58 protein-coding genes and 1 pseudogene (1 of these 59 cut by a window edge) are annotated in these 54,403 nt (G+C 71.3%); 34 read left to right on the top strand and 25 right to left on the bottom strand.

Going from position 1 to position 54,403, the window contains the following annotated elements; genetic code table 11:
* Both ACIRRU_RS15605 and ACIRRU_RS15600 read right to left on the bottom strand, forming a co-directional pair.
* Positions 1–1,086, bottom strand: the 5' portion of a protein-coding gene (locus tag ACIRRU_RS15605) for an ABC transporter substrate-binding protein (RefSeq protein WP_403680389.1). 219 nt of this gene lie to the left of the window's left edge; 1,086 of the gene's 1,305 nt are visible here — the first part of the coding sequence; its start codon is at positions 1,084–1,086; its stop codon lies off the left edge, out of view.
* A gap of 225 nt (positions 1,087–1,311) precedes the next feature.
* The gene (locus tag ACIRRU_RS15600) at positions 1,312–2,439 is read right to left on the bottom strand and encodes a substrate-binding domain-containing protein (protein WP_403680387.1); all 1,128 of its coding nucleotides are present in this window, start codon (positions 2,437–2,439) and stop codon (positions 1,312–1,314) included.
* A 326-nt stretch (positions 2,440–2,765) separates the two neighbouring features.
* Here ACIRRU_RS15600 and ACIRRU_RS15595 point away from each other — a divergent pair, with 326 nt between their 5' ends.
* The 3 genes from ACIRRU_RS15595 (at position 2,766) to ACIRRU_RS15585 (ending at position 6,606) form a co-directional block, all read left to right on the top strand.
* Positions 2,766–5,171, top strand: coding sequence for a polysaccharide lyase 8 family protein (locus tag ACIRRU_RS15595; RefSeq protein ID WP_403680384.1), 2,406 nt, complete (start codon positions 2,766–2,768; stop codon positions 5,169–5,171).
* A gap of 120 nt (positions 5,172–5,291) precedes the next feature.
* Positions 5,292–5,804 (top strand): DinB family protein, encoded by a 513-nt coding sequence (locus tag ACIRRU_RS15590; protein ID WP_403680382.1) that lies wholly within the window; start codon positions 5,292–5,294, stop codon positions 5,802–5,804.
* A 58-nt stretch (positions 5,805–5,862) separates the two neighbouring features.
* On the top strand, positions 5,863–6,606 hold the full coding sequence (locus tag ACIRRU_RS15585) for an ABC transporter substrate-binding protein (protein WP_403680379.1): 744 nt from the start codon (positions 5,863–5,865) through the stop codon (positions 6,604–6,606).
* Between the two features lie 88 nt (positions 6,607–6,694).
* Here the strand turns inward: ACIRRU_RS15585 and ACIRRU_RS15580 are convergent, their stop codons facing one another.
* Together ACIRRU_RS15580 and ACIRRU_RS15575 are read right to left on the bottom strand one after the other, a co-directional pair.
* The gene (locus ACIRRU_RS15580; RefSeq protein ID WP_403680376.1) at positions 6,695–6,862 is read right to left on the bottom strand and encodes a DUF6381 family protein; all 168 of its coding nucleotides are present in this window, start codon (positions 6,860–6,862) and stop codon (positions 6,695–6,697) included.
* Positions 6,863–7,065: 203 nt separating this feature from the next.
* Entirely contained in the window at positions 7,066–7,500 is a 435-nt protein-coding gene (locus tag ACIRRU_RS15575) for a hypothetical protein (protein WP_403680374.1), read from the bottom strand.
* A 207-nt stretch (positions 7,501–7,707) separates the two neighbouring features.
* Here ACIRRU_RS15575 and ACIRRU_RS15570 point away from each other — a divergent pair, with 207 nt between their 5' ends.
* Together ACIRRU_RS15570 and ACIRRU_RS15565 are read left to right on the top strand one after the other, a co-directional pair.
* Positions 7,708–8,196, top strand: coding sequence for a helix-turn-helix domain-containing protein (locus ACIRRU_RS15570; RefSeq protein WP_403680371.1), 489 nt, complete (start codon positions 7,708–7,710; stop codon positions 8,194–8,196).
* A complete protein-coding gene (locus ACIRRU_RS15565; protein WP_403680368.1) occupies positions 8,189–8,551 on the top strand; it encodes a DUF4180 domain-containing protein in 363 nt (120 codons plus the stop codon). Before ACIRRU_RS15570 ends, ACIRRU_RS15565 begins: the two co-directional genes overlap by 8 nt.
* Before the next feature lie 65 nt (positions 8,552–8,616).
* On the opposite strand, the gene ACIRRU_RS15560 is transcribed toward ACIRRU_RS15565, so the two are convergent.
* Positions 8,617–9,615 (bottom strand): sporulation protein, encoded by a 999-nt coding sequence (locus ACIRRU_RS15560; RefSeq protein ID WP_403680365.1) that lies wholly within the window; start codon positions 9,613–9,615, stop codon positions 8,617–8,619.
* A 400-nt stretch (positions 9,616–10,015) separates the two neighbouring features.
* Here ACIRRU_RS15560 and ACIRRU_RS15555 point away from each other — a divergent pair, with 400 nt between their 5' ends.
* The 5 genes from ACIRRU_RS15555 (at position 10,016) to ACIRRU_RS15535 (ending at position 14,126) form a co-directional block, all read left to right on the top strand.
* Positions 10,016–11,353: a hemolysin family protein gene (locus tag ACIRRU_RS15555; protein WP_363204705.1), complete on the top strand. Its 1,338-nt coding sequence runs from the start codon at positions 10,016–10,018 to the stop codon at positions 11,351–11,353.
* Positions 11,350–12,366 (top strand): hemolysin family protein, encoded by a 1,017-nt coding sequence (locus tag ACIRRU_RS15550; protein WP_363204704.1) that lies wholly within the window; start codon positions 11,350–11,352, stop codon positions 12,364–12,366. Before ACIRRU_RS15555 ends, ACIRRU_RS15550 begins: the two co-directional genes overlap by 4 nt.
* Before the next feature lie 151 nt (positions 12,367–12,517).
* Positions 12,518–13,138: an L-threonylcarbamoyladenylate synthase gene (locus tag ACIRRU_RS15545; protein ID WP_363205331.1), complete on the top strand. Its 621-nt coding sequence runs from the start codon at positions 12,518–12,520 to the stop codon at positions 13,136–13,138.
* Positions 13,135–13,776 (top strand): hypothetical protein, encoded by a 642-nt coding sequence (locus ACIRRU_RS15540; protein ID WP_403680362.1) that lies wholly within the window; start codon positions 13,135–13,137, stop codon positions 13,774–13,776. The genes ACIRRU_RS15545 and ACIRRU_RS15540 overlap by 4 nt, the downstream gene beginning before the upstream one ends.
* Positions 13,777–13,901: 125 nt before the next feature.
* Entirely contained in the window at positions 13,902–14,126 is a 225-nt protein-coding gene (locus ACIRRU_RS15535; protein WP_403680359.1) for a hypothetical protein, read from the top strand.
* Here ACIRRU_RS15535 and ACIRRU_RS15530 read toward each other — a convergent pair.
* The 3 genes from ACIRRU_RS15530 to ACIRRU_RS15520 all read right to left on the bottom strand — a co-directional run bounded on the left by ACIRRU_RS15530 (position 14,111) and on the right by ACIRRU_RS15520 (position 18,149).
* On the bottom strand, positions 14,111–15,874 hold the full coding sequence (locus ACIRRU_RS15530) for an ABC-F family ATP-binding cassette domain-containing protein (RefSeq protein ID WP_403680356.1): 1,764 nt from the start codon (positions 15,872–15,874) through the stop codon (positions 14,111–14,113). The genes ACIRRU_RS15535 and ACIRRU_RS15530 overlap by 16 nt on opposite strands.
* Before the next feature lie 307 nt (positions 15,875–16,181).
* A complete protein-coding gene (gene mptB / locus ACIRRU_RS15525) occupies positions 16,182–17,699 on the bottom strand; it encodes a polyprenol phosphomannose-dependent alpha 1,6 mannosyltransferase MptB (protein ID WP_403680354.1) in 1,518 nt (505 codons plus the stop codon).
* Between the two features lie 180 nt (positions 17,700–17,879).
* Positions 17,880–18,149, bottom strand: coding sequence for a hypothetical protein (locus tag ACIRRU_RS15520; protein WP_403680351.1), 270 nt, complete (start codon positions 18,147–18,149; stop codon positions 17,880–17,882).
* A 237-nt stretch (positions 18,150–18,386) separates the two neighbouring features.
* Between ACIRRU_RS15520 and ACIRRU_RS15515 the strand changes: the two genes are divergently transcribed.
* From ACIRRU_RS15515 to ACIRRU_RS15495, 5 genes are all read left to right on the top strand, one after another.
* On the top strand, positions 18,387–19,205 hold the full coding sequence (locus ACIRRU_RS15515) for a PP2C family protein-serine/threonine phosphatase (RefSeq protein WP_403680348.1): 819 nt from the start codon (positions 18,387–18,389) through the stop codon (positions 19,203–19,205).
* Between the two features lie 79 nt (positions 19,206–19,284).
* Positions 19,285–20,328 (top strand): MASE1 domain-containing protein, encoded by a 1,044-nt coding sequence (locus ACIRRU_RS15510; protein WP_403680743.1) that lies wholly within the window; start codon positions 19,285–19,287, stop codon positions 20,326–20,328.
* Positions 20,329–20,656: 328 nt separating this feature from the next.
* On the top strand, positions 20,657–20,851 hold the full coding sequence (locus ACIRRU_RS15505; protein ID WP_363205338.1) for an antitoxin: 195 nt from the start codon (positions 20,657–20,659) through the stop codon (positions 20,849–20,851).
* Between the two features lie 225 nt (positions 20,852–21,076).
* Complete coding sequence (locus ACIRRU_RS15500; protein ID WP_403680346.1) at positions 21,077–22,753, top strand: sigma-70 family RNA polymerase sigma factor; 1,677 nt, start codon at positions 21,077–21,079, stop codon at positions 22,751–22,753.
* A 37-nt stretch (positions 22,754–22,790) separates the two neighbouring features.
* Positions 22,791–23,168 carry a VOC family protein gene (locus ACIRRU_RS15495; RefSeq protein ID WP_403680343.1) on the top strand — a complete coding sequence of 126 codons (378 nt, stop codon included), beginning with the start codon at positions 22,791–22,793 and terminating at the stop codon, positions 23,166–23,168.
* A 262-nt stretch (positions 23,169–23,430) separates the two neighbouring features.
* Here the strand turns inward: ACIRRU_RS15495 and ACIRRU_RS15490 are convergent, their stop codons facing one another.
* Both ACIRRU_RS15490 and ctaD read right to left on the bottom strand, forming a co-directional pair.
* Positions 23,431–23,772: a hypothetical protein gene (locus ACIRRU_RS15490; RefSeq protein ID WP_403680340.1), complete on the bottom strand. Its 342-nt coding sequence runs from the start codon at positions 23,770–23,772 to the stop codon at positions 23,431–23,433.
* Between the two features lie 69 nt (positions 23,773–23,841).
* Complete coding sequence (gene ctaD / locus ACIRRU_RS15485) at positions 23,842–25,572, bottom strand: cytochrome c oxidase subunit I (RefSeq protein ID WP_403680337.1); 1,731 nt, start codon at positions 25,570–25,572, stop codon at positions 23,842–23,844.
* 294 nt (positions 25,573–25,866) lie between these two features.
* Here ctaD and ACIRRU_RS15480 point away from each other — a divergent pair.
* Positions 25,867–26,515: pseudogene (locus tag ACIRRU_RS15480) on the top strand (NADPH-dependent F420 reductase); the annotation flags it as partial.
* 359 nt (positions 26,516–26,874) lie between these two features.
* On the opposite strand, the gene ACIRRU_RS15475 reads toward ACIRRU_RS15480, so the two are convergent.
* The 3 genes from ACIRRU_RS15475 to ACIRRU_RS15465 are packed head-to-tail and all read right to left on the bottom strand — an operon-like array spanning position 26,875 to position 28,471.
* Entirely contained in the window at positions 26,875–27,222 is a 348-nt protein-coding gene (locus tag ACIRRU_RS15475; RefSeq protein ID WP_403680334.1) for an Asp23/Gls24 family envelope stress response protein, read from the bottom strand.
* A complete protein-coding gene (locus ACIRRU_RS15470; protein WP_403680331.1) occupies positions 27,219–27,893 on the bottom strand; it encodes a hypothetical protein in 675 nt (224 codons plus the stop codon). Before ACIRRU_RS15470 ends, ACIRRU_RS15475 begins: the two co-directional genes overlap by 4 nt.
* Positions 27,884–28,471, bottom strand: coding sequence for an RNA polymerase sigma factor (locus ACIRRU_RS15465; protein WP_403680328.1), 588 nt, complete (start codon positions 28,469–28,471; stop codon positions 27,884–27,886). Before ACIRRU_RS15465 ends, ACIRRU_RS15470 begins: the two co-directional genes overlap by 10 nt.
* A gap of 256 nt (positions 28,472–28,727) precedes the next feature.
* Between ACIRRU_RS15465 and ACIRRU_RS15460 the strand changes: the two genes are divergently transcribed.
* From ACIRRU_RS15460 to ACIRRU_RS15440, 5 genes are all read left to right on the top strand, one after another.
* A complete protein-coding gene (locus ACIRRU_RS15460; protein WP_403680326.1) occupies positions 28,728–29,252 on the top strand; it encodes an Asp23/Gls24 family envelope stress response protein in 525 nt (174 codons plus the stop codon).
* Positions 29,253–29,256: 4 nt separating this feature from the next.
* Positions 29,257–29,484: a hypothetical protein gene (locus ACIRRU_RS15455; protein ID WP_403680323.1), complete on the top strand. Its 228-nt coding sequence runs from the start codon at positions 29,257–29,259 to the stop codon at positions 29,482–29,484.
* 557 nt (positions 29,485–30,041) lie between these two features.
* Positions 30,042–30,512, top strand: coding sequence for a DUF6286 domain-containing protein (locus ACIRRU_RS15450; RefSeq protein WP_403680320.1), 471 nt, complete (start codon positions 30,042–30,044; stop codon positions 30,510–30,512).
* 39 nt (positions 30,513–30,551) lie between these two features.
* Entirely contained in the window at positions 30,552–31,142 is a 591-nt protein-coding gene (locus ACIRRU_RS15445) for a hypothetical protein (protein WP_403680317.1), read from the top strand.
* Positions 31,143–31,266: 124 nt separating this feature from the next.
* Entirely contained in the window at positions 31,267–31,776 is a 510-nt protein-coding gene (locus tag ACIRRU_RS15440; RefSeq protein ID WP_403680315.1) for an SRPBCC family protein, read from the top strand.
* Here the strand turns inward: ACIRRU_RS15440 and ACIRRU_RS15435 are convergent.
* Positions 31,773–32,651, bottom strand: coding sequence for a pentapeptide repeat-containing protein (locus ACIRRU_RS15435; protein WP_403680312.1), 879 nt, complete (start codon positions 32,649–32,651; stop codon positions 31,773–31,775). The genes ACIRRU_RS15440 and ACIRRU_RS15435 overlap by 4 nt on opposite strands.
* Before the next feature lie 253 nt (positions 32,652–32,904).
* On the opposite strand from ACIRRU_RS15435, the gene ACIRRU_RS15430 reads away from it, so the two are divergent.
* Together ACIRRU_RS15430 and ACIRRU_RS15425 are read left to right on the top strand one after the other, a co-directional pair.
* On the top strand, positions 32,905–33,402 hold the full coding sequence (locus tag ACIRRU_RS15430; RefSeq protein WP_403680309.1) for a hypothetical protein: 498 nt from the start codon (positions 32,905–32,907) through the stop codon (positions 33,400–33,402).
* Between the two features lie 65 nt (positions 33,403–33,467).
* On the top strand, positions 33,468–33,695 hold the full coding sequence (locus tag ACIRRU_RS15425) for a hypothetical protein (protein ID WP_403680307.1): 228 nt from the start codon (positions 33,468–33,470) through the stop codon (positions 33,693–33,695).
* A 96-nt stretch (positions 33,696–33,791) separates the two neighbouring features.
* Here ACIRRU_RS15425 and ACIRRU_RS15420 read toward each other — a convergent pair whose 3' ends face one another.
* Positions 33,792–34,874 carry an enoyl-CoA hydratase/isomerase family protein gene (locus tag ACIRRU_RS15420; protein WP_403680304.1) on the bottom strand — a complete coding sequence of 361 codons (1,083 nt, stop codon included), beginning with the start codon at positions 34,872–34,874 and terminating at the stop codon, positions 33,792–33,794.
* Positions 34,875–35,058: 184 nt separating this feature from the next.
* Between ACIRRU_RS15420 and ACIRRU_RS15415 the strand changes: the two genes are divergently transcribed.
* A complete protein-coding gene (locus tag ACIRRU_RS15415) occupies positions 35,059–37,182 on the top strand; it encodes a SpoIIE family protein phosphatase (protein ID WP_403680302.1) in 2,124 nt (707 codons plus the stop codon).
* 53 nt (positions 37,183–37,235) lie between these two features.
* On the opposite strand, the gene ACIRRU_RS15410 is transcribed toward ACIRRU_RS15415, so the two are convergent.
* Positions 37,236–37,925 carry an LAETG motif-containing sortase-dependent surface protein gene (locus ACIRRU_RS15410; protein ID WP_403680299.1) on the bottom strand — a complete coding sequence of 230 codons (690 nt, stop codon included), beginning with the start codon at positions 37,923–37,925 and terminating at the stop codon, positions 37,236–37,238.
* Positions 37,926–38,163: 238 nt separating this feature from the next.
* Between ACIRRU_RS15410 and ACIRRU_RS15405 the strand changes: the two genes are divergently transcribed.
* A complete protein-coding gene (locus ACIRRU_RS15405; protein ID WP_403680296.1) occupies positions 38,164–38,865 on the top strand; it encodes a histidine phosphatase family protein in 702 nt (233 codons plus the stop codon).
* Between the two features lie 28 nt (positions 38,866–38,893).
* On the opposite strand, the gene ACIRRU_RS15400 is transcribed toward ACIRRU_RS15405, so the two are convergent.
* The 3 genes from ACIRRU_RS15400 to ACIRRU_RS15390 all read right to left on the bottom strand — a co-directional run bounded on the left by ACIRRU_RS15400 (position 38,894) and on the right by ACIRRU_RS15390 (position 41,054).
* Positions 38,894–39,382 (bottom strand): GNAT family N-acetyltransferase, encoded by a 489-nt coding sequence (locus ACIRRU_RS15400; RefSeq protein WP_403680293.1) that lies wholly within the window; start codon positions 39,380–39,382, stop codon positions 38,894–38,896.
* Positions 39,383–39,421: 39 nt separating this feature from the next.
* Positions 39,422–40,519 (bottom strand): DUF6397 family protein, encoded by a 1,098-nt coding sequence (locus tag ACIRRU_RS15395; protein ID WP_403680290.1) that lies wholly within the window; start codon positions 40,517–40,519, stop codon positions 39,422–39,424.
* Positions 40,520–40,640: 121 nt separating this feature from the next.
* The gene (locus ACIRRU_RS15390; RefSeq protein ID WP_403680288.1) at positions 40,641–41,054 is read right to left on the bottom strand and encodes a roadblock/LC7 domain-containing protein; all 414 of its coding nucleotides are present in this window, start codon (positions 41,052–41,054) and stop codon (positions 40,641–40,643) included.
* Between the two features lie 141 nt (positions 41,055–41,195).
* Between ACIRRU_RS15390 and ACIRRU_RS15385 the strand changes: the two genes are divergently transcribed.
* Complete coding sequence (locus ACIRRU_RS15385; protein WP_403680286.1) at positions 41,196–41,624, top strand: PPOX class F420-dependent oxidoreductase; 429 nt, start codon at positions 41,196–41,198, stop codon at positions 41,622–41,624.
* Between the two features lie 24 nt (positions 41,625–41,648).
* On the opposite strand, the gene ACIRRU_RS15380 is transcribed toward ACIRRU_RS15385, so the two are convergent.
* Positions 41,649–42,344, bottom strand: coding sequence for a GTP-binding protein (locus ACIRRU_RS15380; protein WP_403680283.1), 696 nt, complete (start codon positions 42,342–42,344; stop codon positions 41,649–41,651).
* A 243-nt stretch (positions 42,345–42,587) separates the two neighbouring features.
* Between ACIRRU_RS15380 and ACIRRU_RS15375 the strand changes: the two genes are divergently transcribed.
* The 5 genes from ACIRRU_RS15375 to ACIRRU_RS15355 all read left to right on the top strand — a co-directional run bounded on the left by ACIRRU_RS15375 (position 42,588) and on the right by ACIRRU_RS15355 (position 47,429).
* Positions 42,588–42,953 carry an ArsR/SmtB family transcription factor gene (locus tag ACIRRU_RS15375; protein ID WP_403680281.1) on the top strand — a complete coding sequence of 122 codons (366 nt, stop codon included), beginning with the start codon at positions 42,588–42,590 and terminating at the stop codon, positions 42,951–42,953.
* On the top strand, positions 42,937–45,717 hold the full coding sequence (gene mgtA, locus ACIRRU_RS15370) for a magnesium-translocating P-type ATPase (RefSeq protein WP_403680278.1): 2,781 nt from the start codon (positions 42,937–42,939) through the stop codon (positions 45,715–45,717). Before ACIRRU_RS15375 ends, mgtA begins: the two co-directional genes overlap by 17 nt.
* 89 nt (positions 45,718–45,806) lie before the next feature.
* A complete protein-coding gene (gene tatA / locus ACIRRU_RS15365) occupies positions 45,807–45,971 on the top strand; it encodes a Sec-independent protein translocase subunit TatA (RefSeq protein ID WP_403680276.1) in 165 nt (54 codons plus the stop codon).
* A 113-nt stretch (positions 45,972–46,084) separates the two neighbouring features.
* Entirely contained in the window at positions 46,085–46,660 is a 576-nt protein-coding gene (locus ACIRRU_RS15360) for a TerD family protein (RefSeq protein ID WP_363204037.1), read from the top strand.
* A 166-nt stretch (positions 46,661–46,826) separates the two neighbouring features.
* Positions 46,827–47,429, top strand: coding sequence for a class I SAM-dependent methyltransferase (locus ACIRRU_RS15355; RefSeq protein ID WP_403680272.1), 603 nt, complete (start codon positions 46,827–46,829; stop codon positions 47,427–47,429).
* Between the two features lie 143 nt (positions 47,430–47,572).
* Here the strand turns inward: ACIRRU_RS15355 and ACIRRU_RS15350 are convergent, their stop codons facing one another.
* Positions 47,573–48,478, bottom strand: coding sequence for an oxygenase MpaB family protein (locus ACIRRU_RS15350; RefSeq protein WP_403680270.1), 906 nt, complete (start codon positions 48,476–48,478; stop codon positions 47,573–47,575).
* A gap of 203 nt (positions 48,479–48,681) precedes the next feature.
* On the opposite strand from ACIRRU_RS15350, the gene ACIRRU_RS15345 reads away from it, so the two are divergent.
* Positions 48,682–49,587 (top strand): hypothetical protein, encoded by a 906-nt coding sequence (locus tag ACIRRU_RS15345; protein WP_403680267.1) that lies wholly within the window; start codon positions 48,682–48,684, stop codon positions 49,585–49,587.
* A gap of 96 nt (positions 49,588–49,683) precedes the next feature.
* On the opposite strand, the gene ACIRRU_RS15340 is transcribed toward ACIRRU_RS15345, so the two are convergent.
* The 4 genes from ACIRRU_RS15340 to ACIRRU_RS15325 form a co-directional block, all read right to left on the bottom strand.
* Entirely contained in the window at positions 49,684–50,037 is a 354-nt protein-coding gene (locus ACIRRU_RS15340; RefSeq protein ID WP_403680265.1) for a transposase, read from the bottom strand.
* An 8-nt stretch (positions 50,038–50,045) separates the two neighbouring features.
* A complete protein-coding gene (locus tag ACIRRU_RS15335) occupies positions 50,046–51,257 on the bottom strand; it encodes a cytochrome P450 (protein WP_403680262.1) in 1,212 nt (403 codons plus the stop codon).
* 135 nt (positions 51,258–51,392) lie between these two features.
* Positions 51,393–52,241: an NmrA/HSCARG family protein gene (locus ACIRRU_RS15330; protein WP_403680259.1), complete on the bottom strand. Its 849-nt coding sequence runs from the start codon at positions 52,239–52,241 to the stop codon at positions 51,393–51,395.
* Between the two features lie 71 nt (positions 52,242–52,312).
* The gene (locus ACIRRU_RS15325) at positions 52,313–52,699 is read right to left on the bottom strand and encodes a hypothetical protein (protein WP_403680257.1); all 387 of its coding nucleotides are present in this window, start codon (positions 52,697–52,699) and stop codon (positions 52,313–52,315) included.
* A 922-nt stretch (positions 52,700–53,621) separates the two neighbouring features.
* Between ACIRRU_RS15325 and ACIRRU_RS15320 the strand changes: the two genes are divergently transcribed.
* Together ACIRRU_RS15320 and ACIRRU_RS15315 are read left to right on the top strand one after the other, a co-directional pair.
* Positions 53,622–53,771, top strand: coding sequence for a LysR family transcriptional regulator (locus ACIRRU_RS15320; protein ID WP_403680255.1), 150 nt, complete (start codon positions 53,622–53,624; stop codon positions 53,769–53,771).
* A 115-nt stretch (positions 53,772–53,886) separates the two neighbouring features.
* A complete protein-coding gene (locus tag ACIRRU_RS15315) occupies positions 53,887–54,222 on the top strand; it encodes a hypothetical protein (protein WP_403680252.1) in 336 nt (111 codons plus the stop codon).
* Positions 54,223–54,403 lie beyond the last annotated feature (181 nt).

Genomic DNA, 54,403 nt, shown 5'->3' with positions numbered 1-54,403 from the left:
GGCGGCGGCGGCGCGCATGCCCTCGTTGGCGGGCAGGGCGCTGCTGGGGGCCTTCAGCGAGCTGAGGCGGGCGGTCATGGCGGCGGGCTCGGTCGTGACCCACTTGATGAACTCGGCGGCCGCCTCGGTGTGTTCGCTGCCCTTGGGCACGATGTAGGAGGTTCCGCCGTACATGCCGGTGCCGGGCTTGCCGTCCCAGGTGGGCAGGGGGGCTATGGCCCACTTGCCCGCGGCGTCGGGGTAGCTGACGGGGAAGTTCCCCGCGCTCCAGGCGGCGCCGATGATGGTGGCGACCTTCCCGGTGGCGCGTTCCTTGTTCTCGCCCTCACCCCAGAGCGGCGTCTTGGAGGCGAGACCGTCGGCGAGGAGGCCGTCCCAGTAGGCGGCGACCTTCCGGGAGGCCGGGTCGTCGATGTTCACCTTCCAGGCGTCGCCCTGGGTGCCGTACCACCGGGCGCCGGCCTGCCAGGCGAGGCCGGAGAGCAGGGCGGGGTCGCCACCGCCGAAGTTGGTGACGGTGACGTCCGGGTCGGCCCGGTGGATCTTCTCGGCGGCCGTACGGTATTCCGCCCAGGTCTTCGGCACCTCGACGCCGTACTCGGCGAACAGGTCCTTACGGTAGTAGAGCTGGATGGGCGTCACGTCGAAGGGCACCGCCCAGGTGGAGCCGCCGAGGTTGACCAAGGACTGGACCGCTTCGGGGAACTCGTTCCTCACCAGGTCGCCGGAGGTGGGGGTGAGGTCTTCCAGGTTGCCCTCGCTGGCGTACTCGGGCAGGGCGGAGTAGTCCATGGTGGCCAGGTCGGGGGCGTTGCCGCCCTTGACCGCGTTGGACAGCTTGGTGACGCCTTCGGGCCCCGCGGGCACCAGGGAGAACTTCACCTTGATGTCGCTGTGCGTCTTGTTGAACGCGTCGGCCGTCTCCTTGGCGCCCGCGGTGGCCGACCAGTAGGTCAGGGTGACGGGCTTGCCGTCGCCGGGGCCCGAGGCGTCCGAGCCCGAACCGCCGCAGGCGGTGGCGAGCAGGGCCAGGGAAGCGGCGGACGCCGCGAGGGCGAGGCGGGACGTGCGGGCGTTACGGGGCATGGGCCGGCTCCTACGAGACCTCGGACTGCGGGAGATGAGGCGAACGGCACACATCATTTTGCGCAGAACCGATCATCGTCAAGAGCAAATGACCAATTCAATCGAATCGATCACGGGCGACGGAGAGTGAGCTCCCCTCGGCCCGGCACCCGGGAACGGCGAAAAGCCGTGCCCGCTGGGCGAGTTCGCCCCGGACACGACTTTCTCCGCTGTGCACGCCCGCGTTCAGCGGGAGGGGTGGTCCGCTCCGCAGGAGACCCTGATCCGCAGCGCGGGCAGGATGTCCAGGTGCCGACGGGAGGACCGGCCCCCGTCGCGGGGATCGGCCGCGCCCCGCCCCCGCACGCCCAGCCGGGACAGCAGCAGCCGTGCGGCGGCGGCGCCCACGGCGTACTTGTCCGGGGAGACAGCGGTGAGCGGCAGGTCCGCCAGTCCGGCGACCTCGTCGTCGTAGGTGATCACCGCGAGGTCCTCGGGGACGCGGACGCCCCGGGCCTGGAGCCGGGGGATGAGGACGATCGCGTCGGCGTCGCTGTGCACGATCGCCGCGGTCACGGTGCCGCTCGCCACGCCTTGGCACAGATACTCCAGCGTCCGCCCGAACCGGTCCGCCTCGGACCGCGCGGGGTCCCCTCCTCCCGGTGAGTCCGGGACCGGATCGAGCCCCAAGGCCTCCACGGCGGCCCGGTATCCCGCCCGGAGCCGGGGCGCGGTGGGGCTGTCCTGCACGGCGAGCGCGATGCCCCGGTGCCCGAGCCGGGCCAGGTGGGCCACCGCTTCGGCGGCCCCGTGCGCGTGGTCCGAGCGGACCCGGTCCAGGCTCGCCGCGGGGTGCCCGAGCGGCGCCCAGCGCTCCACCAGCACCACCGGCGTCCCCTGCTCCGCCGTCCACAGCCCCTCGCCCGGCTCCGGGCGGCCGTGCTCCCAGCTCGGTGTGAGCAGCAGTCCGTCGGCCCCCGTGGACAGCAGGCGGCGGGCCTGGGCGGCGTCCTCGTCCGGGAGGTAGCGGGAGAGGCCGATGGTCAGCCGGGCGCCCGCGGCCTCGACGGTCTCCCGGGCTCCGCGCACCACGTCCGCGTAGTAGTACTCGGTGGTCGGCACCACCATGCCCACGACCAGCCCCTCGGCCGGGGCAGCGGCGGCGGCCGGGGCGGGCCGGGACTGCCCCGTGGGCCAGACGACCGCGCCGTGCAGCCGCTCCACCAGGCCCTGGGCCGCCAGCGCCTCCACGTCCCGGCGCAGGGTGACCGCGGACATGCCGAGCTCTTCGGCGAGTTCGGCGACGCGCAGGCTGCCCCGCTCGCGGACGAGTTCGAGCACCCGCTCGTGGCGCTGGTCGACGTGCAGTCGCATGGATCCCCCTGGGCTCGGAGACGGCTGGGTCCTGACCTGTGACAACCATATCGATCACTTCTGCTCGAAACGATCCGAGCGCGGGTTTACCTCGATCCACCAAGCTCTGGTTGGCATCCGACCGGTGGAGTCTCGCAGGCGTCTACCCGCCCCGAGATTCGATCGATACGATCAATTCGGCCAAGGTTATTGAGCGAGTCAGCCGGTGGCTGCTAGAAAGTGCCCGCCCGATCAGAACAGTCGGATGTCGGGAGCGGTCAGCGCCACGGCAGGAACCAGGCGCTCCGGCTCCCGCAGGAGACACGTCACCGACCCGGAGCACTCCCATGACTTCTGCCTGGTCCCGCCGTACCTTTCTGGCCACCTCCGCGGCGCTCAGCGCCGCGGGCAGTGGCGCGCTGACGGTGGCCGCGCCCCGCGCCGCCGTCGCGGACGACCCGTACGCCGCCCTGCGCGCCACCTGGAACACGCTGATCCTCGGCGAGGGCTTCAGCCCGACCGCCGAGCCGTTCCGGAGCCGGCTGGCCGATCTCGGCTCGAAGGCCCGGGGGTTGCTGGAGACGATGGCCCCGGCGGACGGGTCGCTGTGGCCCGACGCCGTGTTCGCCGATCCGGACCCGGACACCGACCCCGAGTCGTACGTCCTCTCCGGGCGGATGGCCGACAGCTTCATCCGCCTCAGCACCATGGCGCAGGCCTACCGCCAGCAGGGCACGGGCCTGACCGGGAACGCCGGGCTGCGGGACGCCGTGATCCAGGGTCTGGACCACCTCAACACCCAGGTGTACAAAGCCGGGCAGGCCCGCTACGGCAACTGGTACAGCTGGCAGATCGGGGCGCCCCAGGCCCTGCTGGACGTGTGCGTGCTGATGTACGACGCCCTCACTCCGGCGCGGCTGACCCGCTACTGCGCCGCCGTCGACCATTTCGTACCGGACTCCGCCGTGGCCTCGTACACCGGGACCAGCACCGGCGCGAACCGGGTCGACCTGTGCCGGGTGCTGGCGCTGCGGGGAGCCGTGGGCGGGACGGCGGCGAAGATCGCGCTGGCCCGGGACGCCCTCTCCCCCGTCTTCCCCCTGGTCACCAAGGGCGACGGGCTCTACGCGGACGGCTCGTTCATCCAGCACACCACCGTGCCCTACACCGGCAGTTACGGATCGGTGATGCTCGGCGGCCTCGGGCTGCTGTTCGCGCTGCTCAAGGGCACCACGTGGGAGGTCACCGACCCGAAGCGGCAGGTGGTGTTCGACGCGGTGGAGAACGCCTGGGCCCCGTTCCTCTACAACGGCCTGGTCATGGACTCCGTCGCGGGCCGGGCGATCAGCCGGGGCGAGGTCGACGACCACCGGCGCGGCCATCCGATCCTCGCGTCGATCGTGCTGCTCGGCCAGGGGGCGTCGGCCGCGGAGAACACACGGTGGCGGGGGCTGGTCAAGGGCTGGGCCCGCCGCGACTACTACAGCCCGCCGCTCGGCAACCCCTCGCTCGGGCTGACCGCGCTGGCCCGGATCGCGAACGTGCTGGACGACGCCTCGCTCACCGCGCCCCCCGAGCCGGACGGCCACCGCCTCTTCCCCGACATGGCCCGCGCCACCCACCGCCGCCCCGGCTGGGCGGCGGCCCTGAGCATGGCCGACAAGCGGATCACGTACTACGAGACCGGCAACGGCGAGAATCTGCGCGGCTGGCACACCGGGAACGGGATGCTGTACTGGTGGGGCGACACCTTCGCCAACGGCCAGTACAGCGACGCCTTCTGGCCCACCGTCGACCCGTACCGGCTGCCCGGCATCACCGCGTCGCGCAGGGTCCTGGCCGACGGCGCGGGCGGCGACTGGGGGGTCGCCCTGCCCGATGTGAACTGGGTGGGCGGGGCCAGCGACACGAAGCGGGCGGCGGTCGGGCAGTACCTGAAGGGGCTGTCGAGCACGCTGCTGGCGAAGAAGTCGTGGTTCTTCCTCGACGACACCGTGGTGTGCCTGGGCGCGGGCATCCACTGCCGGGACGGCGCGGCCGTGGAGAGCACGGCCGACAACCGCAACCTGGGACCGACGGGCAGCGCCCCCTTCACCGTCGACGGCTCGGCCCAACCGGTCACCGCCCCCTGGTCGGCGACGCTCACGGACGCCTCCTGGGCCCATCTGGGCGGGCACGGCGGGTACGTCTTCCCCGGCGGGGCCACCGTGAAGGCGCTGCGCGAGAAGCGGACCGGGCGCTGGCGCGACATCAACACCGCGGGCTCCACCGACCCCCTCTCGCGCACCTACCTCACGCTCTGGTTCGACCACGGCATCAACCCGTCGGACGGCTCGTACGCCTACCAGCTGCTGCCGGGCGCGACCGAGCAGCGGACCGCGGCGCGGGCGGCGGACAGTACCTGGCTGCGGGTGCTCGCCAACACCGACGACCAGCAGGGGGTGGCCGTCCCCTCGCTCGGGGTGAGCGCCGTCAACTTCTGGTTCGGCGGGACGGTCGGGCCGCTGGTGGCGGACGCCCCCTGTTCGGTGCTGGTCACCGAGCACGGCGACGGCACGGCCACGGTGTGCGTCAGCGACCCCATGCGGATGCGGACGAGCCTGACGCTCACCTGGAACCGGGCGGTCGCCTCGGTCGTGTCGAAACCGCCGACGGTCACGTCGGCGGCCACCGGGGCCGCACTGCGCCTGGTCTTCGGCGACCTCTCGGGCACGCGCGGGGCGACGCAGACGGTGAAGGTGCGGCTCCCCTGACCGGCCGGGCCGCCCGCGAGCCCCGGCACCCCCGGAGTGCGCCGCCCGGAAACCCGGCTGCCCGGGGACCTCGGGACGGACATACTGTCGGCCGGCACCACGGAACCGAGGAACATCATCATGACGAACGACGACCGGGTCGGGCCCCCGCTCCTGGGCGGTGAGCGCGAGACGCTGCGGGCCTTTCTCGACTACCACCGCGCGACCCTGGCCATGAAGTGCGCCGGGCTGAGCGACGAGCAGTTGCGCGAGCGGTCCATGCCGCCCTCGACGCTCTCGCTGCTGGCTCTGGTGCGTCACCTGGCGGAGGTGGAGCGCGCCTGGTTCCGCCGGGTGTTCGAGGACGAGGACGCGCCCATGGTCTGGTCGGACCGGGCCTTCGACTTCCAGGCGGCGTACGACGCGAGCGCGTCCAACCGCGCCGAGGCGTTCGCGGCCTGGGAGGCGGAGGTGGAGACCTCGCGCCGCATCGAACGGGACGCGGTCTCGCTGGATCTGGTGGGCCACCAGATCCGCTGGGAGAGGGACGTGTCGCTGCGGATGGTCATGGTGCACGTCCTGCTGGAGTACGGCCGCCACAACGGGCACGCGGACCTGCTGCGTGAGGGCGTCGACGGAACGGTGGGCGCCTGAGCCCCCGGGGGGCTTGCGCGGAGGGGGAGGCGGCGGGCCGGCTCGTACACTCGGCCGCATGACTCAGCAGCCGGTCTCCCCCGCCCTCGTCTCCGCGCTCGCGCCCGAAGGCGTCCTGCGGGTCTCCATCAATCTGGGCAACCCGATCCTGGCGGGCCGGGACAGGGCGAGCGGGGAACCGGCCGGTGTCTCCGTCGACCTGGCGCGGGAGTTCGGGCGTCGCCTCGGGGTCCCGGTCGAGCTGACGACGTACGACAGGGCCGCGCTGTCCGTCGAGGCGGTGCGGGCGGACCGGGCCGACATCGGCTTCTTCGCCGTCGACCCCGCGCGCGGGGAGGGCCTGCGGTTCACCGCCCCGTACGTGCTCATCGAGGGCGGGTACCTGGTGTCCGACGCGTCGCCGGTCACCGGGAACGGGGAGGTGGACCGCGCGGAGACCCGCATCTCGGTCGGTTCGGGGTCCGCCTACGACCTGTTCCTGACGCGCGAGATCCGGGACGCGGAGATCGTCCGGTTCCCCGGAGCCGGTCCGGCGCTCGCCGCCCTGCGCTCGGGCGAGGTCGAAGTGGCGGCCGGAATCCGGCAGTTGCTGGAGGCTGAGGCCGCGCGGGCTCCGGGGGTCCGGGTGCTGCCGGGCCGGTTCATGGTGATCCAGCAGGCCATGGGTACCCCTGCGGGGCGGGGCCAGGCGGCGCAGGACCTGTTGGCCGGGTTCGTGGAGGAGATGAAGGCGGCGGGCTTCGTCGCCGAGGCACTGAAGCGCCACGGCATCGAGGGAGCCACGGTGGCACCCGCGGGCTGACCCCGGGTCGCCTGGCTGCGGGCCCGGTGCTCTCCGTGCCGCGTGCGCCCGAGGCCCGCGGCGGCGCGGCCCGGCCGACGGGACGCCCCTACGCCCGTGGCTCTGCCGCCGGGTTCTCGCGCAGCAGCCGCAGGGCCTTCTCCCGCAGTCGGCTGCGGTGCTCGGGGTCGGTGGCCCGGTCGGCGGCGCGGTCCAGTTCCTCGGCGCGCTCACGGATGCGGCGGGCTCGTTCCACGGGGGTGTCGGGCAGGTTCATGGGTTCCTCCGTCGTGAGTCCTCCGTCGGCGACCGGCGTCACGCGCACGACCGGCGTCGTAGGGAATGCCGGCGGCGGATGTGCGGCCGGAGCCCCAGCGTCACCGGCGGCGGCCCCGCCCGCATCTCGTGCGGCTACGCTCGGTGAGCATCCCGGGGGATTCCGGCCCGACCGGTCCTCGCCACGTCGGTGGGACCGCGCTGTCAGTCGGCGGTGCGGCCGGGGTGGGACGTGGTGCGGCGGGCCTCCTTCATCTCGGCCTCGTGGAGATGGTCACGGCCTTCGGCGAGGTCCTGCCTGATGCCCTGCTCGATCGCCCGGAAAACGTCGTAGTAGGTGGCGTTGTACTCCTCGACGATCTGGAACGTCCAGTGCCCCGGGATGACGTTGCGCCCGACGATCTCCCGCTGGACCTCGTCGGCCCGCTCCGTGTGCCCGGCCTCCCGGAGCAGACGGACCGCGTCGTCGAGGGCGAGGTCGGCGCTGCCGGTGAGCTGGTGGAAGTCGTAGAGGGCGCCGCGGGCCCGCTCGGTGGTCTCCAGTGCCTTCGACAGGGCCCCGAGGGCTTCGACGGTGGCGTCGCTGACGCCTTCCGGCCGCTGGTGCCAAGGGTCGGGCTGCCGCGAGTGGGCGTTCATGGCGGAGGTTCCTTCCGGACGTGCTCCCGGGGTCCGCCCGGCGCGGCGGCGCCCGGTGAGCGGCTCGCGCACCTCCTACCCGGGCGCTGCGATTCCCCGCCGACGTACGCCCGGATGGCGGAGCACACCCCTTCCTGCATTCCTCAAACAACCTCATAGGCCATCAGCCCTCCCACTCAAGGGCCATTTACGGTAGTTTTCGGCATCATGAAGAGTGTCGAGCAGGAGTGGTACTCGATCGGCGAGGTCGCCGATCAGCTGGGGCTGCATGTGCGGACCGTTCGGAACTACGTCCGCGACGGGAAGCTCAAGGCCGTCCGGATCGGCAAGCAGTACCGGATCAGCCGGGAGGACTTCGAAGCCCTGACCGGCCGGACGTCCGAGGTGGAACCGTCCCCCGCCGCCTCCCCGGGACGACTGGAGGTGTCCAGCATCGTGCAGATCGACCAGGTGGGTCCCGATGCGGCGTACCGGTTGAGCACCTTGGTCACGGCGAGCGCCGGGTCCGGACGGGACACTGCGGACCCCCTGCGCGTCCAGACCATCTACGAGCAGGAACGAGCCCGGATGAAGATCGTCGTCCTCGGTGGTGCCGCCGACACCGCTGAGCTGCTGCGGTTGATCGACAGCGTGGTGGGGCCGGACACCGGCCTGTTCCCCACCCCGGAGAACGGGCGGGGAGCGGACCGTGGCTGACGTCATCGTCGAGTACCACGGCGTACCGGTCCTGGTGTGTGACGCCGCCGGCGCGCCGATCACGACTGTTCAGGACGCCCTCGACCAGCTGATCGGTGCGGCCTTCCAGGGGGCGGAGGTGGTGGCCGTGCCGGCCGGGCGCCTGGACGACCGGTTCTACGACCTGAGCAGCGGCTTCGCCGGGGACGTGCTGCAGAAGTTCTCGACATACCGGCTGCGTCTGGTCATCGTCGGGGACATCGGCCGCCACCTCGCGGCCAGCGCGGCTCTGCCCGACCTCGTGCGCGAGGCCAACCGGGGCGGGGACGTCTGGTTCGTACCGGACCTGGACACCCTCACCGACCGGCTGGCCTAGAAGCGCCCCCGGGGGCGCGAGCGCGGCCCGCCGGAGCGCCGGGGGCCGGAGCGCGGCCCGCCGGGTCAGCCCTCCTCGCCCCCCTCCTCGTCCTCATCGCCCTCGAAGGCGTCACCGATCTCGTCCACGACCTCGGCGGCGACCATGCCTCCGACGACGCCCACGGCCACGCCCGCCGCGACTCCGGCCACCACCGCACCGGCACCCGGACCGGAGCGGCGGTGCTCACCGTGATGGCCGCCGTGGTGCTCACCGTGGTGTTCGCCGTACGGGGACGGGGCCGCGTACGCCGCGTGTCCGGCGACGACCTCCTTCAGCCAGCCGTCGACCCGCTCGTTCCACTCGGGCTGCGAGGCGGTGTGGTGGGAGGCGGTGAACCGGTGGACGGTGTCGTGGCCCTCGGTGAAGAGCCCGGCACGCTTGTCCGCCTCGATGACGACCTCCAGGCCGCCCGGGGAGGCGAGGAAGGTCACCTCGATCTCGTTCACGGCGTGCGCGTGCCCGGCGGGCGGCAGGATCTCGATCTCCTGGTAGCAGGGGAGCTGCTGGCCGGTCCCCCGGATGTGACCGAGCTCCAGATCGGCCGATTTGAATCCGTAGCCGAGCTGGCCGAAGGCCTCCAGGATCGCTTCCTGGGCCGGGAGCGGGCCCACGGCGAGCGCGTCGAGGTCGCCCTTGTCGCGCGCCCCGGCGATCTCCAGTTCGGTCCGGATGCCGAGGACGGGGCCGAGGTGCTGGCCGTGGAGTTCGGTGATCGGCGTCTCCCAGGGCAGGGTGACGGTGAACGGCACGGTGGGCTCGCTCTCCGCCGTCAGCCGGAAACCGCCGCCGACCGTGAAGCGGTCGAGGACGACCGTGCCCTCGCTCTCCTCCTCCTGGCCCTCCACCTCCACCCGGGCGACGAGGAGAAGGGTGATCCGGTCGATGGTCGCGTCGCTCCCGCCGCCGCGCAGGCGGACCTCTCCGGACAGTGGCCCGCCCGGCAGGGCCGCGCCGGGCGGCAGGACGGTGTCGACCGAGGGGCCGCCGACTCCGAGGGCTCCGAGCAACTTCTTGAACACCATGGGCGGCGTCCGCTCCTTCTGTGACGGTGTGGAACCGTGACGGGTATGACCGGGGAGGCCCACACCTCCCCGCCGGGCGAAACCGCCCGCGAGGGTAAAGGGTTTCCCAAGCGGGAGACCGGTACGCACAGTTCCAGCCACCAAGATCACCGGCGCGCTCCCGGTTCACCGCACCCCTTCACCACCAGGATTCTTTCCCCAGGTGACACCCTGTGTGATGCGCGCCACTCCCCTTTGATTTGCGCTCCCTTTACTATCAATGGGGGCGGGTGCACACCCGCCCTTCACCATCGCCAGGCCCCACCGAACCGAGAAGGAGCTGCGGTACCGCAATGGGTGAGCCTCCCAGTACGAACCGTGTCATCTTTGCCCCGGCGCACCAGGGGACGGAGGTGACACGGTGAGCGAAGTGATACTGCTCCTCCTCGCCCTCGGGCTGACCCTGGCCTGCGCGGTGTTCGTCGCGGCCGAGTTCTCGCTGACGACCATCGAGCGCGGCGAACTCGAACGTGCCGCACAGGCCGGTGAGCGCGGCGCCGAAAGCGCCCTCAAGGCCGCCAAGCGGCTCACCTTCCAGCTCTCCGGCGCCCAGCTCGGCATCACGGTGACCTCCCTGGTCATCGGCATGCTCGCCGAGCCCTCCATCGCCGTACTGCTCCGCGGCCCGCTGGAGGCCGTCGGACTTCCGTCGGGCGCCGTGTCCACGGTCGCCACCCTCCTCGGTGTGGCCCTGTCCACCGTCGTCCTCATGGTGGTCGGTGAGCTGGTCCCGAAGAACTGGGCGATCTCCAGCCCGCTGACGGTCGCCAAGGTCGTCTCCACCCCGCAGCGCGCGTTCACCGCGGCGTTCGGTCCGCTGATCCGGCACCTCAACAACTCCGCGAACCGGTTCGTACGACGGCTGGGCCTGGAGCCCGCCGAGGAGCTGGCCTCCGCCCGTACGCCGCAGGAGCTGATCGCGCTCGCCGAGCACTCGGCCCGCGAGGGCGCCATCGAGGAGGACTCGGCCGAGCTCTTCGTCCGCACGCTGAACCTGGCGGAGCTGTCCGCCGAGAACGTGATGACACCGCGCGTCGACGTGCGGGCGCTGGAGGCCCACGCGACGGCCGCCGACGCCGCCAACCTCACCCTGGCCACCGGTCTCTCCCGGTTCCCCGTCTACCGCGACAGCCTGGACGAGGTCATCGGCACGGTCCACATCCGCGACGTCCTCGCCCTGGAGGAGTCCGAGCGGCCCAGGACCCAGGTCACCGCGCTGGCCACGGAGCCCCTGCGGGTACCGGACTCGCTGCCGGTCGACCGGCTGCTCGCCCAGCTGCGCAAGCACCGCACCATGGCCGTGGTCATCGACGAGTACGGCGGCACCGCGGGTGTCGCCACCGTCGAGGACATCGTGGAGGAGGTCGTCGGGGAGGTCCGCGACGAGCACGACCCCCACGAGCGCCCCGACCTGGCCCCCGCGGAGCCGCTCGGCGACGGCCGGCAGGTCTGGGAGGCCGAGGGCAGCATCCGCCTCGACCAGCTCGACCGGATCGGCTTCGGCGCACCGGAGGGCCCCTACGAGACGCTCGCGGGTCTCCTCGCGACGCGGCTCGCCCGCATCCCCGTCCGCACGGACCGGCTGGAGCTGGACGGCTGGCAGTTCGACGTGCTCGACATCGAGCACCACCGGGCCGCCCGGGTCCGGATCACCGCCCCCGCTCCGGCCATGGCCCTCGTGGAGGAGGAAGCCCGATGACCACCATCCAGCTCGCCATCGGCGCGCTCACCCTCCTGACCAACGCGTTCTTCGTCGGCGCCGAGTTCGCCCTGATCTCGGTCCGCCGGAGCCAGATCGAACCCCAGGCCATCCGGGGCAGCCGACGCGCCAGGAGCACCCTGTGGGGGCTCGAACACCTGTCGGCAGCCATGGCGACCGCCCAGCTCGGCATCACCATCTCCTCGCTGGTGCTCGGCGCCGTCGCCGAACCGGCCATCGCGCATCTGCTGGAGCCGCCGTTCGACGCGATCGGCGTCCCGGGACCGCTGGTCCACCCGATCGCGTTCATCATCGCGCTGACGCTGGCGACCTACCTGCACATGCTCATCGGCGAGATGATCCCGAAGAACATCGCGCTGGCCGCCCCCGTCGCCACCTCCCTGGCGCTCGGCCCGTCCCTGGTGGCCCTCACCCGGGCGCTGCGCCCGGTGATCTTCGGCATCAACGCCTTCGCCAACATGCTGCTGCGGCTGCTCAAGGTCGAGCCCAAGGACGAGGTCGCCTCGGTGTTCACCGACGACGAACTCGTCCGGCTGGTGAAGGACTCCAGCGACGCCGGCCTGCTCGCCCCGGCCGACGGCGAACGGTTGCAGGATGCCCTGGAGCTGGGTACCCGGCCGATCGGCGAGGTGATGGTCCCGCTCGGCCGGACGATCACGGTCGACCTCGGCATCACCCCGCAGGGTCTGGAGCGTGCCGCTGTCGACTCCGGATACTCCCGGCTGCCGGTCACCGGACCGGACGACGAGATTCTGGGCTATCTCCACATCAAGGACGCCCTCGGGGTCGCGGAGCGCACCAAGCCGCTGCCGACGAGCGCGATCCACCCCGTCATCCGGGTCGAGATCGACACCCCGCTGGACGACGCCCTCACGGCGATGCGGGCCGCCGGCACGCACCTCGCGGCCGTCGCGGGTGACAAGGGCACGGTCATCGGCTTCGTGACGATGGAGGACGTGCTGGACGAACTGGTGGGGGCCGCCGCGGTCTGACCCGCGGGGAACCCGCCAGGAAGCGGAGCCGGAGCGGCCCGTCGCGCGTCACCGCGCGGCGGGCCGCCGCCGTACACGCCCCCGGGGGCCGCGGTCCGGTGGTCCGACCGGACCTCCTCACGGGCCCGCCCCGAACGCGTAAGCTCGGCGAATGGCCAAGTACTTCGACGTGCACCCCGAAAACCCCCAGTCGCGGACCATCGCCACGGTGGCCGACAGCATCCGCTCCGGTGCGCTCGTCGCGTACCCGACCGACTCCTGCTACGCCCTCGGCTGCCAGCTGGGCAACCGCGACGGCATCGGCCGGATCAGGTCGATCCGGAATCTCGACGACCGCCACCACTTCACCCTCGTGTGCCACGACTTCGCGCAGCTGGCGCAGTTCGTCCGCGTCGACAACGACGTGTTCCGCGCCATCAAGGCGGCGACGCCCGGCAGTTACACCTTCATCCTCCCGGCCACGAAGGAGGTGCCCCGCCAGTTGATGCACCCGAAGAAGAAGACGGTCGGCGTGCGGATCCCCGATCATGTGGTGACCCAGGCCCTGGTAGCCCAGCTCGGCGAACCGCTGCTCTCCAGCACCCTGCTGCTGCCGGACGAGGAGGAGCCGCTGACGCAGGGCTGGGAGATCAAGGAACGGCTCGACCACGAGGTGGACGCCGTGGTCGACTCCGGCGACTGCGGCACGGAGCCGACCACCGTCATCGACTTCTCCGGCGACGAGCCCGAGATCGTGCGCCGGGGCGCCGGCGACCCGTCCCGCTTCGAGTGAGCGGGACGGCCGGGGGCAAGGCGGGCGGGCGGCTGCGGTTCGACGGCTGGATCGCCGGGGTGGGGACCTCCTCGGGCACTCGGCTGGTGGTCGGACACTGGCCGCGCTCGCCCCTCGGGGCGTTCAGCGATGTCATGGTCGAGCGCCCCGACGGCGAACGGCTCCTGCTCGCGCCCTCCCGCCGCGTCGCGGACTTCGTCGCCGCGACGTACCGCTTCGACCGTATCGAGGTGGTCCCCGTGGCCGTCGGCGTCACGGGGGCGACCTGGCGGGTCGACGCGGGACCGCTGGAGCTGCGGCTGCGGGCCGGGCGGCGCTCCGCGCTCGGTCTGCTCCTGTCCGCCGTCCCGGCCCCGCTCGCCCGGAGCCCGCTGTGGGCGCGGGTGTGCGATGTCCCGGCCCGGCTGCTGATGCCCGGGGTGCGCACCCTGGGCAGCGCCGGTTCGGGACGGCGGGAGTGGTACGGGGCGCGGGACCTGCGGCCGGTGCTGGCGGCGGACGCCCGGTGGGACGGGGCGGAGCTGGGCGCCCTCGCGCCGCTCGATCCGCCGGTCGCCTTCGGCTTCGGCTCCGCCCCGCGCACCCCCTCCCTGGTGCGCGTCACCACAACGGTGGAACTGGCCCCGGGCCACGGCTGAGCCCCCGCGCGCGGCACGGGGGCGACCGGTCCGGGGCGGCCGCCCGGGGCCGGGCGCATTCCGTGGCGTTCCGGATCGTGCGGGCCGGGGATGCGCGGGGGCGGGGCGCGGCGCAGGGTGGACCCATGGCAAATCCCCCGATCGTCATCCACCGGCCGACCCCGTCGGGCGGCCGCCGGGTGTCCGTGCACTACGAGGGCCGCGACGAGATACTCGGGCTGGCCCACAGCGACCACGACGTCATCGTGTTCCTGACCGAGGCCGGCCTGGAGGAACCCGACAAGATCCTCGACAACGCGGTCTGGGTGGAGTGGCGAGGCGGGAGGGCCCACCACTACGAGGCGGCCTGAGAACCCTCCCCGGACTCCCGCGCCCGGACCTCCTGGTCCCCCTGAGCAGCCGTGCCCGCCTGGACGCCCGTGCCCGCCGCGTCCCCCCGTGGCCCCCGCGCACCGGACAGCTCGGCGTGGACCTCCTCCGGGCTGGTCTCCCGAAGCTCCTCACCGAGCAGGATCCAGCGGGTGATGCCGACGGAACCGAGGAACGGCAGGTCGTGACTGGCGATGACGAGGGCCCCCTCGTAGGAGTCCAGCGCACTCGTCAACTGCCGCACGGCAGCCAGGTCCAGGTTGTTCGTCGGCTCGTCCAGCACCAGCAGCTGCGGGGCGGGGGCGGCGAGCATCGTCGCCGCGAGCGCGGCACGGAAGCGCTCGCCGCCCGAGAGGGTGCCCGCGGGCTGCTCCGCGCGGGCTCCCTTGAACAGAAACCGGGCCAACTGGGAGCGGATCTGGTTGTCGGTGGTGCCGGGGGCCGCGCGGGCGACGTTCTCGGCCACGCTCAGCGTGTCGTCGAGGACGTCCAGCCGCTGCGGCAGGAACTTCAGCGGTACGGACACCGTGGCCTCGCCCGAACTGGGCGCCACCTCCCCCGTCAGCGTACGCAGCAGGGTCGTCTTGCCCGCTCCGTTCCGGCCGACCAGCGCGACGCGTTCGGACCCCCGCACCTGGAGGCTGCCGCCGCGCAGCCGTCCGTACGGGAGACTGAGGTCGCGCACCGTCAGGACCGTGCGGCCCGCGGGTACCGCGGTGTGCGGCAGGGCGACGCGGATCTCGGCGTCCTGCCGCACGGCCTCGGCGGCTTCGTCGCGGCGCTCGCGGGCCTCGTCGAGACGGTCCTCGTGCAGTCCGCGCAGCCGGTCGCCCGACTCCTGGGCGGAGCGCTTGCGTTCACCGGCGACGATGCGCGGGGCGCGGCGCTGGGCGTCCAGCTTCCTGTCGTGGCGCTGGCGGCGGGCGACCTTGACGCGGGTCTCCTCCAGTTCGCGGCGCTGGCGCCGTACGTCGGCCTCCGCGGCGCGCAGCGTCCGCCCGGCGGCTTCCTGCTGGGTGGCGAGGGCCTCCTGGTAGGCGGACCAGCCGCCTCCGTACCAGCTGACGGCGCCCGCGCGCAGTTCGGCGATGCGGTCGACGCGTTCCAGGAGGTCCCGGTCGTGGCTGACGACGATCAGGATGCCGGTGCGCCACGCGTCGACGGCGTCGTAGAGCCTGCGGCGGGCGAAGAGGTCCAGGTTGTTGGTGGGTTCGTCGAGGAGGAGGACGTCCGGGCGCTCCAGCAGCAGCGCGGCCAGGCGCAGCAGGACGGTCTCCCCGCCGGAGAGCTGTCCGACGGTACGGTCCAGTCCGACGGCGCCGAGCCCGAGGGAGCCGAGGGTGGCCAGGGCGCGTTCCTCCACGTCCCAGTCGTCGCCGACGGTATCGAAATGCTCCTCCCGTACGTCGCCGGACTCGATGGCGCGCAGGGCGGCTCGCCGCTCCGCGATGCCGAGGGCCTCGTCGACCCGCAGGCGGGTGTCCAGGGTGATGTTCTGGGGCAGGTGGGCGAGGCTCCCGCCGATGGTGACCGTTCCGCCCGCCGGGCGGAGCTGTCCGGCGAGCAGACGCAGCAGGGTCGATTTGCCGGTGCCGTTGGCACCGGCCAGGCCGGTGCGCCCCCGGGGGACGGTGAGGGACAGGCCGTCGAAGACGTTCGTGCCGTCGGGCCATCGGAAGGTGAGGTGGGAGGCGGTCACGGAGGCGCCGGGCGCGGTGGGATGGCTCATGGGTTCTCGCAGTCGCGGAAGCGGGAGGAACAGGGGCTTCGTAGGCGAACAGCACGCGGCGACCGGGCCGGAGAAAAAAGAAGGGTGATGAGAGCGGTCCTGCGAAGGCGGGGACGGATCAGCACCGAGGTCGCATCCACGCGGATGTCATGGGCGGCAGTGATGCCGACAGCGCCATGACCGTGTACGGGCCGAAGCCGTACCGCGTGATGATCGCGGACCTCAGATGCGCAACGTCCACCTCTATCGGAGACGACAGGACCGGATCAGCGTAGCGGAGGGCTCGCCCGCACGTCGAGGTGATGGTTCACCGGACGCTCCGCGGAGCCGGGGCGGGGTCCGGGTCCGCGGAGGCGGCTGGGGCAGGCACAGCGGCCGCGGACCCGGACACGGTGGTAGGGAGCCGGGCGGGCGGCTGGACGCCGGGCGGTACGACGGGGGCCCGGCGGACGGCGAGGGTGCCGAGCACAGCGGCGAGGCCCGCCAGGACGAACCCGTAGGGCGGGGTGGCGCCCATGGGGTGGGTCTCGTACACCAGGGCCGCCGACAGCACGATCAGGACCGTGGCGACCCGGCCGTACGGCGCGGTGGCGGCGACGACCGCCATGCCCCACAGCAGGTACCAGGGCTGGACCATGGGCGAGAGGGCGACCAGGGCGAGCAGCGCGAGTCCCAGGGCGTGAACGGGCGTGATCATGCCCCGCATCGCGCGTCGGGCCAGCAGGAGGATCAGCACCATCGCGGCGACCAGGCCGAGGGTCTGGACCGCGGACTTCACGGGCTCCGGATCGGTCCCCGCCAGGAGGTGCAGCAGTTCGCCGAGGCCGAGCCCGATGTCGCTGGGGACGGAGAGGGCGGTGTGGATGTTCGCGGCGACGCCCTGGGTGCGGAGCCAGCCGAAGCCGGTGCCGCTGAGCAGCGTCGCTCCCCCGGCGACCGCGCAGGCGACGAGGCCGGGCGCGAGGAGCCCCTTGGCCCAGCGCCGCGGCTGGGGGCCGGTGGCGGAGGCGTGTACGAGGATCCCGATGAAGAGCAGCGCCACGGCCGCCGGGGACTTCACCATCATGGCGAGTGAGACGAGCGCGCTGCCGAGGATCCAGCGGCCGCGCAGGGCGAGCGCCACTCCGGCGAGCATGAGGCCGATCATCAGCCCGTCGTTGTGCAGGCCGCCGATCACGTGCATCAGCAGGAGCGGGTTGAGGGCGCCCAGCCACAGGGCGCGGCTCTCGTCGTGGCCGTGTTCGCGGGCCAGGCGGCCCAGGGACCGGACGATCAGGACCAGGGAGGCGAGGGCGACGAGTCGCATGGCCAGGACGGCGGGGACGATCGTGCCGCCGGTGGTCCAGGAGACGGCGGCGGACAGCAGCAGGAAGAGGGGGCCGTACGGGGCGGGGGTGTCGCGCCAGTGGTTGCCGACGCTCGCGGCCGCGTCGCCACCGATGCCGCCGGGGTCCAGGGCGGAGGGCCCGGCGGTGTAGACGTCGTGCCCCTCGACGACCATCGCGCCCTGGGCTATGTAGCTGTAGACATCAGCGCTGTAGAGCGGCGGCGCGAGCAGGAAGGGGGCTGTCCACCAGGCAAGGGTGACGAGCGTTTCGCGGACGGTGGAGGCGCTCTTGCCGTACTGCCACCAGGCGACGACGAGGACGGTCAGCCCGAGGTAGGCGAGGACGGCTGCGGCCGCCTTGGCTGCCGAGCCGTGGTCGACCCAGAGGCCCCACGGGTCGTGGACCGGCAGCTTCCCGGAGAACCAGCCGCCCACGGCGACCGCCAGGGATCCTGCCGCACCCAGCCGACGGTGTCCGACCGCGCTCATAGCCCACATGACCGGCCAACCTATCGCCCGCCGAGGTACTCGCGTAAATCCGCCTGTGCGCGGCCGGAGGGCTGCCGGGCCCTCCCCCGCAGCGAAAGGACGCGGCTCAGTGCCCGGTGCACCGGGCTCCAGAACCGCGCGTCGCGGATTCGGTTCCGGCCGCCCCCGCCCTGGGGGAACCCGTGCCCCTCACCGCACGTCGCCACGCCAGTCCCACTGGTGGCTGTCCGGCGAGCGCGGGCCGTACTCGGCCCGGCCGCCCGGCCCGTACGCGCCGATCTCGGTGACCAGTCCGGCGCCCTCGCTCAGCTCGGACTCGGTCCAGTCGGTGACGTCGAGCAGCAGCCCGTCGAGCGGGCCGCCGACCAGCTCCCGGTATTCGTGGCCCGCCCTCGGGCCGGGCTGGGGGTCGTCGTGATCGGTGCCGTAAACCCGTCGCTGCCTCATCAGCTCGTCCATGCGGGCAGCATCCCACCAGGCACTGACAACGGCTCGGCACGAGGGTCCATCCGGCCTCCGCTCCCGCCCGGACACGGCGCGCGGCCCAGCTCCGCGCCGCGCGCCCGGCCACCCTCACCGCGCCCACCGCTCCGGGGCAAAGGCCGGTGGCCCGGTCCCGGCATCGCGCGCTCCGCAGTCGCAGCCCCGGGGCGCCCGCCCTATGATTCAGGGACGTAACGCACCGCGGAGCAGCCCATGAACCGGCGTCGGACTCCCCGATCGGTCAGCGCCGAGGACCTGCTCACCACCTTGCAGAACCTCACTGCGCGCGCTCGGCGGGAAGTGGAACTCCATCAGGCGAGGGTGGAACTCGCGCAGGCCCTCCAGCGCGAGATGCTTCCGGCGGCCCTTCCCGCGCTCCCGGGGCTCGCGTCGGCGGCCCGCTACGCACCTGCCCGGCATGGTCTGGACATCGGCGGCGACTGGTACGACGGTTTCCCGCTCGCCGACGGGACCCTCGGGTTCGCCGTGGGTGACGTCCAGGGCCACGACGTCGAGGCAGCGGCCTTCATGGGCCAGATCCGGATCGCGATGCGCGCCATCGCGGGCACGGCGTCCGACCCGGGCGAGGTCATGGGGCGGACGAACGATCTTCTGGTGTCCGTGGACTCCGCGCTCTTCGCCACGTGCACGTTCCTGCGGCTGGACCCGGTCACCTGGGAGCTGCACAGCGCCCGCGCCGGTCATGTGGCCTCGGTGTGGGCCACCGTGGACGGGCGGTCCGGTGTCACGGAGGATCCCGGCGGCATGCCGCTGGGCATCCAGCGCGGGGAGGAGTACCCGGTCACCCGGCACGCCCTGGCGTCCGACGGGTCGATCGTGCTGCTCACGGACGGGGTCGTCGAGGGGCCGTCGCTGCTGATCGAGGACGGTCTGGAGCGGGTGCGCCGACTGGTCGCCGCACACGCGGGGGCGAGCGCGGATCTGCTGGCCGACGAGGTTCTGGGCGCGGCGGAGCTGACCGGGCACGAGGACGACGCCGCCGTACTCGTTCTGCGGCACGCCACCGCCTGAACCGGCCCTCGGTGACGCCGGAGGACGGCGCGCGTGTCACCAGCCGCCTCCCCGCCGGGGTCGGTGTCTGATGAGTGCTGTGATCCGCAGCAGACAAGCCAGACGACGGGCCGTGTACGTGGCGCAGGTCCTGGGAGTGACCGGGGCCTACTACCTGTCGGGGCGGCTCGGGCTGATGCGCCAGGTGGTCGTGGACGGCGCCGTCGTGACACCGCTCTGGCCACCCACCGGCATCGCACTCGCCGCGCTGCTGTGCCTGGGGGTCCGCATCTGGCCGGGGATCGCGCTGGGCACGCTGGTCACCGTCGCCGACATCGGCGACGCCTTCGACCTGAGCCGCCTGGCGATCATGCTCGGCAACACCATCGCTCCCCTGACCGCGTACGCCCTGCTCCGGAGGACAGGATTCCGCAGTGAGCTGGCCCGGCTGCGGGACGGGATCTGTCTGGTCTTCCTGGGGGCGTTCACGGGGATGCTGGTCAGCGCCACCATCGGCGGTGTCACCCTGCTGGCCGACGACAAGATCCCACCGGGACGCTTCTGGCTGGTCTGGTCGTCGTGGTGGGCGGGGGACGCGATGGGGGTCCTGGTGGTGACGCCGGTTCTGCTGGTCCTGCCCCGGGCCCGGCTGCCCCGGCTGGGGGACCGATGGCCCGAGGCCGCCGTTCTGGCGGTGGCCGTGGTGCTGGCCTCGCTGATCGCCACCCGGAGCTCGCTGTCCATGATCTACCTGGTGTTCCCGGTGATCATCTGGGCGGCGTTGCGCTTCCAGCTGCCCGGCAGCGCCCCGTGCGCCCTGGTCGTGTCGGTGTTCGCGATCGTCGCCGGTACGGACTCCCTCGGGCCGTTCGCGGGTCACACCCTGATGGAGATCATGGCGAACCTGTCGGTGCTCAACGGGTGTGTGGCGCTCACCGCGCTCCTGCTGGGGGCGATCGTCGCGGAGCACCGGAACATCCGCCTGGAGACCGAGCGCGCGGTGGAGGAACTGGAAGCCCTGGTGGAGCAGTTGGTTCCGTTATCAGGACCGGCCGCGCGGCACGGCCACGGGGGCGGACCGGAGCGCCCCTCCGGGAAGGGGTCGCACCCGGAGCACGGCGCCGGACCGGGGCCGGAGCACTGACAGCCCCGGCCTGACAGGCGATCCCGCCTCCCGGGCCGGGGCTGTGGGCGCGTGCGCGTCAGTAGGGCAGGGGACGGCCGGACGGGGTGCGGAGATCTAGCGGGGGCGGCCCCGACGGGGGCGGGGGACGACGGACAACGACTCGGATGCGGCCCATTGCCACCACCTCCTCATGGTCACCCGGTATCTGCCCAGTCGGTGCGGCTTCACACTTCCGGCCGCCCGCCACGGTTCGGGGGGCTCCTCCCGCGAACGGGTTCGCGCGGATGCGGGGCGGGCCGGGTGCGGTGACCCTTGATGAGCGGGGGCGAGTCGACGAGGAGGACGCATGTCCGCACTGGACAAGATCAAGAAGATGCTCAAGGGCCACGAGGACCAGGCCGGCAAGGGCATCGACAAGGCCGGAGACATGGTGGACGACCGCACCCAGGGCAAGTACAAGGGCCAGGTCGACACGGCCCAGGACAGGCTGAAGCAGCAGTTCGGGTCGGACCGCGACCAGGACGGCCCGCCGCGCGCCTGAGCTGGCCCGCGGGCCACCGGATGGCCGAACCGTAGACCGGCCGGCTGTTCCGCGGCCCTGTCCCGCGCATCGGTCCGTGCCACGGAGAACATTCCGTGGCACGGACCGGTGCGTGCGGCCGGGGTTCTCGGGGTTGTCCGCCGGATTCTTGTTATCGTCCCGCCCGCACCGCATCTCCCGAGTGTGGGAAGTGACAGCACCGGACCCCGGAAGAGTGAGCACAGCATGGGCAAGGATCACCCGACGGCTTTGGTCGCCGCGGCGCGCGGCGGCGACCAGCAGGCCAAGGACCGGCTCGTCGCGGCATATCTGCCGTTGCTGTACAACGTCGTCGGACGTGCGCTGGACGGTCATACGGATGTCGACGACGTAGTGCAGGAGACGGTGCTGCGGATGCTGCGTGGCCTGCCCGAACTGCGTGATGCGCAACGGTTCCGTTCCTGGCTGGTGGCGATAGCCATGAACGAGATACGCCAGCACTGGCGCGACCGGCAGTCCGGAGCGATCCCCGCCGACCGGCTGGACGGTACCTACGACCCTCCGGACCCCCGCGCGGACTTCGTGGAGCTGACCATCCTGGAGCTGGGGCTGACCGGCCAGCGGCGGCAGGTGGCGGAGGCGACGCGGTGGCTGCACGAGGACGACCGCGCTCTGCTGTCCCTGTGGTGGCTGGAGACCGCCGGGCATCTGTCGCGGGCCGAGGTCTCCGCCGCGCTGGAGCTCACCCCGCAGCACACCGCCGTGCGGGTGCAGCGGATGAAGGCCCAGCTGGAGGCGGCCAGGGTCGTGGTGGGTGCGTTGGCGGCGGACCCGCCGTGCGTGCTGCTGGAGGATCTGATCGCCGGATGGGACGGGGTGCCCTCCGCTCTGTGGCGCAAGCGGGTGGCGCGGCATGCCCGTGAGTGCACGGTGTGCTCGGGCCACGGTTCGGGGCTGGTGCCCGCCGAGGGACTGCTGGTGGGGCTGGCGCTCGTGCCGGTGGCGGCCGCGGCCGGGGCGGGTGCGCACCCGGAGCTGCTGGCAGCGGCCGGTGTCCTGCCGCCCGACCGCTTGTCCCCGGCCGGTGCGGCCACGCCGGAGCTGTTGACGACCACCGCGTACGGACGGATGCCGGGATCGGACGCCCACGGAGCGGGCCGGGCGGAACGCAGACGGGAACAGGCCCGGCGGCGGCGCCGGAACTCGGCCGTCGCCGCGGTGATCGCGGTCGCGGCCCTGGGCACCGGGGGCACGGCGGTGCACCTGTATACGGATGACGGAGACCGGGACGCGACGACGGTCACCGCCGACGCTCCGGCTCCCCGTACCCAGGTCCCCACATCCGCCGCCGCGTCCGCCTCGCCCTCCGTGTCCGCGTCGGCCTCTTCCTCGGCCTCCGCGTCGGCCAGTGCCTCGCCGTCGGCCAGCGCTTCACGTACGCCCACGGCGAAGCCGACGAAGAGCGCCACCCCGCCGCCCGCCCCCAGCACCGCTCCCCCGCCGCCCGCTCCCGCGCCTCCCGCTCCCGCACCTCCCGCTCCGGCGGGCACCGCCGCGCAGGTCACCGAGTTGGTCAACGCGGAACGCGCGAAGGAGGGCTGCGGGCCGGTGAGCGTCAACGAGAAGCTGAACACCGCGGCTCAACGGCACTCCGCAGACATGGCGGCCCGCGACTACTTCTCGCACACCTCGCCGGACGGCACGGACCCGGGCGACCGGATCACGGCCGCCGGATACCGCTGGTCCACCTACGGCGAGAACATCGCCAAGGGACAGCGGACCCCGGCCGATGTGATGCGGTCGTGGATGGACAGTCCGGGCCACCGCGCGAACATCCTCAACTGCTCCTTCAAGGAGATCGGTGTGGGAAAGCAGGACTCGGGCGGTGGTCCGGTATGGACGCAGAAGTTCGGCGCCCGCTGACCTACGGGCTTGCGGGATCACGGCTTAGGATGCGGCGATGATCACTGAACTCCAGTGTGTGGTCCTCGACTGTCCCGATCCCGGGACGCTGGCCGACTTCTACGCGTCGTTGCTCGGCGGGGAGGTCGACCGACCCGACCGGCGGTGGGACTGCGACGCGGACTGGTCCACGCTGCACACACCCGGTGGGCTCGTCCTGGCCTTCCAACGGGTGGCGGGTCACCGGCCACCGCGCTGGCCCGGCCAGGATCCACCCCAGCAGCTGCACCTGGACCTCGGTGTCGCCGACCTAGAGCAGGCCCACGGGCAGGTCATGGCCCGAGGGGCGACGCTGCTGGACGCGGCGGACGACGAACGCGGATGGCGCGTGTACGCCGACCCGGCAGGCCACCCGTTCTGCCTGGTACGCCACTGAGCGACGGGACCGGAGTCGGTTAAGGGTGGCGGGGCCGTGGCGGATGGCGGTGGTGAGCGTGGTCACGCGTGACGGTGGGGCGGGCTCGAGCTCAGCTGAACGGTGGCGGGCCGGCTGACGGCTGACGGCTGACGGCTGACGGCTGACGGCTGACGGCTGACGGCTGACGGCTGCAACACGGTACGGCAGGTGCGGGCCCCGCCGGGCCCGTCGGTCGCGCCGGGCCCGCTTGGGCCGCACCGGGCGGCGGTACTGCACGGCGTCAGCGCAGCAGGAACGTCAACGCCGCGCAGAGCCCAATGGCCGCGCCCGCCGTCACGGCCGTGACGGCGACACAGCGAGTACGCAGCCGTGCATAGCGCTCGGTGTACTCCTCGCGCAACTCTTCGGCTCGGTCGCGGATGCGGGTGAACGACTCGCGGGACGCGGTGACACGTTCGGCGGTGTACACCCGCTCGACGTCCTCACGCTGTGCCGTGGTCAGCCAGGGCAACTGGCCGGTGAAACTTCGCGCCTGCCGGCGTGCCCCCTCGACCTCGGCGTTCCACAGCAGATAGCCCTCCAACTGGGCCAGACCTCGGGCGCTTTCCTGGTCACGTTTCACCCGTCCTCCTTGTCCGTCGGGCTGTCGGGCTGTCGGCTGTTGATCGGATTCTTAGTGGCGGGGCCACCCTCACTCCTGCTTGTCACCCGGTGCGACGACCGTGGATTCCTGCGGACGGTTGTCGGTGTCGTCGAGGGCGCGGAAAGCGGGATGGTGCAGGTCGAACGCCGGGGATTCGGAGCGGATCCGCGGCAGCGTGACGAAGTTGTGCCGCGGCGGCGGGCAGGAAGTCGCCCACTCCAGCGAGCGGCCGTACCCCCACGGATCGTCCACCGCGACCTTCTCGCCGTGCTTGGCGGTCTTCCAAACGTTGCAGAAGAACGGCAGCAGCGACAGACCGAGCACGAACGACGCGATGCTGGAGATCGTGTTCAGGGCGGTGAAGCCGTCGGCCGCCAGGTAGTCCGCATAGCGACGCGGCATACCCTCGGCGCCCAGCCAGTGCTGGACCAGAAACGTCCCGTGGAAGCCGACGAACAGCGTCCAGAACGTCACTTTCCCCAGCCGCTCGTCGAGCATTTTCCCGGTGAACTTCGGCCACCAGAAATGGAATCCGGCGAACATCGCGAAGACCACGGTGCCGAAGACCACGTAGTGGAAGTGCGCGACCACGAAGTACGAGTCGGAGACGTGGAAGTCCATCGGGGGCGAGGCCAGGATGATGCCCGTCAGACCGCCGAAGAGAAAGGTAATGAGGAATCCGACAGCCCAGAGCATCGGGGTCTCCATGGAAATGGACCCCTTCCACATGGTGCCGATCCAGTTGAAGAACTTCACCCCGGTCGGCACGGCGATGAGGAACGTCATGAAGGAGAAGAACGGCAGCAGCACGGATCCCGTGACGAACATGTGGTGCGCCCACACGGTCACCGACAGGCCCGCGATGGCGATGGTGGCCGCGACGAGGCCGATGTAACCGAAGACCGGTTTGCGGCTGAAGACCGGGAAGATCTCAGTGACGATGCCGAAGAACGGCAGAGCGATGATGTACACCTCGGGGTGGCCGAAGAACCAGAAGAGGTGCTGCCACAGCAATGCGCCGCCATTGGAGGCGTCGAAGACGTGGGCGCCGAATTTACGGTCCGCCTCCAGCGCCAGCAGCGCGGCGGCCAGCACCGGGAAGGCCAGCAGGACCAGGACACCGGTCAGCAGGACGTTCCAGGTGAAGATCGGCATGCGGAACATCGTCATGCCGGGGGCGCGCATGCAGATGATCGTGGTGATGAAGTTGACCGAGCCGAGGATGGTGCCGAAGCCGGAGAAGGCCAGACCCATGATCCACATGTCGGCGCCGATCCCCGGGGAGCGGACCGCGTCGTTCAGCGGCGCGTAGGCGAACCAGCCGAAGTCGGCCGCGCCCTGCGGGGTCAGGAAGCCCGCCACGACGATGAGCGAGCCGAAGAGATACAGCCAGTACGCGAACATGTTCAGCCGCGGGAACGCCACATCGGGTGCGCCGATCTGGAGCGGCATGATCCAGTTCGCGAATCCGGCGAACAGCGGCGTCGCGAACATCAGCAGCATGATCGTGCCGTGCATCGTGAACGCCTGGTTGAACTGCTCGTTCGAAATCAACTGTGTTCCGGGCCGTGCGAGTTCGGCGCGCATCACCAGGGCCAACAGTCCTCCGACGCAGAAGAACGCGAAGGAGGTGACGAGGTAGAGCGTGCCGATCGTCTTGTGATCCGTGGTGGTCATCCACTTGATGACGACGTTTCCCGGCTCCTTGCGCCGTACCAGGACGTCATCCTGGTCTGCGGCATCGATCTCACCCGGTTGCGAGATGCCCCTCGTCGTCACTAAGACACTCCTTCGATCGACGGCCCGTGCAGACTCGGCGACCAGAATGGACCCGCGGTGATCGGTGCGGTGGGACATCCTTCCCCACCCGGCAGGGGCGGTCGACAAGGACACTCAAATGGCCTACATGGGCACGCTCCTCGCGTCGGCGGCGGACAGCAGAAGAATGCGTCAACGCCAGCGAGCCCTTCAGATGTTCCTTCGCCCGACGACGGAATATCACCCCTGGGGACAGAAGTTGGTGAACCTGCAGAGCCGCTCCTCTCCACTCGACGGGCATCGAAAGGTCAGATCATGAAGATCGGCATCATCGGCGCGGGAAACATCGGCGGCAACCTGACCCGCCGTCTGACGGCTCTCGGCCACGAGGTCTCGGTGGCCAATTCCCGCGGCCCCCAGACACTGACCGCCCTCGCCGAGGAGACCGGGGCGACACCGGCAGCCGCGACCGATGCGGCGAGAGACGCTCACATCGTCGTCGTGACCGTACCGCTCGGGGCCGTACCCGATCTACCGGACGGCTTTCTGAGGGACGCGGCGGAGAACGTCGCGGTCATCAACACCGGAAACTCCTATCCGCAACGCGACGGCCGGATCGCCGCCATCGAGGACGCCCGAGAGCCGGTGGTCCGAGCAGCAGATCGGGCACTCCGTGATCAAGGCTTTCAACGGGACGTACGCCCAGGACATCCTGGACCGGGGACTGCCGCAGGGCACCTCGGGACGGCAGGCCCTACCGGTGGCCGGGGACGACGCGGTGGCCAAGCAGGCCGTACGCGACCTCATCGACGAACTGGGCTTCGACACCGTGGACGCCGGAGGACTGGACGACTCCTGGCGCCAGCAGCCCGGCACACCGGTGTACGGGAACCGGGGTGACGTGACCGCCGTCGCGAAGGCCCTCTCGGCGGCATCCCAGGAGCGTACGGGGGAGTGGCACCCTGAGGGAGGGTCAAGGAGGGCGCCGGGGGGGGCCGGACGGCGCCCGCCCCTTCCTCTCTCGGCCGCTCGCATCGCCAGCCTCTCTGCCGGGTCCATCGCCGCCCACCGACCAGTGGACCACCGTCCTCATCACCCCCTCCCCCGGCCTCGTTAGCTCCCCCTCCCGGGGCACCGTCTCCCTCCGGGCCCCTCCAGGCTTCTTTCCCCGGGTTCTTCCTCCCACCGCGTCCTACCTCCTCACTCCTCCCCCGGGGCCCTCCTTCCCTGAGCTCTGCTTCCTCCAGCCTTTGACTCCTTCGGCCCCTGAACCCTCCGGCTCCTCTGCCCCCAGGTCCAGTGGCCCGCCGCACCAGATCCTCGTCAGACCACCCCCATCACCGTGACCCGTACCGAGGCCTCCAGGTCGCCCGGTACCCCGGCCAGCACCGTGGACCGGACGGCCCGGGTCACGTCCAGCGCCCGGTGGCCGCGCCGCAGGACCAGCCGTATGTCGATGCGCCAGCGGCCGGTGGCCTCATCCCTGCTCACCCGCACACCCGGCGTTCCCGGTGCGACCCCGCTCACCGGGGCGCGGAGCGGCGCACGCTCGGCGATCCGGGTACGCAACAGGTCGGCCACCGCAGGACGCAGAAAGGCCACCCCCGGCACCCCTCGTGCCGCCTCGGCGGCGACAGCAGCGATCCTCTCCTGGAACGTGTTCGCCGTCATCGCACTACTCCCGTCTCCTGGCCGTCGCCGCCTGCATCACCGGAATTGCCCACGGCGGTCCTGTGGTCGATGTCCCCGTCCAAGACGTCGACGACGAGCACGTCGGTGTAGGCGAGGCGGACGCCGATGTCCCGGTCGGAGACCTCGGCGATCCGAACACGTACAGCGTCAGCGACGTCCTGCATGGGCAACTGCGTGCTCACCGCCACCTCGACCCGTGTGCGCACGGGTCCGGCCGGATCCGCAGGATCGAGGGGCAGGACCCGGCAGCTTCCGGCCCGCACTCCGGGCAGCGCGTCAACGGCCGCCCTCAGCAGGCGTGCGGCCGCCGCTTCGACCATCCAGCCGTCCTCCCCCGGATCGCCGAGCGGGAGCGGTCGCCCCGGCCGTAGTTCGAGCCTGACGAGGTCCATCACACGGGCGGTCACGGCCGTGGCGTCCGGTATCCCGGGCTCAGCGGCGCCCGTTCGGCGCACGGCCTCGCCGAGGTCGGCGAGGTCGGCCAGAGCCGTCGAACAGAATGGGCAGTCGTCGAGGTGGAGGTCGCCCGTAAACCGGCCGGTGTCCCAGGCGTCCCAGACGTCCATGAGCAGCCGCCCACAGGGCAGACGCTCGTCCTCTTCCTCGTACCGGTGGTCTTCCGGCCGGTCCGGATTGGCGCTCATCGCCATGCGCTCATCGCCTCCGTCAGGTGGCGGCGGGCCCGGAACACCCGGCCGCGGACCGCCTGCAGACTGATTCCAACCGTCGCCGCGATGTCCTCGTACGACAGTCCCTGCATCTCCCGCAGCACCCAGCAGACCCGTTGTTCGGGCGACAGGTCTGCCATCGCTTTGGTTAGCGCATGGGCAGCTGCGCGCGACTCCACGGCTCGGGCGGGCGATGCCTGATGGTCGGGAGCGGCCTGCTCGGGCACCGAGTCCAGGTCCGCCGACGGCCTGCGGGATCTGAGCCGGTTGAGACAGCGGTTGGTGACGATCCGGTAGAGCCAGGTGTGAAACGAGGCGTCTCTGCGGAACTCGGGGATTTTACGCCAGGCGCTCACGAAGGCGTCCTGCACCGCGTCCTCCGCGTCCGTCCGGTCGCCGAGGAGTCGGGCGGCCAGTTGGAGCATGACCGGGCTGTGTCGCCGCACCAGCACCTCGAAGGCCTCCTCGTCGCCCTCTCCGGCCCGCACGACGAGCAGTGCGTCGTCGGGTGGCGCGCCCTGCGGCACACAGCCCGTCATCTGATTCCCGTCGCCGAGCATGTACCAGTCCCTCCCTCACTCGTTCCTGCGCCGTCGAGCAGCCCTCACCTGCTCCTTGAGGCGGATCCCCACCCGCGTTCTCGTGACCGCTTCTCGTAGCCGGACACACAGTTGGACCCGGCGAAGGACGGAACGTCACGCAGCCGTCGAAAAATCTTCGGAAGAAAAAATCTCATCAACTCGCGTGACGAATCGGCGGTCGGTGTGTCCAACGAATGTCAGGCAGAACGAGCCGAGCGAGAAGCGAGGAGTTTCCATGACCACCAGCCAGACCCCGGCCACCATTGCCCCCGCGGGCACGGGTCCGCGCACCGGCGCGCAGAAGCAGGTCGCTGAGACCGGCGGCACGACCACGGTCGGCAGCGGGGCCACCGGAGCGGCCGAGCCTGCGGCGACCAGGGGCAGGACCTCGATCGCCGACACCGTCGTGGTGAAGATCGCGGGGATGGCAGCTCGGGAGATCCCGGGCGTCCACGACATGGGCGGCGGACTCTCCCGCACGCTTGGGGCAGTGCGGGACCGGGTGCCCGGAGGCCGCCCCAATGTAGGACGCGGCGTCAAGGTCGAGGTCGGCGAGCGCCAGACGGCCATCGACCTGGACCTCGTCGTCGAATACGGAGTCGCGATCACCGACGTCGCACGCGATGTACGCGAGAACGTCATCGCCGCAGTGGAGCGCACCACCGGACTCGAAGTGGTTGAGGTCAATGTGACGGTCAACGACGTCCATCTGCCCGAGGACGACGAGGAGACCGCTCCGTCCGAGACCCGCGTGGCATAACGGGGTGACACGGAACGTGGACACATCCGGCCCGGGCGGAGGTGTCCCTGGGCGGGCCGGGTACGGGGCGGCGTCGGGAATGGCACTCGGCTTCGCCGGGTGGTTCGGCGGGTTCGGGGCGTTCCTCTTGGTTGCGGCGCTGGGTTCGTTGGGTTGGCTCATAGGGCATCTGGTGGACCGGGGCATCGGTCTGCGGGAGTTCTTGGACGCGTTGATGGGGAGGCGGCCGTGACGGCTTCGGCCGGCGAAAGTGACTCCGGCACGGAGCGGGCCGCTGGGCGTCGCACGGGCACTGTGGTTCCGGCCGGACGCGGTGCGACGACTGTGGGACCGCGCGCCGTCCAGCGGATCGCCGAGCGGGCCGCGTCCGAAGCGCTCCCCGTCGGGGGTGCGGCAGTGCGCGGTTCAGCAACGGTGCGTGGGACCTCGGTTCGGATCTCGATGGGCGTGCGCTTGCCGTATCCGGTGCGAGTGGAACAGGTCGTACAGCGAGCCCAGGAGCATGCTCGGGCCCGAACGGTTCATCTGACGGGCCTGTCCGTGCCGCGCGCCGAGGTTTGGGTGGACTCCTTCTCGGTACGGGCTGCGCCTGCTGCCAGCGGGTTGGAGGACGGTGACCAGCCATCGCCGGATGAGACACCTGAGCTCCCGAGATCGTCGGAGCCCTCAGCGGATGGCGCGAAAGGCGCCGCTCGGAACGGCGGCGGGGGTGACCGGATCCGAGCCCAGCGCCGGGTTCCTGCTGCGGTGACGGCAGCCTTAGCGGCGGCTGCCTGCGCGCTGTTCCTCGTGGACATCATCGCGGTCCGGCTGGGCGGTGCGCCCGCCGCCTGGCGCACGACGCTGGTGGGCTGGGCGGCGGCCCACGGCCCGGCAGACACGGCGGTGCGGGCGGGCGGGGTGCTCGCGGCCTCGGCCGGTGTCTGGCTCCTGGGGTGCGCGCTGCTGCCGGGGCTGCGGGGGCGCCTCCCTATGGCGTCTCCGACATCCCAGGTCCGCTTCGCACTCGACCGGGCGGCCGCCGCCCGGGTCGTGCGGGACCGGCTGAGTGCCGTGCCCGGAATCGTGCGAGCTCGGGTGCGGGTGCGGCGGGGACGCTTTCGGGTGCTGGTCACCGTGGGTTTCGGTGTGCCGGAGCAGGCACGCGCGGAGGCGGAACGGGTCGTGCGTGCGGGCCTGCCGGATTTGGGCATGGTGCGGACCCCAGCGGTGCGGGTGCGGATCCGTCAGGCAGCGCGGGGATCCCGTCGGGTGAGGTGACGTGGTCGTCCAGGAGGGAACGGGCGAGGGAGGAGTGTGATGCGAGTGCTGACACGCGGCATGGTCAACCGGACGCTGCTCGGTTCGGCGGGGCTGGTGCTCCTCCTCGGTGGTGCGTGGCTGGCCGTTGGCGGCGGTTCTGTTGGGAACTCAGCTCGTGACGTTCTGCCGGGCTGGTGGCCGATGCCCGCCGTCGACCGCGTCCTGCTGGACCGCCACCTGCTGGCTCGGCTCCGGGACAACGGCTGGTGGAGTCCCGCCTCGGTCGGGACTCTCGCCCTTGCGCTGGCCCTGCTGGTGTGGTGGTTCACTCGCCAGCTGGCCGTCGGCACACCCCGGTGGGTGGAGATCGGGTCCACCGGGGTGAGGTTGCGCAGACGGGCGTGGGAGCGGGCGCTGACGACGCAGGTGGTCGCGATCGACACGGTGGCCCGCGCCCGGGTCCGCCTGGTGGGTCGGCCGATACGCGCGGCAGTGATCGTCACCGTCGAACCGGAGGCCCGGCCGACGGAGGTGCTGCGGGGCGTGGCCCGAGTCATCGCGGATGCCCGGGTCTCCGGTGGAATACCCGGCCTTCCGGCAGACGTACGCTTGCGCGTCGCGAACCGGCCAGGTCGGCGGGCGCGTTGACGGGAGCTCGCCCCGCCGCCCCGCCGGAGCTACTTGACAGTAAGGTGTGGCCCGGGAGGTCGGCTCCACGGCCCGTCCAGCTCCCGAAGTGGTCCGACGACGGCCGTGGGCAAGGAGCCTCGCCATGTCTCGCACGATGTCCGTAGCGGACAGCATCATCATCGATGTCGCCCCCGCCGAGGCCTACGAACAGCTCAGCGATCCCACAGCGATGGGCCGCTGGAGCCCGGAAAACCGTGGGGCGACGGTGCGGGGTGAGCGGCGGGGTGCGTACGTGGGCATGGTCTTCGAGGGCCGTAACAAGCGCGGCGCGGCACGCTGGACGACCCGGTGCACGGTCACGGCGGCGGACCCCGGCGAGCGCTTCGCGTTCCGGGTCGACGCGATCGGCCTGCGACGGCCACGGCTGCCGGGGTCGATCGCCACGTGGGAGTACCGCTTCGAGGCGGTGGACGGAGGCACCAGGGTCACCGAAACCTGGACCGACGACCGGCGCTCGTGGCCGGATTTCCTCGCCCACGGCTTCGATCGCGTCGCTACAGGCGGGAAAACCTTTGCCCAGTTCCAGCGCGGCAACATCCGCACGACGCTCAAGCGCCTCAAGGCGGCTTTGGAGGAGGGCGGCACATCCTAGGTGTGCTGCCCGGCCGCGGCCCGGTCCACCTGGTCGGTCTGGTCGGGCTGATCCGCCCAGTGTGCCGGGCGGGTCAGGGAGGCGGGGAGGGCTGTCTTCGCACTGCCGCGGGCCGCGGTGATCTGAGACTGGGTGAGGAACAGGCTCCCGGTGAGGTCGGCGCCGGACAGATCGGCGTCACGGAAGTCTGCCCCAAGCAGGTCCGCCAGACGCAGGTCCGCGCCGGAGAGGTCAGCGGCGATCAGGTAGGCCCCGCGAAGATCCGCTCCGCACAGGTCCGCGCCGGGCAACCGGGCCCCGATGAGATCTGCGCCTCGATGGTTGCGCTTCTTGCGGCGCGATGTGGTGGCCCGGACCAGCTCGCTGGTGCGCAGGAGTAGACCGGCGACGCGGTCCCGGTGGGTGGCGAGGTCGAGCTCCGCGAGGTCGACGGCGGGCCGCTCGGTGTGCCGTTTTGTCACCTCCAGGGCCCGGCGGATCTCACCGTGCAACGGTCGCGCGGAGGGGAGGGTGAGCGCCTCGGTGAGATACCAGAGGAGTTCGTGGAGCTGGCGCATCACCGGGAACACCTGGAACATCTGCGCGGCGATGTCGGGGGACGAACGCCAGTCGCGGCCCCCGTAGGTCTCCTGGGAAACTTTCTGGCCCGCGCCGAAGCAGTCGTACACGGTGCAGCCGGAGAAGCCCTCGGACCGCAGCCGGGTGTGGATGCCGCAACGGAAGTCGTCTTGGAGGTTGGGGCAGGGTCGTCCGGCGTCCTTGTCGATGGCGAAGTCCGACGAGGACGTCAGTGTCAGGGCTACACAGCACAGGGCGAAACAGTTCGCGCAGTCCGCTCGCAGAGCTGTCCGCGTCTCCCGTTGTGGTTCGTGCACCTGATGTGGCTCTTGTGCCTCACGCTCTGCCCCGGGGCCTGACGCTTCGGGACGTCCCGAAGCATGATCGCGCGAGAGGTGCTGGGGGTCGGGCACGGGAACGAGTCCTTGAAGGGGGGCTGCTGCGGTGACGCAGCGCTTCGGGCTGCTCGCACTGCTCTGGTCGTAGACCGGGGAACTCTAACAGCGCGCGGAATGCGGGAGGCTCCCGGTGCAGACTGGGCGCGTACTGGTCACGGGGCGGGAGAGACGCATGGATGCCGAGGGCAGCAGCAGATTCGAGCCCGCGACCGGTGACGGCACACTGTCGGCCGAACCCGTGGAGAAGCGGGCCGCATCGGTGCGTACCGCGTTCGAGGGGCTGTTGCAGATCCGTCGCCTCACCGGTGTCGGGGCAGCCGATCCCGAGGCTGCGCCGGCGGTATGGGAACGGAACCAGCCGGTTCGTGCGGTTGCCTTGGCTCTGGAGTGTTCCGGGGCCGCTCCGTCGGCGGTGGACGTGTCGGGGCGCCGTGTGTCGACCGGGTACCGGGTGCTGGCGGGTGAGTCGGCCGGGTCGGTTCGGGTCGAGTGGGTCGGGCCTCCGGGAAGCGGCGCCGCTCACGAGGAGGACGAGGCGCTCGCAGGGTGCGCGGCCTCACTGCGACGGCTCGGCTGGACAGTGCTGCTGTACCGGGGGCCGCGTAGACGGCGTTATCTGGAAGTGGAGCCGCCGGGTGCCGGGGCGGGCGACGGGCGCGGCGGTGCTTGAGGGGGCGTTGTCAGACCCATGAGAGATGCTTGACGGTCCGACAGTTCCGACGAGGGGATGCTGAGATGGACAAGGACGAGCTCGCCGCGGCGCAGGCGTACGTCCGGCTGCTGGAGGCCACCCGGGCCGTGCTCGCGGATCCGGACGCGGCACCGGTCTTTCTGCCGTTGCTCACTTCACCGATGAGGGAGGCCGATCAGGCGCTGCGCAGTGCGGGGCTCACGGGCAATGAGGACAAGCTGTTCGCTCTGGTGAGCTCTTTGCAGCCGAGCCTGTCCGGCAGCGACCGATAGGCGCGCCCGGACCGAGCGGCGCGACGTGGGGTGAGCCCGTCGGCGAGCGGCGGTGGCGGACCCGCGGTATGACGGGCAGGGCTGGGGTCGGGTGCGCTACGGCGTGTGTTCGGTGTTCCCGGGAGCCAGGCCCAGTTCCTTTTCGCCAGGGCTGAGTGGTGCGAAGAAGCGGGCAACCTGCTCGTCGTCGACCTCGGCCAGGGTCGCGGGCTTCCACTGCGGGTTGCCGTCCTTGTCGATGATGCGTGCCCGGACGCCCTCGACGAAGTCGGGCTGCTCGAACGCCCGGCTGGAGACGCGGAACTCCTGGTCGAGGACGGCCTCCAAGCTGTCGAGGCGGGCCGCCCGGCGGACAGCGGCGAGAGTGACCTTGAGGGCGAGGGGCGACTTGGTCAGGAGTTCGGCCGCCGTGTCCGCCGCCTCCGGGACGGCGGACTCCTCAAGGCGCCGGACGATCTCCTCGACGGTGTCCTCGGCGTAGCAGGAATCGATCCAGGAGCGTTGCGCGCCGAGTTCTCCGGCGGGCGGTTCCGTTGCGAACTGACCGACAGCGTGGGCGATCTCGGCAGCGGTGCCCGTCGCGGAGAGAGCATCGGTCAGAGTCGTCAGGTGCCGTGCCGGGAGGTAGTGGTCGGCCAGGCCGCACAGGAGGGCGTCGGCCGCTCCGACAGACCGGCCGGTGAGGGCGAGATGGGTGCCGAGTTGACCGGGTGCGGCGGCGAGCAGACGGGTGCCTCCGACATCGGGGACGAAGCCGATGCCGGTCTCGGGCATGGCGATACGTGAGCGTTCGGTGACGACACGGGTTCCGGCGTGGGCCGACAGGCCGACTCCGCCGCCCATCACGATGCCGTCCATCAGTGCGACGTAGGGCTTGGGGAACCGGGCGATGCGGGCGTTGAGACGGTATTCGTCGCGCCAGAATTCCAGGGATGCGCGGCCCGCGGCCCGGGCGTCGTCGTGGAGGGCGCGGATGTCGCCGCCCGCGCAGAGGCCCCGGTCGCCCGCGCCGCCCAGCACCACCGAGACGACCGTGTCGTCCTGCTCGGCGCGGGCGAGGGCCTCGTGGAGCAGGTTCACCATGGTGTGGCTGAGAGCGTTGAGGGCTCGGGGACGGTTGAGTGTGATGTGCAGGGAGTGACCGCGCATCTCCAGCAGGACGGGCCGTTCGTCGTTCATGCGCGCTCCGCTCGCTCGTGGTCACCGCCATTCTGCGGCCCCTGGGCCGGAGCCGGGGACCTGGGGTACGTCGTGCGGAGACGCGGGGCGAGACTTCTGTGGCACTCCGGTGGAAGCGGCTCGACAATTGGGGTCAACGGGGCGTGCCGACGTACGGCCCCGCCGGACGACCTCCGGAGCAGGAATGACCGACGACGAACGGCGGCAGGACGCCGAAGCCTCTCCGCTCCGCGGGATCGACCGGAAGACCAACGGTGAGATCCGGCCGACGGAGCGCCTCGCCATGAACCGGACCGGCAGCTTCGTCTGGGATATGGACACGCGGACCCTGGACATCGACGAGGCGGGGTTGATGGTGTTCGGCGTGGATCCGGCGACGTACGACGGGCGTCCGGGCGCGCTGCTGGGGCACTTGGAACCGGCGGAACGGGCCCGGCTCGACGTGACCATCGGCGAGGCCATCACCGGTGGCAGCAGTTCCTACAGCGTCCATTTCCGCGTCCCGCTGGACGACGGGACCACGCAGTGGACCCATGTACAGGCCCGGATCCTGCGTTCGGAGGACGGAAAGGCCCATCGGATCGTGGGTGTCGTCCGGGATGCGACCGCGGAAGTCACCCATTCGGCCTTCGTCCTCGATCTGGAAAAGCGGCGGCAGCGGCAGACCAATATCGTTGAACGCACAACGAGTGCGATGTCACGTGCGGTGACCGTGGACGATGTGACGGCGGCGCTCACCGGGCCCGGCGGTCTCGCCCGGCTCGGCGCGGACGGGCTCGCGCTCGGACTGGTCGAGAACTACGCGCTGAACGTCGTCGCCCTGAGCGGCGAGTCGTTGGAGGTACTGGACGGGCTCGGCTCCGGCGATCTGCGTCGCGATCTGCCCTTGGCGGACACGATCCGCAGCGGCCGTCCGCGGTTCATCACGTCGCTCGCCGCGCTGGCCCGCCGCTATCCGGAGCTGGAACCGCATCTGGGAAGGCTCCGGTTCCGGGCGGCCGCTTATCTTCCGCTGGTCGCACAGGCCCGGTCGCTGGGCGGGATGGCCCTCTTCTACCGGGAGCGCACGGTCTTCAACGCGGACGAGCGCATCCTGTGCCTGGGGCTCGCCGCCATCGTGGCCCAGTCGTTGCAGCGGGCGATGCTCTTCGACGAGGAGCGGGAGTTCGCCACCCAACTCCAGTCGGCGATGCTTCCCCCGCGGATCCAGGACATCGAGGGCGGCGAGATCGCGGTCCGCTATCACGCCGCGTGGAGCGGCCGCCAGGTCGGCGGCGACTGGTACGACGTGATCACTCTCCCAAAGAACCGCTACGGGCTGGTGGTCGGCGATGTCCAGGGGCACGACACCCATGCTGCGGCGATCATGGGCCAGTTGCGCATCGCGCTGCGGGCCTATGCCGCCGAGGGACACCCCCCGGCGACGGTCCTGGCACGGGCCTCACGCTTTCTCGCCGAACTCGACACCGAACGCTTCGCCACCTGCACCTACGCCCAGGTCGACCTGGCCTCCGGCGCGGTGCGGGTGGTCCGGGCGGGGCACCTCGGCCCGCTGATCCGGCACACGGACGGGCGGGTCGGCAGCCCGCAGGTGCGCGGCGGCCTTCCGCTGGGCATCTCGACGGACCTCCGGGACGAGGAGTACCCGGAGACGCGTCTCGATCTGGTGCCCGGAGAGACCTTCGTGCTGTACACGGACGGGCTGGTCGAGGAGCCGGGCGCCGACCTCGACGTCGGGGTGGACGCGCTGCGCAACGAGGTGAGTGCCGGTCCCGCGGGGGCGGAGGCGCTGGCCGACCATCTGTCGGAGCGGCTGTGGGAGCGGTGGGGCTCTGGGGACGATGTGGCCCTGCTGGTGCTGCGCCGGAGCCCCGATGTGGGGTCGACCCGCGCGCCGCGGCTCCACCAGTACATCCATCAGGCGGACCCGGAGGGGCTGTCGGACGCCCGTTCCATCGTGCGGCAGGCCCTCGTCGACTGGGACCTGGCGGAGTTCGCCGACGACGCGGAGCTGGTCACGGGCGAGTTGCTGGTGAACGTGCTGCTGCACACCGAGGGCGGGGCGGTCCTGACGTTGGAGGTGCTGCCCGAGCCGGTACGGCGTATCCGGTTGTCGGTGCAGGACCGTTCCAGCGCCTGGCCCCGCCGGCGTGCACCGGGCGAGACGTCCACCTCGGGCCGGGGGTTGCTCCTGCTCGACGCGGTCGCCACTCGCTGGGGCATCGAGCCGCGTGGGGAGGGCAAGGCCGTCTGGTGCGAGATCGGTCCCCCTCCCCCGGCCGCCACCAGGCCGCCGGTCCGACCCTGAGGGGTGTGCCGCAGCACGGAAGCGCTGCGGCACACCTCTCGGGCGAGGGAGCGTCAGCTCTGGGCGGTGCGCCGCTTGCGGACGGCCCAGAGGATGCCGCCGCCGGCCACCAGGACCGCGAGGGCGGCTCCGCCGATGACCGGGGTCGCCGACGACGAGCCGGTCTCGGCCAGGTCCGGCGAGCTGGGGCTCGGAGCGGGGACGGCGGGCGCGGACTCCGAGGGCTCGGAGCTCGGCGTGTCACTGGGCGCGGGCGGCTCGGTCGCCGGGGGCTCCGACGGCGCCGGCTCGCTGGGGGCGGGCTCGCTAGGGGCGGGCTCGCTAGGGGCGGGCTCGCTAGGGGCGGGCTCGCTGGGGGCGGGCTCGCTCGGCGTGGGGGTCCCCTCGCACACCTCGGCCGTCTTCGTCTCGTCGATCGAGAACTTGTCGACGCCGTTGCCGTCCTTGACGACCAGCCGGACGGAGAGCGGCTTGCTGTGCTCGGGGAGCGTCAGCTTCCGCTGGAACTCACGGCCGAACGTCTCGGTGGGGAGCAGGTCCTTGCCGTCCACCGAGACGGTCACCGTGTTGGCGGCGCCGCTCGTGTAGTTGGTGAGGTGGACGCTCACCTCGGAGCAGGTAACGGCCCAGGTGGGGGTGTGAGCCGCGGCCGGACCGGCGGAGATGACGCCTCCGGTCAGACCGATGACCGCAGCGGCCACGAGAGCTCCCGCGCCACGCCGCGATCTCCTGGGTATGGTCATGGATTCTTCCTCCAGATGAATCTCCGCCCGAGTGGCGGTGGAGCGCACAGTACTGCCCCCGACCCCGAAGGTCGCACTCAGCCCCCGTACTTCTTCGGCCGGACCAACTCGGTTCATAAGCGTGCCACTTCCGACAAGGCGGACAGGTGCTGTCCGTCAGCCGTGGCCGAATGAGAGAGTGGCTTTCGCAATCCCGCTGCCCCGCACACACGCCCTGACCTGGAGCCTGACCCGTTCTATGCGTTTGCTGCTGATCCGCCACGGCCAGACACCCTCCAACCTCGGCCACTTCCTCGACACGGCTCGACCGGGTCCCGGTCTCACCGATCTGGGGCTGCGTCAGGCCGCCGCGCTGCCGCAGGCGCTGGCCGGTGAGGACATCGGCGCGCTGTACGCCTCCACCTTGACGCGTACACAACTCACCGCCGCACCCCTGGCCGAGGAGCGCGGACTCGACGTGCTGGTACGGGACGGTATCCGGGAGATTTCAGCCGGTGATCTGGAGATGCGGGCCGACGAGCCTGCGGCCCGGGAGTATCTGACGACCGTTTTCGCCTGGGCCGCGGGGGACACCGCGCGCAGGATGCCCGGGGGTGAGGACGGGCTGGAGGCGCTGTCCCGGTTCGACGCCGTGGTGGCCGAGGCAGTGGCCGGGGCGGACGGATCCCGGTCCGTGGCGCTCGTCAGCCACGGTGCCGCGATCCGGGTGTGGACCGCCGCCCGCGCCAGGAACGTGACGGTGGAGTTCGCCGCCGAACACCGCCTGGACAACACGGGCGTGGTCGTCGTCGAGGGGTCGCCGGACGCCGGATGGACTGCCATGTCCTGGGCCGGAACGGTCGTGCCGCCGGTCACCGCCAGCGGCCCGGATGACGCCGGTCCGGCGGGGCGGACTCTGCCGGACGTCGGCAGTGTCGCCCCGGAGGGGCCTCGGGGGTGACCTGCCGACCGGTGACCCCGGCCCGCGGTCACAGGGCTTTGTGCATGATGTGCAGTCCCACATAGCCCTCGGTCGGATGGCGGAAGCCTTCCGGGAGCGTGCCGATCACGTCGAATCCGATCGACCGGTACAGCCTGACGGCGTGGATGTTCGTCTCGACCACGGCGTTGAACTGCATCGCCCGGAATCCCTCGGCGCGCGCCCAGGCCACCGAGTGTTCACACAGGGCCCGGCCCACGCCCCGGCCGGAGTGTGCGGGGTCGACGAGGTAGGTGGCACCGGCGATGTGCGACCCGTTGCCCATGTGGTTGCGGTTCATCTTCGCGGTGCCCATGACCGTCCCGGACTCGTCGACGGCGACGACGACGCGGCTCGGCGCCGGGACGAACCACCACCCCTGGGCATCCTCGTGTCCGAGGTCGAGCGGGTAGGTGAGGGTCTCGCCCGCGGCGACGACCGAATGGAAGAACGGCCAGATCGCGGGCCAGTCCGCTCGTGTTGCTTCCCTGATCAACATCCGCACAGCATGACCGATCGAGGGGAAGCCCGCGAAGGCTTATCCGGCACCCCTCGCGCGCCAGCCCAGCCTGGCCAGCAGTCCCCTGCCCGGCGGCCGCCGGGTCGCCGCCCGCCGAGTCCCGGTCCGCGCCACCGCGAGGGGCGCCGTCGGCGCGGCCGCCTGAGCCGGTGCCCGTACCGCCGGCCGCGCCGGTGCGGAGCCCCGGCTCCTTGCCCTCTCCGGCGCCCGCGCCGACTCGCGGGCCGACGCCTCCGGCGGTGCGGTCCGAGGCTGTTGTACGTCCCCGGGGCGCGGTGCGGGCCGGTCCTCGCGGGCCCGGTCGAGCTCCAGGGTCAGGTTGACCCGGCGCCACAGGATCTCGTCGGGGTCGTCCGCCCGCATTAGTTCACCCATGGTCTCCCTCGCGGACGTCGACGCCGGTCGGCCGAAGACCGGCTCCGGCCTGGTCCGTGCGAGATAGGCGCGTTCGTAGGGGTCGTCCACCACTTCCGCCAGGTGCACGGCGTCCAGGGTGATCGCCTGGACCGCCGCGCGCGCCCACGGATCCTCCGTGCGGCTCAGCAGCCGGTCGATGCGCTGGGAGCGCCAGTTGCGTGCTCGCCAGTCGGTGCCCGACTCCAGCGCCGTGCGCATCCCCAGCGGCGTCCGCCCCGCGAGAAGCTGTGGCTCCCGGACGGCGAACGAGGCCAGTTCGTCCGCGAGATAGAGCCAGACCACCGCCCGGTACCGGTTCAGGTAGAACGTGACCGGACACACGCAGCCGGCGCGCGCCAGCCGGGTGAACCGGGCCGGGGCGATCCCGAGCAGAGCGGCACCCTCCGCGGTGCCGACCGTCCTGACTCGTTCGGCCAGTTCGTCGGGGAAGCCCGGCCGTGAGCGCAGCCGGGCGATCTCCCTCTCCCGCACCCGGGGCCGCCCGCCCGCGGGTCCCGGGTGCACGGCGATCAGTCCCAGGTGAACGGCCAGTTCGAACTCGGCGCGCCGGAGTCCGAGCTCCTGGGCGGCGCGTCCGGCGGCGACGGTCGCCGAGGCGTCGCGTGGTGCGGTCTCCTCCGTGCCGAAGGTCGGCTCGGCGTCCGCCCCGGGCGAACGTCCGTCCCGCTCACCGGTGCGGGCGGCTTCCTGCATCGTCATAGCTCTCTCCCCGTACGGATCGACTACTCTCCGTGATTACGGTAGCCCGAGGGAGCCAGTTCGCGTCAGCCCTGTGGATAACGTGCTGACGGCGAAGAAAGCGCAGGTCAGCGGGGGCGGGTCAGAGAGGGCCGATGTCTTCCGGTCCGCTCTGGCGGGCGGAGACCCCGAGGTGCTCGCCGACGCGGTTGACGAGCAGGGTCATCTCGTAGGCGACCTGCCCGACGTCGGCCTCGGCCGCGGTCAGGACGCTCAGGCAGCTGCCGTCCCCGGCGGCCGTCACGAAGAGCAGGGCCTCGTCGAATTCGACCATCGTCTGGCGGGCCCGGCCCGCACGGAAATGCCGGCCCGACCCGCGCGCCAGGCTGTGCAGTCCGGAGGAGACGGCTGCCAGGTGCTCCGCGTCCTCGCGGGCGAGGCCGGTACTGGCACCGGTGACCAGTCCGTCGTTGGACAGCACCAGGGCGTGCCGTATGTGCCGCACCCGGCCGGTCAGATCGTCAAGGAGCCAGTCAAGTCCTCGGTCAAGCGCCACAGCTCGTCCTCCCCGTACCTTCGGTTCCCCGTTCCCCCGCTACGCGCGTAAGCCTCGCGCAACGCTCCCGTCGGGGCAAGCGCCCCCTGTCGCCCGGGGTGCCGCTTCGCGCCATGAGCGCGTCGGGCCCAGGATGGGCGCATGGCACACCACATGACCGAAGAGGAATGGCGGGCGTTCCTTTCGCAGGGCACCCGTACGGCGAAGGTTTCGACGGCGCGGGCGGATGGCAGTCCGCACATCGCGCCCGTCTGGTTCCTGCTCGACGGCGACACGGTCGTCTTCAACACCGGCAAGGAGAGCGTGAAGGGCCGCAATCTGGCACGCGACGGGCGAGTCGCCCTGTGCGTCGACGACGACCGGGCTCCGTACGCGTTCGCCGTGGTCCAGGGGCGTGCCGAGCTGAGCGAGGATCCCGCGGAACTGCTGCGGTGGGCAACGCTCATCGCGCGGCGCTACATGGGGGCCGAGGCCGCCGAGGAGTTCGGTCGGCGCAACGGCGTGCCCGGCGAACTGGTCGTGCGGGTGAGCGTCGACAAGGTGGTCGCGATGGCCGGTCTGGCCGACTGAGCGGAGTGGGCCGGAGCCCGGCTCTCACCCCACGGAGTCGAGCAGGCGGGCGGTGTGGACACGTCCGGCGTACTCGACCGTACGAATCAGGACATCTTTGCCGGAGTCCCGGTCGCGGGCGTCGCAGAGCACGACAGGCGTGCCTCCGGCCAGGTCCAGAGCGTGCGCGACGTCGTGTTCCGTGTGCGCGGGGGCGCCCGGGAAACAGTTGACGGCGACGATGAACGGTATGCGCCGGTGCTCGAAGTAGTCGACGGCCGCGAAGCAGTCCACCAGTCGGCGGGTGTCCGCGAGCACGATCGCGGCGAGAGCGCCATCGCACAGTTCGTCCCAGAGAAACCGGAAGCGGTCCTGCCCCGGCGTGCCGAAGAGGTGGAGGGACAGGCCCGCGTGGATGGTGATGCGGCCGAAATCCAGCGCCACGGTCGTGGCGCTCTTCCGCTCCACCCCGTGGGTGTCATCCTCGCCGCGCCCGCTCGCGCTCAGCGGTTCCTCCGTGCGCAGGGGCCGGATCTCACTGACTGTTCCGACCAGGGTGGTCTTGCCCGCCCCGAAGCCGCCTGCCACCACGATCTTCAGGGTCAGGGCGATGTCCTGGCCGCTCCCGGACCAGCTGCCGCTGCCCCCGTCCCGGAAACTGCGGCGAGTGAAACGGCCGCCGCGGTGGGCACCGCGGTCCGGTCGGGCGCTCTCCGCGCTGTCGACGTGCTCGGAGGGCATGCGCCACCTCATCTCACGAGTCCTGCGGAAATCGCTACGGCTGCGACAGCTTGGCAAGGGACCTCCCCGCCCGAGCGGGTTGATCGTTCTTGACCGATACAGCCGCAAAACGGGCCTCTCTCGTTCCGTCGGGCGCTTTTTCCGCTCTCTTCGGACGGGATCGATGCTCTTCATAGGTTCCGGAAGCGTTCGGCAGGGCCTCTACACTGGCTTTTTCGGCCGCCGGTGACGGGAGAGACAAGCGTGTCGACAGTTTCCGACGGCGGTTTGCAGGATCCGCCCGCGGAGGTGCTGGCGGAGGCCTCGGCGGCGTTCGGTCTCCTGGCGACACCGGCGAGGCTGCACATCGTGTGGGCGCTGGCCCAGGGGGAGAGCGATGTGACGGGGCTGGCCGAACGGGTGGGGGGCACGCTGCCCTCGATCAGTCAGCACCTGACGAAACTGAAGCTCGCCGGACTCGTGCGCTCACGCCGCGAGGGGCGGCGGCAGGTCTATCTGGTGGACGATCCGGATGTGGTGACGGTCGTCCGGCTGATGGTCGGCCAGCTAGCCGAACGCGCCGGGCACTCCGCACAGGAACCCGTCCGCCTGCGTGAGTCCGGTGCCTGAGGGCAGCGCAGCCGCGGGATCCGGACATCCCGCCCCTGGCAGACCGGCCTCCGTCACGCCGTTCCCGGGTGTCAGGACGGGGGCGGGGACGGAAGGCGGGCGTCACCTGGCTCCGGCCCCCGACGCCGGTCCGACCTCCTTGCAGATACTCCGGTCCCTGGACAGCGGTCCGCGCGGACTCCTGGAGAAGGAAGCCGAGGACCGGCTCGGCCGGTTCGGTGAAAACGTGCTGCCCGCCTGGCGGCCCGTCCCCTGGACCCGGCGTCTCGTCCGCAGCGCCCGGGATCCCTTCACCGCCGTGCTGCTCTGCCTGGGTCTGGTGTCCGCTCTCGTCTCGGCCTGGGGCACCGCCTGCGTCACGCTGGCGCTCGTCGGCGTCAGCTGTCTGCTGCGTTCGATCGAGGAGCACCGCGCGGACCGGTCCACCGCCGCGCTGCGGGAACTGGTCGCCACGACGGCGACCGTGGTGCGCCGTGCCTGCCCCGACTCCCCTCCCCGGGAGCGGGAGGTGCCGGTGGCCGATCTGGTTCCGGGGGACGTCATCCGGCTGGGGCCGGGTGATCTCGTACCCGCCGATGTGCGGCTGCTGCGCGCCGACGGGCTCACCGTGCACCAATCGGCTCTCACCGGGGAGTCGGCACCGGTGGCCAAGCGGGCGGTCGACGCGCCGGACCCGGCGCTGTCCGACGAGGGACCATTCGCGCAGCCGCAGTCGTGCTTCCAGGGCAGCAGCGTCACGTCCGGCAGCGGGACGGCGGTGATCGTGGCCACCGGTGGGGAGACACGATTCGCCGCGGCCCACGACGGCCGCGCCCGGCAGCGGGGCGCCAGCGCCTTCGACCGCTCGGTGCAGGGGATCTCCTGGACCTTGATCCGGTTCATGCTCCTCACCCCGCCGCTGGTGCTGATGGCCAACGCGGCGCTGCGCGGGCGCGGACTGGAGACGCTGCCGTTCGCGGTGGCGGTCGCCGTGGGGCTCACCCCGGAGATGCTGCCCGTCATCGTCACCACCACACTGGCGCGGGGCGCGGCCCGGCTGGCGCGTACCAGCGGCGTGATCGTCAAGCGGCTTCCCGCACTGCACGATCTGGGGGCCGTCGACGTCCTGTGCCTGGACAAGACCGGCACGCTGACCGAGGACCGGCCCGTCGTCGAAGGCGCCACGGACGGGGCGGACCGGCCCGACCCCGACGTACTGCGCTGGGCCGCGGTCGGCGCCCTGTGGACCCTTCAGCTGGCCGAACTGCCCGCGCCGGACGCCCTCGACGAGGCGATCCTGGACGCCGCCGGAGAAGTCCATGAGCGGGACCGCCCCACCACCACCGGGGACCTGGCGCCGGAGGACTACGAGGGGGTGGCGGTGCTGCCCTTCGATCCGGTACGCCGCGTCGCGACCGCCGTGGTCCGGCGGCCGGGAAAGCTCGGGGTGCACACCCTGGTCACCAAGGGCGCCGTCGAGGCCGTCCTCCAGCGGTGCGCCATGGACGAGGACGAGCGGGACCGGCTGCTCGGCCTGGCGAACCGGAAGGCCGAGTCCGGGCTGCGTCTGCTGGCCGTTGCGCGCGGCGACCGGGCGTCCCGGCCGGGTGGGTACTCCCCCGCGGACGAACGCGGGCTGACGTTCGTCGGGCTGGTCGCGCTGCGGGACGTCCCGGCGCCGAGCGCCGCCGACGCACTCGCGGTCCTGGCGCGGCGCGGGGTGTCCGTCAAGGTGCTGACCGGTGACCATCCGGGCACGGCCGCCCGGGTCTGCGCGGACATCGGACTGCGCCGGGCCGACTCGGCGCAGGGTGCCGACGTGGTCACGGCCGAGGTCGTGGACACCCTGTCGGACGCCGAGCTGGCCCGGGTGGCGGACCGGGCCACGGTGTTCGCCCGCTGCACCCCCGAACACAAGGCGCGGATCGTCTCCGCCCTGCGCGCGGGCGGCCGGACGACCGGGTTCCTCGGGGACGGCGTCAACGACCTCCCGGCCCTGCACGCCGCCGACGTCGGCATCTGCCCCCGCAACGCCGTCGACGTGGCCCGGGAGGCCGCCGACGTCGTCCTGGCGGAGAAGGATCTCACCGCGATCGACCGCGCGGTGCTGGCGGGGCGGCACAGCAGCGGGAACATCGCCACGTATCTGCGGATCACCCTCTCCTCCAACCTCGGCAACGTCATCGCCATGCTGACGGCCGGGCTGATGCTTCCCTTCCTGCCGATGCTCCCGGCGCAGGTGCTGGTGCAGAACCTGTGCTTCGACGCGGCCCAGCTCGCCTTCGCCTTCGACCGGCCCGCCGCGGCGGTCCTGCGTCGCCCGACGGCACTGCGACCGCGCGACTTCCTCCGCTTCATCACGGGGTTCGGCCTGCTCAACGCGGCCGCCGACCTCGCCACCTTCGGAGTGCTCGCGCTCGCTCTGCACCAGGCGTCCGGGGACAGCGGGGAGGCGGCGTTCCACGCGGGATGGTTCACCGAGAACCTGCTCACCCAGGCCATGGTGATGATTCTGCTGCGGACCGGCCGCAGTGCCGCGGAGCGGCGGGCGGGAGGGCCGCTGCGGGCCGCCGCGGCCGGACTCGCGGCGGTCGGGGTGCTGCTCCCGCTCACCGCGCTGGGCCCCCTGCTGGGCATGAGCGCGCTGCCGCCGCTCTACTACCTGCTGCTCGGCTCGGTCCTGGCGCTGTACGCGGTGGCACTGACGGCCGCCCGCAGGCGCTATGAGCGACGCCACCTCGCCGAGGAAACCGACCCCGCGCCCGCCGCCTCCGCCGCGGTCTGAGGGGCACTCGTACCGGCCCCGCATCACAGTTGTACAGTTGCGCAAAGCGGCAAGTGTTGTCGCCTCGACGAAGCGGAGGGCGGACCGGAATGTTGCGCAATGGCCTGGAGCCCTGGCACCTGTTGATCCTCGCGGTCGTGGTGGTCGTCCTCTTCGGCTCGAAGAAGCTGCCGGACACCGCACGCGCCCTGGGGAAGTCGATGCGCATCCTCAAGAGCGAGGCCAGGGCCATGAAGGACGAGAGTCCTCGCTGACGGTCATTTCATGGCTTGCGCAATCCGGGAACCTCGACGGCCTGTCCGGGCGTTCTCACACATAGCGGCTAGATGCGATACAGCGGAAGAGCACCGAGCACAGGAGGAAGTTCATGGGTGTGACCCTGGCCAAGGGCGGCAACGTCTCACTGTCGAAGGAGGCCCCCGGTCTGACCGCCGTTACGGTCGGGCTCGGCTGGGACGTGCGGACCACGACCGGAGCCGATCACGACCTGGACGCCAGTGCCCTGCTGTGCTCCGAGGCGGGCAAGGTCCTCTCCGACGCCCACTTCGTCTTCTACAACAACCTGAACAGCCCGGACGGCTCCGTCCGTCACACCGGGGACAACCTCACGGGTGAGGGCGAGGGGGACGACGAGTCGGTCGAGGTCGACCTGGCATCGGTCCCCGCCGAGGTCGCGAAGATCGTCTTTCCCGTCTCGATCCATGACGCCCAGAGCCGGGGCCAGAGCTTCGGGCAGGTGCGCAACGCGTTCATCCGTGTGGTGAACCGTGCCAACGGCGTCGAGCTGGCCCGCTACGACCTCAGCGAGGACGCCTCGACGGAGACCGCCATGGTCTTCGGCGAGCTGTACCGGCACGGCGCGGAGTGGAAGTTCCGGGCGGTCGGCCAGGGCTACGCGTCAGGGCTGGCGGGCATCGCCTCCGACTACGGCGTCAACGTCTGACCCGTCCCGGGCTCCGGCACGCGTCGCAGGCACCGGGCGGACGCGTGTCCTCCCGGCTATCCGCGAGGACCGGTTGGGCGAGGACCGGTTGGGCGAGGAGTCATCGGGGAGAGCAAGGAGGGTGGCAGCTGTCGGCCACTCCCTCCCGCCGCGCGATCATGTCCCCATGACCGATGAGCGCACCGCCCATGTTCTGGACTTCTTCACCTCACGTGCGGCCGGGTGGGACAGCAAGTTCCCCGACGACGGACCGGCCTTCGCGACGGCGGTCGGTCTGCTCGGGCTACGGCCCGGTGACGCCGTGCTCGACGCGGGCTGCGGAACGGGGCGCGCACTCGCCGCCCTGCGGGAGGCGGTCGGTCCCGGGGGCGCGGTGCTGGGCGCGGACCTCACCCCGGCCATGCTGGAGGCGGCGGTGCGGGCCGGCCGGGCGGAGAGCGGGACACTGCTCCGCGCCGATGTCGCCCGGTTGCCGCTGCGTGACGGGGTGCTGGACGCGGTGTTCGGGGCCGGGCTGATCTCGCACCTGTCCCGGCCTGAAGCCGATCTCGCGGAGCTGGCGCGGGTGGTGCGCCCCGGCGGTGTGCTGGCTCTGTTCCACCCGATCGGCCGGGCCGCACTCGCGGCGCGGCAGGGGCGCTCCCTCACCGACGACGACCTGCGGGCCGAACCCCGGCTGCGACGCCTGCTGGCAGGTTCCGGCTGGCGGCTGGACTCGTACACCGACGAGGACGACCGCTTTCTCGCCCTGGCCGTACGCCGGAGCTGAACGACGTACGGCGGACCTCAGCGAAGCACGGCGGACCTGAATGCCGTGCGGCGGCTCAGCGACACGGCAGGGCCGACGATCTGCACCGCTCCTCTCCCTCTCTCCCCCCTTCTCCGGCGCGGGTCGTCGGGGCGACCCCGGGGTCAGTCCGCGGATGCCGGTGAGGGCCGGTGGCCGGGCACCGGGCAGCCGCGGACGCCAGGTGTGGGGAACGTTCCGAGTGCGCCGATCGCGTATCCGTCCGGATAGCCCTTGATCTCCGGGTTCTGGCGCGCATAACGCGGCGTACGTCGAGGTGGCAGAAGCCGGACGGTCCGGGCGCGCAGGCGCAGCGCACCCCGGGTCACACCACGGGCCACCGGCCCGGGGCGCGGGTAGCGGAACGCCCTGAGCAGGGCATCGTCCAGCAGTGCCAGGCTGGCGCCCCGGGCCAGCGGAGCGAGTGATGCCGGATACCAGGAGCCCATGAGTGCGAGGGTGGCGTCCGACACCCGCCGGGCGCCCTCGTCCCAGCCGAAGTGCGCGTCCTCGTAGGCGTCGAGGGTTCGCTCGAAGTCCTCGTAGGTCTCCGGCAGGTCCTTGATCCCCATCCGAGTCCCCAGGGTGCGGTAGTAGGCGGCGAAGGCCCGCAGTTCGTGGGCGCTGAGGCGACGCCAGCCGTAACGGTCGAGCCAGCGCTTCGGGGTGACCACGAAGGTGCACAGGACGTAACGCATGTCGTCGTTGCTGATGGCGTACGCGCGGTGCATTTGGTTGATCCGGCGGACCGCGGTGCGGCCCTCCTCGGTGTCGAATCCGTGCTCCACGACGGTGTCGAGCAGCAGGGCGGTGTCGTCGTACCTCTTCTGCGAACGCTCCGTCAGCTCCGCCGTCTCATCGAGCAGTCGGCCGATGCTGGGCACCGCGTAGGTTCGGTAGAGGGCGAGTTCGAGGGCCCGTGCGACGTCCCAAGGGAACTCGTAGGTGACCGTGAGGCGGTAGATCTCCAGGAAGTCCCGCTCCGGGTCAAGTCGCTGAATCTCTTTCAGTCGGTCGTACCGCTTCGACATGGATCCCCCTCGCTCGGCCGATGGGTTTCAGACCCTACGCGGCGCGGCCCACTCGCTCCGCCCCTCGGCTCCTCGGGCACCCGGACGGGTGGGGGGCCACTGCCCGTACGGGCCTCGACGAGAAGGTTACTGAGTAGTTAAGGTGCGCCGACAGACCGCCGGGGGCCGGAGAGAGGCCGGACCGTACGGAGGGTGGCCGATCGGTGAGGGACGGGGAGGACACCGTGGGGGTTGCGGAGGGCGGGGGCGACGATGACGCACTGCTGGTGCTGACCGCGATGCTGCTGACGCCCGCACGCTTCCCGAGCGTGCTCGGTGACGACTATGTGGCCGCGTGCGAGGCGCTTGCCCTCGCCCCCTACGAAGAGGGCTACGGCCTGGTCCTCGGCCAGGACAGCACCGGTGCCCGGTGGACCGTGGTCGTGGAGGACGTCTCCCGGGTGGCGGCCGCCGTCGCCGCGTGGGACTGCGGGATGCGGTACGACCTCTCCCCGGACGGCGACTCCGTGGTGAGCGCGCTGCCGGGCTGGCCGCTGGACCTGACGGTCGCAGCGCCCGGTGTCCCCGAGCCCCACGATCCCGAGACCGGCGACGAGGGCCCCGCGCCGCTGGCCCCTCCCCGCGCGGGCGCCTGGGGTGCGGCGCACCGACGGCTCGGGGCGGACGAGGTGGCCGCGCAGTGGAGTCTCTGGCGAGAGCAAGTGGAGGAGAGCGAGGGAGCCGCTGACGACGCCCCCGGAGGAACAGCCGACTCCGTGGAGACGGCCGATGAGGTTCCCGGCGGACCCCTGGCGGCCCCGGACCCGGACGCGGCTGCGGGCGGCGGTTCACCGGACGTACGCCACCCCGGCATACGGAGGGTCCTGTCGGAGGCCCTCGCCTACACGAGGACCCCGCCGCCTCTTGGGCGGATCCGCTCCTCCTTCACCTCGGCGGACGTACGGACGCTGCGCGTCGACGGCCCCGGGTGGTCGATGGTCGCCAGGAGTGACGACATCGCGCTGGTCCTCCTGGACGAGGAGCCGGGCCACGTGCTGACCGTACGGCGTGGACCCGCACTGCCCGCTCTGCTCAGGGCCCTGGAGGAACTAGCCCTGCCCCCGGCATGACATTGCGGTTCAGCGACGAGCGGCCTGAGGCCTGTCGTCAGACGCCGCGTGGCAAGCGCCAGTTCGACGACAAGCCCCTGGGCAGCGTCTTGTCGATCATGTGTCGAGCCGGATGAGGGTGCTGGCGAGGGTGATGGCGGCGAGGTAGCGGTAGGGATGTTTGTCCTGGCGGGTGGCGATGCCGCGCCATTGTTCGAGGCGGTGGAAGCAGCGTTCGACGACGTTGCGTCGTTGGTAGGCGGCCAGTGAGTCCACCTCCGCCCGGGGCCTGGCCATGGTCAGGAGGTGGTCGAAGGTGCCGTCGGCGGCCCAGCTGGCAAACCGTCCGTGCACGGTCTGCCAGGGGCCGAACCGCTCGGGCAGGTCCCGCCAGGGCAGCCCGGTACGCAACGTGGACACGATGCCCTCATAGACCTGACGGTGATCCCGCCACTGAAATGGCTGCGCCAAGGGGGCACTCAGCCGAGCATGACCGGCAGCTCGGCAACGCCGTTCATCAGGAGGCTGGGGAGCCGTTGCGGCTCGGTGTCCGGGTCGGCCAGCCTCCGGCCGGGGAATCTCCGCAGCAGGCTGCCCACGGCGATGGCACCCTCAAGTCTGGCCAGTGGCGCGCCCAAGCAGTGGTGGATGCCGTGGCCGAACGCCAGGTGCGGCGCAGTAGGTCTGGTGATGTCGAACCGGTCCGGCTCGGCGAACCGCTCCGGATCCCGGTTGGCGGCCAGCAACGACACCAGGACTATGGCCCCGGTGGGGATGGTCACCCCGCCGACGGTGATCGGCGCGGTGGTGACCGAGGGAACGGGCGTCTGCTTCGGGCCGTCGTGCCGTAGTTGCTCCTCGATGACCGCGTGGAAGCGGTCAGGCTCGGCCCGCACCAGCCGCAGCTGCTCCGGGTGGCACAGCAGGGAGTACGCCGCACCACTGATGAGGTTGACCGTTGTCTCGTGTCCCGCGAGGAGCAGCAGGAAGACCATTGAGCTGAGTTCGTTCTCTGACAGATGGTCCTCGCCGTCGCGCGCCGCGATGAGCGACGACAACAGGTCGTCGGCGGGGGTCCTGCGTTTTTCGGCGATGAGGCCGCGCACGTAGGCCACCATGTCCGCACCAGCGCGCAGGTAGGTGTCAACGGGGTGCACCGAGCCGTTGATGACGATCGACGACCAGCCGCGGAATGCATCACGGTCGGCGATGGGGACGCCCAGCAGTTCGGCGATCACCGTGATGGGCAGGGGATAACCCAAATCGGCGACAAGGTCGACCGGGGTGGAGTCCCGGCTCGTTTCGCTCAGGGCGTCGAGCAGATCGTCAGTGATCTCCTGCACCCGGGGCCGGAGCCTTTCGACGCGGCGTAGTGTGAACGCCGCCGTCACCAGCTTCCGCAGCCGCGTGTGATGGGGCGGGTTCATGGTCAGCAGGCTGGTGTACATGGCGGCGTGCAGATCGGGCGGTGTGGCTTTCGCATGAGGTACGACCCCACGGTGCTTGACCACCGCCGGATGCGTAAGCAGCGACCTGGCCTCCGCGTAACCGGTGACCAGCCACACCGGAACTCCGTTGAACAGCGTGTGTCGCTGCACCGGACCGGTTGTGGTGAGCACGTCGAGGGCAGTGGTCCGGGCCGTCCCCGTGGTCTCGGTGAAAGGCGACGGTGCGGGAAAAGCGATGGTCACGGAGCCTCCATATGCTCTGGGAGGAATGGGATGCGAACGGCCTTCAGAAGGCGTTCGGAGCGGCCGCCCGGTTCTCCGGGCGGTGTTCTGACTGCTGAGGGGAGGCGCTTCTTGCTGAGATCGTCCTTTCCGTTCTCAGCCGCGCATTGACCAGTTCTGCCCCGCCGCCCAATCGGTGAAAGAGGTCCATGGCACCTCGGGGAAGTCGGCACGCGTCGCGGCGGCATCGACCGCGTACCCCACCTCGGTGAGGTAGGCGAACATCGCCGCCATGTCCGGGCTGGCGAGTTCCACGGACGCCAGCGGGATCTCGCGGTAGGCGATGTGCCTGCCGGAGGCCCGGCCGATGGACCGCGCCATTTCTGCTGGGGTGGGCGCGTCGCCCGCCACCTCGAGCCGGGCTCCGAGCCAGCGAGCGGGCTCGGCGAGGACGGCTGCGACGACCTGGCCCACGTTTGCCCGGGAGACCTGTTGGAGGGGTACATCGGAGGGAAGCGCCATCGACATCTCACCCCGCGCGATCTCCCGTGAACCGAGGGCGTTTTCGTAGAAGTAGGTCGGGGCGACGACTGTGGCCGGCAGGCCCGACTCCGCAAGGGCTTTCTCGATATGGGCCTTCGTCTCGAAGTGGGGGATGCCGGTATTTCGGTCCGCGCTGGCCACAGATGCCATCACGAGGAAGGGCAGCGAGGCACGTCCTGCCGCATCCACGATGGCGATGCCTTGCTGTTTCTCCGCGTCCATCCCTTCCCCGAATGGAGTGGTCACCGCAAAGGCCGCGCTTGCTCCGTCGAAGGCTCGGGCAAGAGCGTCGGGATCGGTGAGGTCAGCTTGGGCGAGTTCGATGCCGGAGGCCGCCAGGGCCTGGGCTCTAGCGGTTCGTGGATCACGTACGACTGCGCGGACGGGCTGACCCGCCGACCGCAGGGCGGCCAGGACAGCGCCTCCTTGTCCCCCGGTGGCTCCGAGTACGGCGATCGTCATGTGCGTAGTCCTTTCTCCTGTTTAACCGGCGCGTGTTCTCAAGTTGAGCGCTTCCGCTCCTTATCGGCTTCTCACGAAGGCAGTGTCTCCTCACGAATCGTTTGAGCGAACCGGGCGTCCTCGGCGTCGATGGAGGCGGCTTTCTCGATGACCCGGTTCAGGCTGGCGGCAGGGATGACCACTGCGCCCGTGGCGTCGGCATGGACGAAGTTTCCCGGGTGATGCGGACCCCTCCGACCTCTACCGCGATGTCCGCGGCGTAGGGCATCAACGTGTTGCTTCCCCACCGGGGCGGCCAACTGCCCGCTCAGCCCGGCGACGACCACCAGGTTCTCCGCCGAGGACAGCAGCATGGCCATCGACCGCAGGGCCGGCTCTTCGTTGTCGGCGTTCTGTACCCGTGGGGTCGGTAGGCTCGCATTCTGTGCGCCCTGTCCGATGTCGTCTTCACCATTCACTTGGTAACCCCTTTCAGCGGTAGAAGTCGCGTCGTCGCCCAGAGCTCGGCAGGCGCGACTTCTGAAACACGCCTTATTCGCCGAGCTCGGCGCGTACCGCCGCAGTGCGCGCCGGGTCCGGCATCCCCTGCTGGTGGGTCGGCGCTGTCACTACGCTGTGTTGTGGGCAACTGTTCCGTGTCGCTGGTGCCGGATGCGTCGTCCCGCGCACGTGGCGCGGTTCAGCGGGCGAGCACACGGCGGGTCAGCGTCCGGGCCGACGCCGAGATCTCCGGAGTGACCTATCTCGTGAGGTCGTCGGATGGCTTCGCGTCGGGACCGAGGACCACACCGGGCAGGCCGTCGGAGAGCGGGTCGGTGGCCGCGGCGACGCTCGTAGCGAGCGGCGTCCTGCGGCAGCATCAGGCTGGGCTGGATCCCACCCCAGAGACCGCGCAGGTCGGGCGGAAGAATATCGGGGGTCATCTCCGCGTCGTTGGGTGTCAATGCCGCCCCCGGCCCCACGGGGTCCACGACCAGCACGGACACACCACTGCCGCGCAGTTCCTCCGCGAGGTCCAGGATGTGCGGGCGAGCCGGGCCGCTGCCGCCCGGACCTCGTCCGGAGAAGACAGATGCGCCTGGACGAAACGGGCGGTCCCTCCGATCCGGCGGACCGCCTCCGCACCACGGCCGGGGGCCCGGCCCAGAACGACGACGTCGACGCCCTCCTGCCTCAGCCCCGTGGCCACGTGGATACCGACGCCCCGGTTCCCCCTGTGACGACTGCCTTACGTGCCATTTTCCAGCTCCGTTTCTTCCGCTTGAACCTCAAGGAAGGACTGCGGTGGTCACCTGTGTCCAAGGCCCTGACGGCATCGGGGCATGCCTGCCGGGCATGAAGGCGATTCTGGAATAGGGGGAGGTAGCTGCGGAGATTGAATTGAGAAATTCCCGATACCTGTTGGCGGTGGCCCGAGAGGGGACCTTCCGTGGAGCCGCCTCGCGAATGGGGATGACACAGCTGGCGTTGTCGCGAGCCATTTATTGTGTGGTGGACGGAGAAACCCAGCTCGACGAGGTCCGTGCCTGAGACGCGGACGTAGCGGTCGTGCGGTCACCGTTCGGCCGGCGCGGTATCGACAACGAGGTGGTCCGGTCCCACCGTCGCGTTCCTCACCTGGACGCACCGACTCGCCTCCCGCTATGTGATGCAGCGGGCCGAGCCGGCCGACGAGGTATTCCCGCTCTGGTCGGACACCGAAAATCAGGCCGCGTACTCGGCCGAAGTGGATCGCACCGCGTACCCGTGGAGGCCCAGGCCGGTGGTGCCGGACGCGGACCACTACACCGCGCATATCCGGCTAGGGCGCGCTGTCGGGTTCGTCCCGGGGCTACTGCCGGAGCTGACGCTCATCGGCATCAGCGTCGTGCACGTCCCGGACCTGTCGCCGAGCGAGGTGCTACTGGCGTGGTCCGACGCAATGACGTCGCGTCACATCGCTTGCTTCGTACGGCATATCACGCCGTCGCCGACGGCGTGACGGACGGTCTATCGTGAGGGGAACGTCTGCCTGCTTCGGGCTGTCGGTCGTCGCATGGCCTGATGTCATCGAATTCACGCGCAGAGCCCCCCCGTTACCTTCTACGTGGCTCCGCAATGGGGCCTCCGGCCTTCGGGTCCGGCATGAATTCCCCCCCTTGTTGTTCATGATCCGGGGGGGT

This window comes from Streptomyces sp. NPDC101181, assembly GCF_044767975.1.
Lineage (GTDB): Bacteria > Actinomycetota > Actinomycetes > Streptomycetales > Streptomycetaceae > Streptomyces.
The sequence above is the reverse complement of the archived record's forward strand: the minus strand, read 5'-3'. Positions and strand labels throughout refer to the sequence as shown.

Bases quoted from the DNA above. Each gene is read 5' to 3' on its own strand.
- ACIRRU_RS15360 (WP_363204037.1), top strand. From the start codon at position 46,085: ATGGGTGTGACCCTGGCCAAGGGCGGCAACGTCTCACTGTCGAAGGAG.
- ACIRRU_RS15465 (WP_403680328.1), bottom strand. From the start codon at position 28,471: ATGCTCGGCGACGGGAATCAGATGACGGGCTGTGTGCCGCAGGGCGCG.
- ACIRRU_RS15530 (WP_403680356.1), bottom strand. From the start codon at position 15,874: ATGAGCCATCCCACCGCGCCCGGCGCCTCCGTGACCGCCTCCCACCTC.
- ACIRRU_RS15590 (WP_403680382.1), top strand. From the start codon at position 5,292: ATGACGAACGACGACCGGGTCGGGCCCCCGCTCCTGGGCGGTGAGCGC.
- ACIRRU_RS15425 (WP_403680307.1), top strand. From the start codon at position 33,468: ATGGACAAGGACGAGCTCGCCGCGGCGCAGGCGTACGTCCGGCTGCTG.
- ACIRRU_RS15380 (WP_403680283.1), bottom strand. From the start codon at position 42,344: ATGCCCTCCGAGCACGTCGACAGCGCGGAGAGCGCCCGACCGGACCGC.
- ACIRRU_RS15580 (WP_403680376.1), bottom strand. From the start codon at position 6,862: ATGAACCTGCCCGACACCCCCGTGGAACGAGCCCGCCGCATCCGTGAG.
- ACIRRU_RS15355 (WP_403680272.1), top strand. From the start codon at position 46,827: ATGACCGATGAGCGCACCGCCCATGTTCTGGACTTCTTCACCTCACGT.
- ACIRRU_RS15440 (WP_403680315.1), top strand. From the start codon at position 31,267: ATGTCTCGCACGATGTCCGTAGCGGACAGCATCATCATCGATGTCGCC.
- ACIRRU_RS15430 (WP_403680309.1), top strand. From the start codon at position 32,905: ATGGATGCCGAGGGCAGCAGCAGATTCGAGCCCGCGACCGGTGACGGC.
- ACIRRU_RS15560 (WP_403680365.1), bottom strand. From the start codon at position 9,615: ATGGTGTTCAAGAAGTTGCTCGGAGCCCTCGGAGTCGGCGGCCCCTCG.
- tatA (WP_403680276.1), top strand. From the start codon at position 45,807: ATGTTGCGCAATGGCCTGGAGCCCTGGCACCTGTTGATCCTCGCGGTC.
- ACIRRU_RS15405 (WP_403680296.1), top strand. From the start codon at position 38,164: ATGCGTTTGCTGCTGATCCGCCACGGCCAGACACCCTCCAACCTCGGC.
- ACIRRU_RS15500 (WP_403680346.1), top strand. From the start codon at position 21,077: ATGGGCAAGGATCACCCGACGGCTTTGGTCGCCGCGGCGCGCGGCGGC.
- mptB (WP_403680354.1), bottom strand. From the start codon at position 17,699: ATGTGGGCTATGAGCGCGGTCGGACACCGTCGGCTGGGTGCGGCAGGA.
- ACIRRU_RS15535 (WP_403680359.1), top strand. From the start codon at position 13,902: ATGGCAAATCCCCCGATCGTCATCCACCGGCCGACCCCGTCGGGCGGC.
- ACIRRU_RS15415 (WP_403680302.1), top strand. From the start codon at position 35,059: ATGACCGACGACGAACGGCGGCAGGACGCCGAAGCCTCTCCGCTCCGC.
- ACIRRU_RS15445 (WP_403680317.1), top strand. From the start codon at position 30,552: ATGCGAGTGCTGACACGCGGCATGGTCAACCGGACGCTGCTCGGTTCG.
- ACIRRU_RS15570 (WP_403680371.1), top strand. From the start codon at position 7,708: ATGAAGAGTGTCGAGCAGGAGTGGTACTCGATCGGCGAGGTCGCCGAT.
- ACIRRU_RS15575 (WP_403680374.1), bottom strand. From the start codon at position 7,500: ATGAACGCCCACTCGCGGCAGCCCGACCCTTGGCACCAGCGGCCGGAA.
- ACIRRU_RS15410 (WP_403680299.1), bottom strand. From the start codon at position 37,925: ATGACCATACCCAGGAGATCGCGGCGTGGCGCGGGAGCTCTCGTGGCC.
- ACIRRU_RS15420 (WP_403680304.1), bottom strand. From the start codon at position 34,874: ATGAACGACGAACGGCCCGTCCTGCTGGAGATGCGCGGTCACTCCCTG.
- ACIRRU_RS15495 (WP_403680343.1), top strand. From the start codon at position 22,791: ATGATCACTGAACTCCAGTGTGTGGTCCTCGACTGTCCCGATCCCGGG.
- ACIRRU_RS15350 (WP_403680270.1), bottom strand. From the start codon at position 48,478: ATGTCGAAGCGGTACGACCGACTGAAAGAGATTCAGCGACTTGACCCG.
- ACIRRU_RS15595 (WP_403680384.1), top strand. From the start codon at position 2,766: ATGACTTCTGCCTGGTCCCGCCGTACCTTTCTGGCCACCTCCGCGGCG.
- ACIRRU_RS15470 (WP_403680331.1), bottom strand. From the start codon at position 27,893: ATGGCGATGAGCGCCAATCCGGACCGGCCGGAAGACCACCGGTACGAG.
- ACIRRU_RS15550 (WP_363204704.1), top strand. From the start codon at position 11,350: ATGACCACCATCCAGCTCGCCATCGGCGCGCTCACCCTCCTGACCAAC.
- ACIRRU_RS15585 (WP_403680379.1), top strand. From the start codon at position 5,863: ATGACTCAGCAGCCGGTCTCCCCCGCCCTCGTCTCCGCGCTCGCGCCC.
- ACIRRU_RS15475 (WP_403680334.1), bottom strand. From the start codon at position 27,222: ATGACGGCGAACACGTTCCAGGAGAGGATCGCTGCTGTCGCCGCCGAG.
- ACIRRU_RS15520 (WP_403680351.1), bottom strand. From the start codon at position 18,149: ATGGACGAGCTGATGAGGCAGCGACGGGTTTACGGCACCGATCACGAC.
- ACIRRU_RS15400 (WP_403680293.1), bottom strand. From the start codon at position 39,382: ATGTTGATCAGGGAAGCAACACGAGCGGACTGGCCCGCGATCTGGCCG.
- ACIRRU_RS15515 (WP_403680348.1), top strand. From the start codon at position 18,387: ATGAACCGGCGTCGGACTCCCCGATCGGTCAGCGCCGAGGACCTGCTC.
- ACIRRU_RS15600 (WP_403680387.1), bottom strand. From the start codon at position 2,439: ATGCGACTGCACGTCGACCAGCGCCACGAGCGGGTGCTCGAACTCGTC.
- ACIRRU_RS15330 (WP_403680259.1), bottom strand. From the start codon at position 52,241: ATGACGATCGCCGTACTCGGAGCCACCGGGGGACAAGGAGGCGCTGTC.
- ACIRRU_RS15545 (WP_363205331.1), top strand. From the start codon at position 12,518: ATGGCCAAGTACTTCGACGTGCACCCCGAAAACCCCCAGTCGCGGACC.
- ACIRRU_RS15460 (WP_403680326.1), top strand. From the start codon at position 28,728: ATGACCACCAGCCAGACCCCGGCCACCATTGCCCCCGCGGGCACGGGT.
- ACIRRU_RS15505 (WP_363205338.1), top strand. From the start codon at position 20,657: ATGTCCGCACTGGACAAGATCAAGAAGATGCTCAAGGGCCACGAGGAC.
- ACIRRU_RS15395 (WP_403680290.1), bottom strand. From the start codon at position 40,519: ATGACGATGCAGGAAGCCGCCCGCACCGGTGAGCGGGACGGACGTTCG.
- ACIRRU_RS15385 (WP_403680286.1), top strand. From the start codon at position 41,196: ATGGCACACCACATGACCGAAGAGGAATGGCGGGCGTTCCTTTCGCAG.